The following is a 57671-nucleotide window of genomic DNA, read 5'->3' as shown; positions in this document are numbered from 1 at the left end:
ACAACCTGTCCCACGCCCTCATGCTCAAGCGCGGCCGTGCAGTCTTGCTGGAAGAGTCCCGCCAGATTGCCGAGGCCATCGCCCGCCTGGCCCATGACCATGCTGATGCTCCCATGCTCTCGCGCACGCACGGCCAAACCGCCAGCCCCACCACCGTCGGCAAGGAGATGGCCAATGTGGTCGCTCGCCTGCGGCGCCAAATCTTGCAGATAGAGAGTGTTGAGCTGCTGGGCAAAATCAACGGTGCCGTGGGTAACTACAACGCCCACCTGTCGGCCTACCCAGATATTGATTGGCAAGCTAATGCCGAAGCCTTTGTCACCAGCGTGGGGCTGACCTGGAACCCCTATACCACACAAATCGAGCCGCACGACTATATTGCCGAGCTGTTCGATGCCATTGCCCGCTTCAACACCATCTTAATCGACTTTGATCGGGACATCTGGGGCTACATCTCCCTCGGTTATTTCAAACAAAAAACCATCGCCGGTGAGGTGGGTTCCTCCACCATGCCACACAAGGTCAATCCCATTGACTTTGAAAACTCCGAGGGCAACCTGGGCATCGCCAACGCCGTGTTTACTCACCTCGCACAGAAGCTTCCGATCTCCCGCTGGCAACGTGACCTGACTGACTCCACCGTGCTGCGGAACATGGGCGTAGGCTTTGGCTACAGTCTGATCGCCTACGCCTCCACTTTGAAGGGTATCGGCAAGTTGGAAATCAACCGCGAGCGTCTGGCGCAGGATCTCGACAACGCCTGGGAGGTGTTGGCCGAACCCATTCAGACGATTATGCGCCGCTACGCTGTGGCAGAGCCCTATGAAAAACTCAAGGCGCTCACCCGCGGCCAAGCCATCACCCGTGACGTTCTGGCGGAGTTTGTCGAAACGCTCGACATTCCCGAGCACGCCAAGCAAACCATTCGTGAACTGACCCCGGGCTCCTATGTGGGCAATGCGGAGTCTCAGGCGCGGGCGATTCGCTGATATTGATGAGCGAGACGATACTAGCCCGCCTCGGCGACCTGCCTGTTGAGACATTTCTGCGCGATTACTGGCAGCGCAAGTCGGGCTTTTTCCCGGCCGCGCTGCCGGGTTTCGTCTCGCCCCTCGCACCTGAAGACCTCGCCGGGCTCGCCCTGGAAGAAGACATTGAATCGCGGCTGGTAGTGCACTCACCCAGTGCCCCCTGGCAGCTCGAACACGGCCCTTTTACCGAACAGCGGTTTTCGCGTCTGCCCGAGCGCGACTGGACGCTGCTGGTGCAGGCCGTCGATCACTGGGTACCGGAAATTCATCAGTTGCTGCAACGCTTTCGCTTTATTCCCAGCTGGCGGCTGGATGATGTAATGGCGAGCTACGCACCTGCCGGTGGCAGCGTGGGACCGCACTTTGATTATTACGACGTATTCCTTGTGCAGGGCGCGGGGTGCCGCCGCTGGCAGATTGGCCAGCACTGCGACAGTACGAGCCCCACCCTCGACGGGACAGCCCTGAAGATCCTGAGCCAGTTTGAAGAAAAGCAAAGCTACCTTGCAAAGCCTGGCGACATACTTTATATCCCGCCGGGCGTCGCCCACTGGGGTAGCGCTATGGACGACGAGTGCATCACATACTCCATCGGCTTTCGCGCGCCGAGCCACGCCGATATTCTGTCGGACCTTAGCCAGGACCTCGCCTCCAGGCTAACCAACGACCATCGCTACCGGGACACACTGCTCGACCCTTCCCTGCCGGCCGGGCAAATTCCCGACAGCACCATTGCCAATTTGAAAAACATTATTCTGCACCAGCTGGACGACGAATCCATCGGCGAGTGGTTTGGCTGCTATATGACAAGCCCCAAATACTCTGGCACGGAACAACCCAACGACACGCTCGATGCACTACAGCAGCATAGACTGCAAGAGACGAACCCCCTTATCGAGGCCAATAGGGCCTCGCGCTTTAGCTATCGCCGCGGCGCCACACGAACCCGGCTCTATGTCGACGGCCAGGGCCACGACTGCTCCGAGGCGCTAGCCATTTGCCTCTGCCAGCACAATCTATGGCCATGGCAGACGCTGCTCGATACCGCGAACGATACCGCAGACACTGAGTTACTGTACCAACTGTTGAGTGAACAGGCGCTGGTAGAGGCAGACGACTTACTGCTTGACGATCAATAGCAGGCGGACAACTCGGACGATGCGTCAGCAACCACCACCAATGCCGGATCCGTCAATGCCCAATGCCGAAGACTTTACGCTGGGTCAGTGGCTGGTCTGTCCAACCCGAAACACCCTGACAAATGCGAACACCACCCGTCAGTTACAACACACACCCATGCAGCTGCTGGTGTATCTCGCACAGCGGCCGGGACAGTCCATCAGCAAAGCCGAACTGCTCGACAAGCTCTGGGCCAACAAAGTTGTCACTGAGGAGGTTCTCACCGTCGCCATCAGCCACCTGCGCAAGGCGCTAGATGATAACGCTAGATCACCACGCTACATCAAGACTCTGCCCGGCAAAGGCTACTGCCTGATCCAGTCGCCCGCGCGCTCGGCAAAGCCCGCAAGACGCCACTGGCGAGCCGGTGCGCTCGCGGCAATGCTAATAGCCTGCCTGCTGGGCGCGGCTCTGTTACTGGCACTCAAACCAAAGCCTCCCGAGGCTATGGCGCCATCACCCGCAGCGGTGGACTACTATCGCCAGGCCCACTATTTACTGGCGAGGGGCGAGAGCTCTGACCTCGCTCGGGCGGAGGAGCGCTTTCGCCGGGCACTCGACCTCCAGCCGGAGTACGCCGAAGCACTATGGGGCCTTGCGCGCGTGCAACTAGCCCAGGCCAGACAGACACCAGATGACGAAACGCTTACCGATAGCGCCAGGGCCCTGCTGGAAAAAGCCCGGCAGTTGCGCGCCGATTTCGCGCCAGTACATCGGCAATTGGGCTGGCTGTACTTTATTGAATACTGGGAATACCAGAGCGCGCAAGCCTCTTTTGAGCACGCCATTGAGTTGAATGCAACGGATCCAGAAACCCATTTGCTCTTCTCACAATTCCAGCTGGCTATGGGTGAGTACAGCGCCAGCCTCGCCTCTGTGGAGCGCTATATTGAACTCGCTCCGCAAGGCTACTCACAGCCAGTGACTGCGTGGATTTACTATATGGCCGATCAGGCTCCCCGCGCCCTGCGTGAGCTTGAGAAAATAGCCTCCGTTAACACCACAGCGGACGCCGATTTTCACCTCTCTGCAGTAAAAGTATATGACCATCTCGGTCGCGACAAGGACGCGTTCGCGCACATCAATGCCCTGCTCGACAGCTCTGCGCTCACACACGAACATGGACAGCTGGCTCGCGCTCAGTTTGCCCTCGGCGGGCTGGACGCACTTTACCGATGGCTGCTGAACAATCAAATAGAAGCGAATGTCGGCCACTACACACCACCGCTTTCCTATGCCCGCTATGCGCTGAAAACCGGTGACTATGACACCGCCATCGCCTGGTTGGATCGTGCCCTTGTTGCCCGCCAACCCGAACTGATGTGGCTGGCGGCAGACCCTCTCTATCAACCGCTCCACGCGCACCCGAAATTTCAGGCCCTGCTTAAGTCTCTCAAGCTGAACCGTGTAACCGACTGAATCATCAAGGGTTAATAACTTTTAAGGACTATTAATCCAACGTTTCAGGACATAAACGACCTCGCAACGGAGTATTGATCGCCAATCCTTCACTTACTGCGGAGCAGTGTTATGCGACTGTCCTGTTTGATTTCTCTACTGTCCTGTCTGGTTTCTTTGCTGTTTAGTACCCCCGAGTGTCAAGCCAAAGTGCTTTGGGAAATAAGTGGTGAAGCACCGATGACAGCCTCACCACTTATCACCGACACAGGTATTTATCTGGTCAACCACCGGCAACTGATTGCGCTTTCCCATAAGGGGCAAGAGCTATGGCGTGTCAGCCTGCCTGCAACAGGCCACAGCCAGGCCGTGCGCGCTGGCGACAAACTTCTTGTCCACAGTGATGACGGCCTGAGGGCGCTAAACCTGCAAGGACAAATCCTTTGGCACCATGCCAGCGAGGATGGCCCCTATCTTGTCTGGGGCGATTCTCGGGGCTGGGGCATGGGCGACTTTCCCGACCCATGGGCGTTTTACCGCTCCGCACCGACGGTGTCCGACCAACGGGTTTTCTACTCGACACTGAACGGCACCTATGGGGTTAATCTGGAGTCGGGAATCGAGCTCTGGCGCCAGACGACGGGCGCCACTCACACCAAAGCCGCCGTCTCCGGTGAAACACTGATAGTGGGCAGCTGGGACAACACGCTCTACGGGCTGAATCAGACAACCGGAGAGATTAACTGGCGATTTACCAACCCGCCCATGCAGGGCGAATATGCCAACTGGACCGGCTGGCGGGGTTTCAACCTGGACCCTGTCGCTCGCGACAACGCTGTTTATGTGGGCGGGCGAGGCACGTACTTTTTCAAAATAAACAGCCAGACAGGCGCGCCGATCTGGAGCACAAAACACGCAAGCAGTTGGATAGGGTCGGCGGCACTGGTTGAAGGCAATCACGTCTACTATGGGCTGTCCGATGGCCTCGCCTTAATTGGCCAGGACACAGACAGCGGGAATATTGAGCGCCTGATAAAAGCTGACTATCCGATTTTTGCTCAACCGCTCAGCGATGGACAATACCTGTATTTCGCTACTCTGGCCGGCAGCGTCTTTCGCCATAGCAACGCCGATGGCAGCACCGTTAAACTCTATCAGACCGATGCCGGCCGCCGGAACCTGCACACTTACACGACGACATCGGGCAAACCACAGTATCCTGCCCTGGATACCACTGTGCCCGCTCACCAAGCGGCCACCCAACAGGTACAAACCTTGCTGCGCGAACTAGACAGTATTCTCAGCCTCGCGGCGCACGGCGGCCAACTTTATCTCGGCACGGCCAATGGCCGGCTGATTGCGCTCAAGCTGTGACAGAGACAGACAAAAACGCTAAGCTCCCGTGATACCTTTCTAACACTATCCGGGTAGCATCATGACGCGCACCAGTGACGGCCAGTTTCGCTGTTATACAAAGGATTGGAAATCGGCAAAAGCGGATCTGTGCGCTATACGTGAAACGGTCTTTATTCGCGAGCAAGGCGTCCAGGTCAGTGAGGAATGGGACGGACTAGACTCCTCGGCCAGACACTTTCTAATTGAGCCCGCCGACAAAGCAACGCCGCTGGTAGTAGGCTGCGCCCGCATCCTCGAGGAACCCTGGCAGGGCTCGATGGCTCTGCATATTGGCAGAGTGGCCGTGTTGCGGCCCTGGCGTAAACTCGGTGTGGGAACCGCACTGATGACGACGATGCTAGACTGGTGCTCGCGGAAAGAGCATGTTCACAAACTCGTTTTTTTACACGCCCAGCTGGGAGTTATTACCTTTTACGAAAAGCTGGGCTTTGCCGCCACAGGCCCTGTGTTTATGGATGCAGGCATAGAGCATCGCACCATGGTATTGCGGGAAAACGTCCAGAATTAGGATACAGAGTATGAGCCGACCTTCTGCAACCAGCGACCAACTCATTTTACTCGACTCGCCAGATGACTTTGTCACACATACGCTGTCGGTGGTGAGATCGGCCAAACGCAAGATTGCCCTGCTCAGCGATTGTCTTGACCCCTACCTCTACAACCGCGAAGAACTGACTCAGGCGCTATCGGCGTTTGCGCGTCGCTCGAAAAGCAGCGAGCTAAGGATATTGGTGCGCCACACAGACGAGCTCATCGAAAAGGGGCATTTACTCGCGCGCTTACATCAGAGGCTGTCGAGCAAGGTACAGCTGCGCAAAATCGCCGTAGAACCCAGCAATACGCACATGGCATTTCTCTGCGCCGACACCGACCACGTGGTGTATAAAAACGATGACCGGGTATATCAGGGGTTTGCCAACTATGCAGCAGCCAGCGAAGTTAGATCACTTACCGAAGAGTTTAACCGTGTCTGGGAATTTGCTCAGGAAGATCCGGGCCTGCGCACGCTCCATCTATAGGCGCGCAGCCGATAGAGCATGCCCTAAGCGCCTAGTGCACTATTGCAACCTAACGGGGTTGGGGCTGCTTCTATTTACAGCAGCGGTATTCGCTGACAGCGACGTTCTTCGAAGCCATATAATTACCCTCGAGCATCGCTCGCCGGAGGCTATTGCCAGCGTCATAAAGCCCCTGTTACCCGACTCGGCGGCGCTCAGCACGGATCACAACAGAATCATCCTACTTACCACCAAAGAGAGCTTGCAGCAGATTCAAACGCTAATTCACACTCTGGATCAGCCCGTACCATCGTTCGAGCTATGGGTTCAATACACACACCCGCCCAATACGTTCGACGGCACGATAAAGCGCTATCAGGCCGGGTCATCTGCGCCAGAGGTTTTTAAGGTTACCGCCTCCAGCGGTATGCCGGTGCGTATTGGCCAGCGCGAGCACATCACTCAATGGCAATTTGGCCCCTGGGGCAGCTTTCAACAGACCGAGCACACGAGCAGGCAACAACGGTTGGTAGCGCAAGTGGTGGGCGCCTCAGAGCAGCAAGTTGACGTGCGGCTGTTTATTGATCAGCAAGGCAGCAGTGGGGCCCATAGCCTGCAAACTCACCTCAGCATACCCCTGGATCAATGGGTGGAGCTGTCGGCAGGCAGCTCTGAGGACAGCGAGTCTCGCAAGACATATCGGTTGCCGGTTAAAAATCATTCGACCGCTGTCTACCTCAAGGTAATGCGCTTAAATCAGGACATTTCTCTCTGAGCCGATAAAAAATAGGGTTTTTCTGCAGTTTGACGCACTTTTTCCTTGCTGCGTTGATTTTTATCCTTTATATATAGGGCCATTCGCCAAGGGCCCATGGTCAAGCCATGTAACTGGACTCGTGCGGATAGGTGATAGACAAGCGGGCAAGAGCACCTGTCAATCCTCACCTTTTCAACCACCCACTTAAAGGAAAGCGATATGGCCGCCAAAAAAGCAGCAGCAAAAAAAGCACCCGCCAAAAAAGCCGCAGCCAAAACCCCCGCTGCCAAAGCAGCACCGGCTAAAAAAGTGACCGCTGTTCGTGAGCGCTACAACAAAACCCAAATTCTGAACCAGATCGCCGAGAGCACCGAGCTGAGCAAAAAGCAGGTACAAGCCGTACTGGACGAACTGACGGATGTGATCGAAGCACACATCAAAAAACGCGCCTGTGGCGAGTTCGTGTTGCCGGGCCTGATGAAAATTCAGACAGTCAAAAAGCCCGCGACCAAAGCCCGCAAAGGCATCAACCCGTTCACCGGTGAAGAGACTGTGTTCAAGGCCAAGCCTGCCAGTATCAATGTAAAAATCCGCCCACTGAAAAAACTCAAAGAAATGGCGCAGTAACACTCGCCCTGACAGAGTTTGCAAACGAAAAAGCCCCGCATCGCGGGGCTTTTTCATGCCTGGTCAGACTCAGCTGCTCGGCAAGACCAATTCGGCCTAGCAGTCAATTTTAGGCCTGGGAGCGGCTGAGGATACAAGCTCGCTGGCATCGTTCAAGGGGGTAAAGTCCTCCCCTGCCAGGGCGTTCATCAGCTTTTCGACCCGGCTTTTTAGCGGTTCTGGTTCGTAGGCACGTGCGGGCACCGCCCCCCAAATCGGCGCAGGCCAGGCCGGGTCATCCTTATAGCGCGCGATATGGTGCAAGTGCAGTTGCGGCACTACATTACCCAGAGTCGCAATGTTCATCTTGTCCGCATCAAACACACTGTCCATGACCTCGGCCAGACGGCTGGATTCGCCTATCAACTGCTGCTGGTCCTCCTCCGACAAATGATAGAGTTCATAGGTGTTCTCCCGCTCAGGCACCAAGATACACCACGGGTAATTGGCGTCCCGCGAGAGCAGCAACAGTGACAGGGGAAAGCGTCCTATCACGTAACTGTCTTCGCGCAGCCGTTGATCCAGTGAAAACATAACTGCCTCCTTTAGGCCTTGCGTGACCCCGCACGGCGACACTGGTGCGGAGTTATTGAACGATATGCCAGATCTGTACCCGGGCCCTCAAGCTGCGTAGAATAGCCAGTCCAGACTGGTATAGTCATCCTCATTCATTATAGTAACTAAGAAACAGCATATGCGCTCCAGCCGATTTTTAATAGCCACCCTGAAAGAGACCCCCGCCGATGCCGAAGTCATCAGCCATCAGTTGATGCTGCGCGCCGGTATGATCCGCAAACTGGCCTCCGGGCTCTACACCTGGCTCCCACTGGGACTAAAGGTGCTGCGCAAGGTCGAGCGCATTGTCCGCGAGGAAATGGACAAATCCGGCGCCCAAGAGGTACTGATGCCAGTGGTCCAGCCCGCCGAATTGTGGCAGGACTCCGGCCGCTGGGAGCAGTATGGCCCCGAGCTTCTGCGCATCAATGACCGGCATCAACGCGACTTCTGCCTTGGGCCGACCCACGAGGAAGTGATTACCGATCTGGTGCGCAACGAGCTCAACAGTTACAAGCAACTGCCGGCCAACTTCTATCAGATACAAACCAAATTCCGCGACGAGATTCGCCCGCGCTTCGGCGTGATGCGCTCGCGCGAGTTTGTCATGAAAGACGCCTACTCGTTTCACACTTCGCAGCAGTGCCTGCAGGAGACCTACGATGTGATGCACGGCACCTATTGCCGTATTTTTGATCGCATCGGCCTCGCTTACCGGCCAGTGCTGGCCGATACGGGCTCTATCGGCGGCGCTTTCTCTCACGAGTTCCACGTTCTGGCCGCCAGTGGTGAGGATGCCATCGCCTTTAGCGACAGCTCCGATTACGCGGCCAATATTGAAAAAGCCGAAGCTTTGCCGCCCACGGCCGCGCGCCCCGCTGCCCAGCAAGCGCTGAGCGAAGTAGCCACACCCGGCAAGCACTCAATTGCCGACGTGGCTGAGTTTCTCAAGGTGGAAGCGAGCGCGACAGTAAAAACACTGATCGTGCTCGGCGAGGCGAACGACAATGGCGCACAGCCTTTGATTGCTCTGGTGCTGCGCGGTGACCATGAGCTCAACGACATCAAGGCCGAAAAACTGGCGGGCGTGGCATCACCGCTGAGCTTCGCGCCGGAAGAGCGAATTGTCAAAGAGCTGGGCGTCGGACCCGGCTCGATCGGCCCCATTGGTTTGTCAATTCGCACTATAGCCGATCACAGCGCCCTGGCGCTGGCTGACTTTGTTTGCGGTGCCAATAAAGACGGCTACCATCTGACTGGCGCCAACTGGGAGCGCGATCAACCCCTGCCTGAAGCAGCCGACATACGCAATATCGTCGCCGGGGATCCTAGCCCCTGCGGCCAGGGCACACTTGAAATCAAGCGCGGCATAGAAGTGGGTCACATCTTCCAGCTCGGCACCAAATACTCCGAGGCGATGGGCGCCAAGGTGCTGGACGAGAACGGCAAAGAGCAAACTGTGATCATGGGTTGCTACGGTATCGGCGTCACCCGGGTCGTGGCGGCCGCCATTGAACAAAACTATGATGAGAATGGTATTGTCTGGCCCGACAGCATTGCCCCCTTCCAACTGGCGATTGTGCCCATCAATATGCACAAGTCGGAAGAGGTTGCCCAGCTGTGCGAGGAGCTCCACCAGGAGTTCTCACAGGCCGGTATTGATGTGTTGTTTATGGATGAGAAAAATGCCCGCCTCGGGGTTCTGCTGGCCAACACCGACTTGATGGGCATTCCCCATAGGATCGTTATCGGTGAGCGCGGGCTCGCCGCCGGCACGGTTGAGTACAAAGGCAGACGCGACAGTGAAAAACAGGATATTTCCGTTTCCGATATTCGCCGGTTACTGCAAGAAAAGCTTGGCCTTTGATCGGCTCTCCAGCTCGATCTTGGCGCTGGTGCTGCTGTGCAGTGCAGGCGCCGGCGCCGAGTCCGCCAATATGCTTAGCCCGCTACCGCAACCGGTGGACAGCGAGCTTCGCACCCTGCTGAAAAGCCACGTCGAGCAGGCCGACAGCTTTACCGACCGCTTCGATGCCGAAGCCTGGCTTATGCTGATGGACGGGCGGCTAAAGCGCTATATCAAAGCGCCGGATCAGCGTTTGTCATTCTTGCGCTCGGTGCACAGAGAAGCCACGGCCGCCGGCCTCAAGCCTGAGCTGGTATTGGCAGTGATTGAAGTGGAAAGCCACTTTGATCGCTTTGCCATTTCCTCTGTCGGCGCCCAAGGCGTTATGCAAGTTATGCCTTTTTGGAAAAGCGAAATCGGCCGCTCGGAGGACAACCTCACTGACATCGATACCAACTTGCGCTACGGCTGCATTATCCTCAAACACTACATCGATGTGGCCGATGGTCACCTGGCGGAGGCCCTCGCACGCTACAACGGCAGTTACGGCAGCTACCGCTATTCCGCCAAAGTCATGGAAGCCTGGGACAACTGGCGCTAATCTTCCCCACTCTGGAGCCAAATATGCGTAAATGCATTATGGTTTTACTGTTTGCCGCCAGCGCCCCCTGCTGGAGCCAAGCTCACGACAGTCAGGTCATCAGACAATTCGGTTTTAGCGATCACCAGTGGCTCGAAACGTTCAATCCTCCTTGGGAAACGAGGAGCGAAACCGTTAAAACCGTCACCACCGCTGACGCCCCGGGCGCAGATACCTCCCTGCACATCGACTACCCCGCTGGCGCCGTTGGCCCCCGTGAAGGCGGTGTGCAGTTTCCTATCGTTTTCTCCCGCCTTCAGGGCGCGGGAACACTCTACACCGGTCTGACGCTGGAGTACTGCCTGAAATTCAAAGAGGGCTTCGACTTTGTCAAAGGGGGGAAATTGCCGGGCTTGATGGGCGGCGAGGATTCCTGGAGCCGCTCGGGCGGGCAGCAGCCCGACGGCAGCAATGGCTGGACGTTGCGCTATATGTGGCGCGAGCAGGGCAAGGCCGTGATCTATGCCTACCTACCCCCCTCCCCCAACGGCCGCTATGGGAATAAGACCTGGGGGCAGGATTTGCCACTGGGCAAATCCTTTGTCCCAGGCCAATGGCATTGCCTGAAACAACGGGTGGTGGTCAACGATATCGGCCGTGAAAACGGCGAACTGCACGTCTGGTTTGATGGCGAAAAAGTGCTGACACTGTCAGACATCACCTACCGACTCGCGGACACACCCGCAGGCAAAATTGGCGGAATTCTTGTCTCCACTTTTCACGGTGGCAATACCCAAGAATGGGCCCCCGCTCACGATTCCCACCTACTGCTGAATAACTTTGCGATTTCCAGAGGTGAGACCGACTGAGGAGGTCGAGCACCCTCGTTCACTGCTGGGTAAGAGCGCCGCGCATTTCCTTTAACAATTTCTAGTGGGTCTGTCGCTGCTCGGAACTACGAGTAGCAGCGGCCGATAACGCCAAACAAATCTGCCTCTGCCCGCAAGGCGCGACAAACTGACCTCTTGCAAACACCAGGCACAAAAAAGGCCGCCCGAAGGCGGCCATGAGGGAGAAAAAGCGCAATAACCTTTACTGATTCTGGCAGTTCACCAAAGCACTGGCGGCTTTGTGTTTTTCCAGCCGGACATTGGCAAAGCTCATATCCAGTTCACCCTCTGTGTAAATCGTGAAGGGGCGAATCACCTGGGTAATAAACTCTTCCTGCGGTTGCGACAAACCAAAGTTGGCGCCCGCAGTGGGGAAGCAATTAAGGTCGATGGAGACCGTCTGCCAGCCAGTACCATCGAGGTGCTCACGCATACCCTCGGTCATCTCAATATCGGAGGCGCAGTAAGAGCCGCAGCCCAGACGCAAATACGTTGTTGCTGTAGGCGCCTTGTCCACCTTGATGTCAAAAATCAGGGCTGCCTGGTCGGCGAGGTATTCTGACCAGTCCTGACGCTCATCGACAAACAAGGCCACATGACCCGGACCCTTACCATTCCAGACCGCCTGGCGAGCGTCTTCCTGCTCGTTGCGATCCACCGCGGTCACCGTCACGGTAGAAGTAGAGACTGACTTGCTGTCCATGACCACGCGATCGTTTTCGGCGCCCACCACTTCAATCCCCCAGGGATCGATAGGTCGGCGGTTAAACAGTGTCAGTACATCGCTGGTTTCGGTTTTCTTCAAGCCTTCCTCAGAGAGGTTGTCACCCAGGGTGTCGGTATCGGCGTAGGTCAAACCAAAGCCGTAGGCAAACAGCGGATCGTAATCCTCATCACCCACATTCAGGGGCACCTGATCCGGGCGCTTGGGCCAAGAGAAGGAAAGCTGGCCACTCATGTCGTGGTTGATTTCACCGGCGTTGTTGCGGAAGATTACATCGGCGACACCGCCACCTTCGGTGCCGGGCTGCCAGATCACGACAAAGGCGTCGGAAGCGTTCAGCTCACGATTAACCCACAACGGCCGGCCGGTAATAAACAAAGATACGACCGGAATGTCCTGCTCCTGCAGGGATTTGAGCATTTCCAGGTCGCTGGTATCGCCGCGGCCGTAGGCCAGGTGCGGCACATCGCCCTGCATTTCAGCGTAGGGGTCTTCACCAAAGACCACAATGGCCACATCCGGCTTGCTGGCAAAGCTGCCGTCTTCGCTCAGCTCGGTGTTGCCACCGCCGGCTTCAACCGCTTCTTTGATGCCGTCATAAACAGACTGGGCGCCCGGGAAATCCGAGTTCTTGTTGCCAGTGCCCTGCCAGGAGATTGACCAGCCGCCGGCTTGCTTACCGATATTGTCGGCGCCATCACCGGTAACCAGTACCTTCATGTCGCGCGATAAAGGCAAGAGACCATCGGTGTTTTTCAGCATCACCAGAGACTCGCGCACGGCCTGACGGGCGATCTCTCGGTGCTCTGGCGCGCCCAGAAGCTCCGCCTTACCGGCGAGCGGACGGGACGATGGCTTGCCAGCTTCAAACAGCCCCGCACGCACTTTAACTCGCAAAATGCGGCGCACGGCATCGTCGATGCGGCTCATGGCGATCTCGCCATCTTTGACGTTTTGCACCGTATTGGCAAAGAGCTCTTTCCAGTCGGGATCCGGCGCCATAAAAATATCCAGGCCAGCGTTGACCGAGGCGGGGCAATTGGTAGCTGTGCAGCCTTTCACAAAGCTGTGGCCACTCCAGTCTCCCACGACCAGGCCATCAAAGCCCATCTGCTCTTTCAACACATCGGTCAGCAGATACTTGTGCCCGTGCATGCGAATGCCATCCCAGCGGGTAAAGGAAGCCATGACCGCCTGCACCCCCGCCTCAATAGCGGTGAAGTAGCCGGCGCCGTGAACATCGCGAAGGTGAACTTCATCACCGGTGGTGTCACCGCGGTCAATACCGTCTTTGGTACCGCCGTCACCGATAAAGTGCTTGGCGGTGGCGATAATACGGCCCTCGCCCATAAACTCGTCACTGCCGGGCTCGCCCTGCAGGCCGCGCACCATTTCCCCGGCGTAATCACCGACGATTTCCGGCCCCTCGGCCCAAGACTCGTAGGTTCTGCCCCAGCGCTCATTGCGCGCGACGGCCACGGTGGGCGAAAAGTCCCAGTCAATACCGGTCACCGAAAGCTCACGAGCCGTGGCCCAGCCAATCTGCTTGAGAAGCTCGGGGTTGTGGGTGGCGCCCAGACCAATATTGTGCGGAAACAGGGTGGCGCCAATCACGTTACCCACCCCGTGTACGGCATCGGTACCCCACATAATGGGAATGGCCGCGCGGCCACCGGAGGTATCCACAGAGGCCTCGTAATAAGCGTCGGCCAGGGCAAGCCAGTCTTCAACCTTGGCGTATTTATCAGCATTCGGGAAGGAGCCACCGCCGTTCAGGACCGAGCCTATATGGTATTTTGTGACGTCTTCAGGCGTCAGATGGCGAATTTCCGGCTGAATCATCTGGCCGACTTTTTCTTCCAGGGTCATTTTTGCCAGCAGCTGCTCTACCCGCTCCTCTACGGCGGGGTCTTTTGCCACCTCGCTCTCAATGCGCGGCCACTCGACGGCGCTGGCCTGACTCGGCTGGGGCGTGGAGGCGGCTTCGGCCTGGGAGGCGTCTTCTGCCTTTTCTGAAGACTGGCACGCGGTCAATGCCGCCAGTATCGCGCCTGTCATGGTCAGGCGCTGGAGTGACTTTATCGCCATATCGGCTCCTTATAGCTCTCGTTATTGGTACGTGGAAGGTCACGCGCACGGGCGGAGCTTACGCTCACTGATATCATCGAGGCGACCCACATCCTGAAATAGCACAAAGTGGACTCTTACAATTGATCATCGCTGCCCCAAACTGGGTTATTTTTATCCAAACAGTGTTTGGGCGTGCCGCTCTCGGCCATTGATCCGGGCAAAACACTGGGCGCAAGCGGGGCACTGCTAGCGCTGTCAATTATAGCAGCATGGTGCCCTTTCAGGGGTAAGTCGGGTAAATTCCAAGGGGTGAAGTCAAAAAAACGCCCTCCGTAGAGGGCGTTGTCAAAGTCGACACAAGCGAATCAGAAGCGGGCGCGTACCCCCATGGTGTAGCGCGGTTCGTAGTAGTTCTGGAAGGCGTACTGATCTTCAAAGCCCAGGTAGTAGTTTTCGTACTCGCCGGTAACATTGGAGCCGGAGGCGTAGAGCGTGATGGCCTCGGTAATGTCGTAACTGGCAGACACGTCTACGTAGGCAGCCGCCTCCTGATAGAGGTTTAGAGCACCCCAGGCCCCGCCACCGAGCGCCGCCAGGCGCTCACTGCGGTAGTTGTAGGCAATCCGAGCCTGGAACTTATCGCCCTGGTACCAGGTGGTCAGGTTGAACTGGTGCTCGGAGTTATCGGGGAAGAGGTTCTTCTCACCGAAGATATCGTCACCCGACCCCTCGCTGGGCGAGTAGGTGTAGTTAGTGTCGATACCGAAGTTACCGATAAAGCCATCCATAAAGTCGCCAAAAGCGATTTTCGCGGCCAGCTCTGCCCCTTCCAGAGTACCGCCCTCACCCTGCACCAACGTCGTGATCGGCACCTCGCGGCGGATGACTCCGTCTGCGTCGGGCTGCGGCATTTGCACCGTGGTGGATTCAGTGAAGCTGTCTATCTCCACCTTGAATATCGCGGCGCTCAAGACACTGGCGGCGCCCGTGTACCACTCTACCGAGAGGTCGTAGTTGGTGGAGCGCCAGGGGTCCAGCCCGGGGTTACCCGCCAGAGACCCGCCGCTGACGATAAACTGCCCCTGGGTCGGGCTGCCGGCCTCGGTGTCGATGGTGGTGTTCAGGGTCAAGCCGTCACCGTACTGATTCAGATCCAGCGGCACCATGTTCTCACCGTAGGCAAAACGCAGTACCAGCGAGTCATTGAACCAGTAGCCAAGGTTGAGCGTCGGCAGCACATCGGTATAGTCACGGCGGGTCACCAGATCACCGGTGTCCACGTTGGTATTACCGTAATCTTTCTGTGGGCCGGCGATGTTTTGCTTGACCACCAGCTCGGTTTCCACCACGCGCACACCCAAGTTACCTTGGAAGCCTCCGGCCTCGAAATTCGCCTGAGCAAAGTAAGACAGCTCGTCCATATCCACATCAAAGGTGCTACCGGGAATCACGTGCTTGCTGGTCGAGCCAAACACACGATTGTGGAAGGCCTCGGGGTCGTCGTAATCGGCCGGATCCACCGCCCACATGCCGGGAATGCCGTTCACAGGGCCAAAATCCGTTACCCAGATAGCGTTGTTGTACTCGTTAAGCCCTACGTACGGCAAAACGGTGTAACCGACAAAGCTGTCCTCAATCTCGTAGCCGTTGAGTGTGCCCGTAACCATTTCACCTTCTTGGCAGGGGCCGGCGTGCAGCTGAACATCGGTGGCCTTCCACTGAGCCTCGCAGCCATTTTCATAGAAGGGCGAGAATAAGTTATAGCGCTCGAACTCCGCCGTGCGCTGACTGGAGCGAATGCCCACGTCCACGCTGGTGATAAAGCCCTCATCGAAACGGTAGTTACCTTTCAGGCTAAAGGCTTGCAGGCTGCCCTCGGAGTTTTCATTGTTCTCCGAGGAGAAGGCACCGACGTTGTAGCTATCGAGGTTGGCCATGTAGTCGGCGATGGTGGCGCCACTGCCAAGTCCACCGGCCAGCGGCCGGTCAAAGCCACTCCAGGTGGGGTGCTCGGTGGTCGTGTCGTAGGTGATCTGCGGGTTTTCACTGTAGCCCAGCGGATTGATGGTTTTAAAGCAACCGCCCTGATCACCCAGCACCAGATCACCCGCCTCACAGTAGCTGGCCGGGAAAAAGCCCGGTGGGCGTCGATCATCCAGCGCTACATAACCTTCGGAGGTTGGATCATCGTTAATGGACCAGGTGTAAGGGTTAATGCCAGTGGTCGTGCCATTGGTCAGATCCCCCTCGTTGTAGCCGTGACGCTTCTTGCGCTCTGCCTCGCCCATTACGGCGCGGAAGCTACCGGTAAAGGCGCCGCCGTTGTCGTAATCGAGCTGCAGATTCAGGTTGTTGGATGAGGACTCAAACACATCGTTTTGGGTAAAAGACTTAAGCCTTTTCGGCGAAAGCTCTGCCGATTGCCAAGAGTAGAATTCGCCGCCGTCGATAGTGGTGCCTGTCGCTCGCTCCTGGGTGGGCACAAACCAGTTATCACCCTGCCACTTGTTGGTCGCGCTCATTCCCACTTTGCGGTTGTACTCGTCCTGATCGGTGTAAAACCAGTCGGCGGTAAAAATAAAACCCTCGCCGAGGTCAGCCTGGAAGGACGAATTAACCCCCAACCTCTCACGCTCAGTTACCTGATTCCAGGCGGAGAAACCCTGGGAGCCAACATAGCGACGCCCCAAATCCTCCTGCCCTACCGCCGTATCGGCAAAGCGACTGGTCCAACCCGCGTCGCCGGGAGACCCAGTGTTAATACCATTGTACGAGTTGGACAGATTCACATTGGCGTAGCTGGCGGCCAGCATAAAACCCACGTCTTCATTCTGCCAGTTGATCAGACCGTTGATAAAAGGGTCGGTTTTTTCGGTTTCGGTGCCATACTGCGCTTCGACGCCGCCCGCGAGGGTCAGCCCCTCATCAAAGTCAAAGGGGCGGTAGGTTTTCAGGTCAATGGTCCCGGTAATACCAGTGTTGCCCAGGCGAGCAATGGCCGATTTGTAAACATCCGCGCCCTTAAAGAGCTGTGAAGGAATGTCACCAAAGTTCGGCTGAGTGGATACTACCGAGTTGGCGCCCAGATATTGTTCGCCGTTGAGCTGGGTAATGACCTGGGGCAAGCCGCGAATGTTCACCGATGACCCTTCACCAGCGGAGCGGCGAATCTGAATACCGGGAATGCGCTGCAGGGAGTCAGAGATGGTGGCATCCGGAAGCTTACCGATATCCTCCGCCGATATCGCATCGACCACGGCATCGGCATCGCGCTTGATATTGACCGCTGTTTCCTGAGCAGCGCGAACGCCGCGAACCACCACCTCTTCCAGCATGGCCTGCTCCTGCGCCTGGGCGTAACCACCCGTCAGAGCGCAAGAAGCCACAGCCGAAGCGATGAGTTTTCTTCTAAAGCCTGTTTTGTTATTCATGGAGCTCTCCTTTTATTATGAGTTGGAATAAACCTATTCCAGTGCGCTGAACCCGTGCCACCGCCCAAGGGCATGGTCGCGACAGCCGGGCCTTCACCTGCAAAGCAAGCGAATTTATGGGCCAATACACCCTTTGATCCTCCTGCCAGAAAGTGGGGCAAATCGACCAACACAAGCATCTATAGAGGTCACATACACCCAAACTGTAATCGGATACAAATCTCTAAAGCATTATTTAAAGGCCGGAAGGATCATAAAACCTTATTTAATGGCGGCCGAGTGTAACCCATTACATTTGCACTTGTAAAAGATTAATGCGCCATTTAGTGGCACTTTTGAGACAACGCAGGTTAAAAAGGGGCGCTAACGCAGGGCGGCCACGAAGCTGTTGAGGGTCAGCCGACCGCTACGTGGGTCCGCATCGGGAAGAAAGCGCTTATCGATACAACCCGAATGAAGAGAGTTTCCGCGGTAAATCAATATCCGGTTGTACAGGCCCTCGCGCCGTTCGATTTGCTCAAACTGCGGCGAATCGCCATTGATATAGCTGGGCGGGGGGGCGGCAGAGCCTCGACTCTCAGCCTCCAGGGCCTGAAAGTACGTCGCCTTGCGCGATTCATCCAAGGTTTCAAAACCCGTCGCCTTGTGACGGTAGAAAGCCGTGCCGCCATAGGGCTGCTGAAACAAATAGTGGACCGTGGCAAAGCCATCGGGGCCCAGGGTATCGACATGAGGAATACGCTGCGCCAGCACCAGCTGCTCTGGCGGTGTGGTTACCAGCGAGTAGTGGCACATCATCAGCCGAAAAGAGCGAACACAGGCATCAAAGTGCTCGCGCAGCAGCCCAGCCAACTGACTCATGATAAAGTCCTGATAGGCGCGCGGAGCCACCGCGCGCAGGCCCGGATAAGCCATACCTGCAGGCGCATAGTGAGCACCGGCGGCCTGCTCTACCAGAGAGTCGGGCTTATCAATAAACTGATCAATCACCAGCAGCTTGGCCCCCTCGCGCCCAAGCGTGACCACCTGAAGTTGGCAATGATCGTGTTTTTCGAAAGTCATAACACCGTCCGTGTTCTGCACCTATCAGCGCCGCGCGATAGACCTATTGATCAGCGATTCAGGCGGTTGATCAGCCAGGCTCTCAGTTGCCTGGCCCTCGCATCGTCCAGAGGCGCCAACTCACCGCGGGCGTGCTCCGGAATATGCTCACGTGAAGCTTCCACATCGCCGAACACATAGTAATCAAAGACGCTGCGCCAGGCGCGGCGCTCGTGTTCCGGTCTGTCGCGCAGACTGAGCAAAGCGTGCTTGAGCACATTCATGGGGGTTCCCATAAACGCCGGTGAGGTGTTCCACCAGTAGTTGATCATCACGTTAAAGCGATCCAGCCCCTCGACCTGATGCCACCACATACTGGGATAAAAAAGCGCATCGCCGGCCTCCATATCCGCCACCTGCCCCACTTCAATCGCCTGACGGAACTTGGGAAAGCGCTCAAAATCCGGATTGGAGAAATCCACCAGGCTGATCGCCTGACCACCAGGTGTGGGCTCCAGTGGCCCTGGGTAGAGGTTGTCAATTTGTTCGGGAGGAAACAGGGTAAAACGTCGCTTGCCCACCACGCAGCAGGCCATGTTATTGGGCGCATCATAATGCGCTGAAATCAACGAGGGATTGCCGAGCCAGATGCTCGCCAGCGGCGTATTCTCGGCAAACATCGGATGGGTAAACGGTAAGTCGTTCTCGGCGCGAAACCCCGGCAGGCAAGCGTCTATAGTCGTCGAGCCCACGTACCGCGACGGCGGACGCTCATCATCCATGTGCTCGCCGATACTGTCGAGCATTTCGGTCAAAGGCACACGCCGGGACTCAAAATTAAACCCGGTAAAGGCCTCGTTGTATCCATAGCGACCTTGAACTTGCGGCCCGGCCCAGTAGGAGCCCACCGTTCGGCCGTTATAAAAAGACTTGAGATAGGCCATAGCCTCGCGGTGTGACTTTCGAGCCGCGTTGACCAGCCCCCAGTCTTGCACCAGCCCTTTTAAAACGACCGGCTCTTGGGCGCGCATAAGATCCTCGTAGGGCACGGTCTGCGGCGTCACACCCTCAAGCACACGGGTCTTTTTTTGTATTAACGTCATGATGACTAGACTCTTAATATCGGAAGATCAAGCCCGCTGCGCCAGCCTTTTACGTCTGAGCTCAATCAGCGTTTTAATGTTTGTCAGTGAGGCCTTGATCAGGTAAGCCCCTTCCAGAAAGCCGGCGCGATTCAATTTCACCAAAGTGTCGCCGTCGAGTGCAGCAAGCCTCTCATCGCTGACTGTGTAGAAGTTGCTCAGACTGTACTGCTCGTCTTGACTGACCTGAATATTCAGATTGACCGGCTCAATCAACTCAAACTCCGCCAGCGCCTGGTACATAGCCGCTGCGTAGCTCATGCCACTGTGAATGCCATTGAGCACTGTGACTATGCGCTCGAGATAAGGCGAGTTGCCCCCGTGCTCCAGAAAGACGGCTTCGCCCTCGGTGTCATTGACCCGGGGATCGTCCATATCCACATGAATGACCGCTTCGCGGCGGACCTCACCCTCGACTTCTTGCTCCTGAAAGCCAATTAAAAAAGGGCCGCGCGCCATAATCGCTGGTACGTAGCTGGCCTGCCAGCCCCCGTCTTCCAGAAAAAGATTATCGTTCTTCGCGAGCCCCAGCAGCGCGACGGCCTGAAAATCCCCGGTGGTATCATCCTTTCTTAGCAAGATGGGATATTCGCGCTGCACGTCTGCAAACTCAGTCGGGAAGGTCAATACGGCGCTGATATTATCCCCGTAATCGGGGCTGTGGCGGGTAATGACTTTCAGGTCTTTGTGGGCAATATTATTGAGCAATACATGCTTAGTCATACTTGATTTCCGTCAACTGTCTCTCGGCTTGTCGATATTATTGAATTGTGGTGCCATTTAACCACACCCCCCCACTCAAAAAAAGCAACGGCAGACACCGCTCAAACGGATAAATCGGACAATTAAAATAGCGTCAGCCAGATGGCTAAGTGCCGGAAAACTCAATAAAGGTAGTGACGGTCAGGCGGCCAGTGGCAGGGTCAGGATCGAAGCTGTAGTCTTGGGGCAAGACACCCGAGTGAAGGCTGGAACCGCGGTAGAGCACTAGGCGATTAAAACGCGCTGCAAACGCGTGGATCTGAGTAAAAGCATCTGTGTCGCCGTGAATATAGCCGGGTGGATAACCCTGCGGGTCGGCAAACTGTTGGTGTATCGCCGCCATGTAGGGCTGGTAGCGCTCGGCATCCACATATTCAAACCCCGTGTTGCGATGCCGGTAAAGAGCTGTGCCGCCGCCCTCGTCTGCACCCAGATAGTGAATGGCGGCCAAGCTGAGCCTGGAGGGGGCATCAAAGTGCGGCAGACGCTGATACAGGCTGAGCGACTCCGGCGCCTGAGTGACAATAGAAAAAGTCGACACCGCCTTTTTTACGTGCCTCGGGTGAAAGCCGAAATAACGCGAGATATAACCGCTGAGATTTTTCGCCAGCGCCACGGTGTAAATAAGAGGTACCGCCGCGCGAATGCCTGGGTAATAACTATCGGCCGGTGCGAATGCGCCATGCTCTACTGCATAGGCTTTTAGCCGCTCTGCCCCCTCGATGAAATTATCCACCTGGATATAGGGCTCGCCCTCAAGGCCGGCTTGCCCACACTGAATGCTCACATTGGGGGCAATCGACAAAATGCTTTCATCAAGATTCATCACTCACGCCGCAAACCAGTCTTGCAAATGTTACGAATAAGGTCGCGATTTTTCGGCAAATGCTGCGCGTAGCGCTCTGCCAACTGCTGTACCTCGGTCCTGATTTGCGCAAATGCCTGATCGCTGCTTGAGCGGCGACTGGTTGCACGCGCCTGGGTAACAAAGCGCATACCGTAGAGAATGTACTGCCAACTTGCCGCTGGCAGCATTTCCTCTGCCAGCGGAAAATCATGCTGATTGGGTACCTGCCTGCTCCAAAGTTGCAAGTACTCTTTAAGAGTATCCGGCACACTCGCCTCGTCGGCGCAGTCGCGCCAATAAGCAGTGTCGGTTCTCTGGGTCAATACATACTGCAGTTTGAGAAAGTCGATGGTAGTGCGCCAATAATAAGCAAAGCGCTCGTTGAACCGCTTTTCCACAATACCCATTACCTCGCGGCTTGCCGGCAACTCTGCGCTGATCATCCGCGCAGAGGCCTCAATCATCACTAGAGCAGTCGCCTCTAGGGGCTCGACAAAACCGGCCGACATGCCGACGGCCACACAGTTTTTATGCCAGAACTTTTCTCTAAAGCCCGGCTCGTAGCGCAGCTCACGAAACTCGACTTGCTCTGCCCGCTCTCGCCCCAACGACAGGGCGATATAGTCTTTCAATTCAACAGAAACCTTATCCGAACCAATATAATCGCTGGCGAAGACATAACCCACGCCACGGCGAGAAGGCAAACCAATGTCCCATATCCAACCATTGCTTCGGGCAGTGGCGACCGTATGGGAGGCTATTGGACTGTCTTCCGATGCGTAGGGGATCTGGGCGGCCAAGGCCCGATCATTAAAAATCACATGCTTTTGCGAACAGTAGCCAACGCCAAAGTGCTGACCAATCAGCTTGGCCGATGCACCCGAACAATCCACAAACAAGTCAGCTTCAATACGCTGACCACCGGAAGTGATCAGCGCCTGAATATCACCGTTCTCGGCAGACTCCACCTGGGTGACTTCATCGACCACATGGGTCACTCCTAGCTTTTGCGTGCAGTGTCGTGTTAGAAACTGGCTCAGCTTTGCGGCGCTGAAATGATAGGCGTAGTTGGCAACTGAAGCATATTCAGGTGTTTCCAATTGCTTGGGGGCAAGACCGCGTTCGCACAAATGCCCTTGTACGCAGGTCGCGCCGACAAAAGACACCTGATCTTTGATTTTTAGCCAGGGAGACACTAAATCCAGCTGATTAAAACCGCGCGGCAGCTCAAGCGGATGGTAGTAATAATCGTCTTCAGTGTTGTCCACCCAGCCGACAAATTTGATGCCCTGCTTGAAAGAGGCATCGCATTCGCGGAAAAAGTCCGTTTCAGATACGCCCATGCGCTTGAGCGTCAGGCGCATACTGGGCCAGGTCCCCTCTCCTACACCCAAAGGCGCAACATTAGGTGACTCAATCACCGTCACTTTTAACCCATCGGCTTGATGGGAGTTGTGGTCCGAAGCGAGCACCCCCGCCGTGATCCAGCCCGCAGAACCACCTCCTAAAATCACCAGATGCTTAACTGCCGCTGCAGATGCCTGAGTTGTCATATCATCTCCGCTTTGCAGTAGTGATCGATGAACTCCTGATGCGAGGGCATCCTCGACACTTTCTGGGACACTTCGTTTTCCATTGCCTGCAAAAAAGCCTTGAGCTCTTCATCAGGCATTTGATCGACAATGGGATGGTAAGTCTGCGGAACGATGCGCTGACCGATCAACACCTGCGTCCAGGAATCCACCTGAAACAGTTCTTTTTCCTGCAAGGGCATAGCGCCGGTTTCCCGGAACAGTCGAATACGATGTGCCAATGACTCGGGAATCTCCATATCCCGACAATAGCGCCAGAAAGCGGAGTCGTCCCGCTCAGTCGCATGATAATGTAAAACAATAAAGTTCCTGACACGGTCCATTTCTTCACAGTACTGGCGGTTATACTCCTCCACGGCGGCACCGTCGAATGTGCCATTGGGCACCAGCTTCATCAAACGCAAAATAGCGGACATGGCTAGATGAATCGAGGTCGACTCCACAGGCTCCAGAAAACCCGCCGCCAAGCCTACGGCAATACAATTTTTACTCCAGGCCTTTGTGCGCCGGCCCGTTTTGTAACAAAACGCCCGCGGTTCGGTAATGGCCTTGCTTTCTAGATTTGCCATTAGCGTTTCTAATGCCTGCTCGTGGGACACATAGCGACTGCAGTACACAAGACCATTCCCCACCCGGTGTTGCAAGGGTATGCGCCACTGCCAACCAAAATCGTGGGCAATCGCCTGGGTGTATGGTCGGGGCGGACCAGCCTTTTCCGTTTGCACCGCAACCGCCGAGTCGCACGGAAGATAATGGCCGTAAGGAAGGTAGGAGGTATTGAGTGCACCCTCAATCAGGCGAGCCGAGAATCCGGTGCAATCGAGAAATAAATCCCCCTCAACCTCTTCCCCCGAGCGCATGGTCACGGAACGAATGTTACCCGAGGCAGGATCAATATTGACGTTGTCAAAAATACCCTCTACTCGCTTCACGCCGTGTTTCAGGGCATGCTGTTTTAGATAGTTGGCGTAAAGGCCCGCATCCAAATGATAGGCGAAGTTTAGACCGTGCTCTTTATAAGCCCACATTTTTCCGGCCCTAGCCGCCATTAATTCCGGCGAGTAAACCCCGAATTGATCGGCCAAGCCCTTTTGCTTTGCCGCCACCCAAAAATGCTGAAAATCGCAAGCCCAGCAGTCTTTACCCGTGACTCCAAAGGAGTGAAAGTAGTTGTCGCCTTTACGGGCCCAGTTAATAAACTCAATGCCCAACTTGTAGGTGCCCTGAATCGACGTAATCAGATCCAGCTCATCGATACCCAGCAGTCGATGAAATGTTCGCAGCGGCGGTATCGTTGCCTCGCCAACCCCAATACGACCAATTTCCTCGGACTCGATCAGAGTAACCTCAAAAACGCGGTCAAAGAGTTTACCGAGAGCTGCCGCCGCCAACCAACCCGACGTTCCGCCACCGGCAATTACCAGCTTTTTCTTAGCTATCAAAACCTAAAACCTCGTGAAGCGCCAGCCATTGACAACGCCGTTCGTCAGGCGTCGTTTTTATATTTTAATGACACAATAGCGTAAATAAGCAGATAAAAAATGCCGCCCCGAGGGGCGGCATTCATAATACTACACTCTTTCTAAACGGTGTGCTTAGAAGGTGTAGCGAGCCGAGAGTGCATAACGAGCCCCGAGAATATCCATACGCAACACTTGCTGTTCAGTACGAGCATAGTTACGTGAATCTTCTTCCGTCAAGTTAAGACCTTCAAACGATACCGTAAAGTTATCGTTGATGGCGTAACTGACGTTCAGGTCGATTTGCGAGTAGTCTTCGGTATGACCGGGTTCGTTGGCAGCGTCTGTCGTGCTATAGAGGAAGTTATCACGCCAGTTGTAAGCCAGACGTCCAGACCAGTCATTTTTCTCGTAAATCAACACCAGGTTGGCGGAGTCACTCAAACCGGTCAAAGCAAACTGACTGGCCGTCGGGCTGCCGGTGATGTCATAGGAGATGTCACCATCAACAATGGTGTAGTTGGCTTGAACACCGAAGCCGCTTTCGCCAAAGAAGTGCTGAACCGCAAGCTCCCAACCATCCAGAGTGGCAGACTTGCTACCGACCGGGAAGTTCACGTTTGCCGTGTAGGTCGGATCCATGTACTCACCTTCGGAGACAGCCACCAAGTCGATGTTGTCTTCCCAACCGGCAGTGCCTTCATATTCCCAGGCGTCATAGGGGTCGCCACAAGAAGCCGAGTTGGCCGCTGTTTCGCCCTCTTGGTTGTAGGCCTCGATACAGGCACCTGGCACCAGGTTCATGGACGCAATCATGCGGAACAAGCTTTGTTGGTTCACTGGAATTCCGCGGCTGTTCAACTCGTCAATCGCAGCCTGTGCACGCGGCCCGTTGGTGGGGTCGAGTACCGGGTTGAGCGTATTTTCTGAGTTAAGCGGCGTTGGAGTAACCGAGGTACCCACAAAGTTCGGTACATCTTTATAGAAGTAACCGATAGACGCGTAACTTGAATCGCCGTAGTACCACTCCACAGACAGGTCGTAGTTGTTGGACTCCAGTGGATCCAGAGCCGGGTTACCGTTTTGCGCAGTACCTGCCATGGCACCGAGAATGGTCGGACCGCCGTTAGGCGCCTGAACACCGTTGATACCCGCCTGCAGGTTGTTGTAAGACGGGCGCGAAATGGTTTCAGAGTAAGCCGCACGGACAATTACGTCTTCGGTCACGCCCAACGACAAGGCAATGCTCGGCAGAACATTGTCGTAAGAACCAGTACCGATTTCAATCGGCGCTGAGGCTACGCTACCGGCTTGGGTGGTCAAGTCGTTGTCGCCCTGCCACAAAATGGTAGACCCTGCCACCTGACCAATCGAAGTGACATCAGTTTCTTCATAACGGATACCAGCCAAGATATCCAAGGGCATATCGCCGATATCGAACTGGTAAGAAGCCTGGATGTAGGCAGCATTGATTTCTTCTTCAATGGTGCGGTTTTCGTTATTGTCCGGGTTGGGTTCCCACTCAAGGCCAACATTAGAAGAGAGGTAGCGACCCAGCTCAGACGTGTCGTGAGCAATCCAGCCAGTGGTAAAGACTTGTGCCATGGCACCGGTATTGTTGCCGTCAACACCCGCCTGATCGAAGAACGCCTGTGCGTCAGAGTCCAGAGTAGTGCTGTAACCGTCGAACAGATCGGCGTAATCCAGTCTGTCCATCATTTCGGGCGGAACATCACCGGGCGTACCCACACCCCAGTTACCTTCAAGCACCTGCTGGTTGAAAGAGTTCAGCTGGCTAGACTCCATTTTGCGGCTTTCGATACCAAAGTTGATAGAGCCCCGATCGCTGAATTCCCACTCACCGTCCAGACGGATCTGATCCATTTCACTGGTAGTGCGCGGGTTCCAGATCTGGCGAACGGTAGAACCCAAATCGCCCACATCCAGCTCATTTTCAACCAAACCGAAGTCGCCGGAACCGTCGCGGTGATCGTCTTCAAACACGCCAACCAGCAAAGGCAGGTCGCCAGACATATCGTAACCTTGGCCGTATACACCCTGTGCACCAAGACCAATATTGAAGTAACCACCGACCATGCCGTCAGCCGGGAGACTTTCAGACTCTGAGTGGTGAGCATCCAAAGTGAAGGTCAGTGTGTCGGTGGCGTTGAACTCGATGTTAATACCGGTCGACTCGAGTGTGTTGTTGAAGCCGCCACCATTTTGGGTAATACCCAGGTCGCGTACCACACCCGTCGGGTTTTCGGCCCAAAGGTAAACCGGTGCAGCGGCTTCTGGGTGACCATCAAACTCAACATCTGTGGTCGGGAAGGTACCGCCGCCAAACCAGAACGACAACTCGGAGCCGTTGATTTTGACTTCCTGCTCAGCACGGGTGTAATCCAAAGTACCCGTCAGGTTTTCCATAGGACGGAACTGCAGAGTCACCTGAGCGTTGTCACGGGTACGCTCGCGATCTTCGTGGTAGTAGCGAACACCCTGAGTGATGTTGGTTTGTTGACCAACGGTGGGCGGGTTAAACACATCCACATCACCAGCGCCAATTGATGGCTCGGAACCACCGGAAACGTAAGGCACGCTCTCAATGAAAGAGGCATCGGTCCAGGCGCCAGAGTAGGCAGAGTAAGAGTTGGTGAACACACCGGTCTGGGCGCTGTCACGCTCTTGATGCGTAAAGGCAACCGAGGCACCGAACATGTCGTTAGACCAGCTCAGGAAGGTAGAGAATTCCGGGGTGATGTCATCGCCTACACGAACAGTGGTGTCGTGCAGAGCCTTGGCACCGACAGTGGCGGTGAAGCCTTCGGTATCAAAAGGACGACGGGTCTCCAGGTTGACCGTAGCACCGATACCACCGGTAGGGATGGAGGCCTGTGCCGTCTTATACACCTGAACACCAGAGACACCCTCGGCCGCAATATTACTCATATCAAAGCCACGGTCGGCGGCTGCGCCACCACCACCACTTTTCGAGATATTGATACGGCTGGTGGGCAGTGCGCGACCATTAACAGTAACCAGGTTAAATTGCGGGCCAAAGCCGCGAACCGTTACCTGATAACCTTCACCGTTACGACGGTCGATCGACACACCGGTAATACGCTGAAGCGATTCGGCCAGGTTGGAATCGGGGAACTTACCGATATCCTCTGCCGAGATCGCATCTACCACGCCGGCAGAGTCGCGCTTGATGTCCATCGCGCGATCCAGAGAGGCCCGGATACCGGTAACCACCACCTCTTCCAGCATAGAGGCGTCTTCCTGTGCGACCGCCACGGTACCTAGCCCGGACATCGCACAGGAAGCCACCGCCGATGCGATCAGCTTGCGTTTAAAGTTACTTTTCTTATACATGAGGCTCTCCTTTATTATCATTGGGAATATGGTTTCGCCACCCATTTAGCGGATACGCGCCAGCGACCCAACCGGCTCTTAACCGATTCGGCAAACCTTGCTGGATTCTTAAACTACCTGAGGCATTGAGCATTACCTTCAGCGCTGTGGTCCGATGGCCACACATTTATCTTTTAGTCCATTTGACTTTATCTGGAACAATGTACGTCATTGCGCAAACGGATTCAACAATTTTTTTACAATGATTTACACGCCGCCAACGAAACTCTAAATGCATTCACCAACCGCCCTTGATATCGGGGCCTGGGAATAAAGGCTTGTCGGGCACCGGGAGTTTAAAGTAGTGATGCATCCTGTCCTCACGCCTTGGGGAAATACACATTCCTTATCATTATTATTGATCCAGCTTTACATTCTTGCGCCACTGCAAGCCAACATTCATGCGCCACTGTCAAAGGTAAACCAAACGAGCCAATGAGCGGATAAAGCTTATAAATAAGAGTAGACAAGAAAAAAGGAAATACAAAAAAATAATCCGCAAAGAAGGCGTTTGTTGAACAGATAACGATAACAGAAGGAAGAGCCGGCACCGGGCAGGCTAAAAACCGACCAACCACTACCCTGTGAGCTCGGCGCTTGCCTACGTGTAAGAAAAGGGAACGAAAGGACTTTTAACGGGCTAGACCAAATCTGACTTGCAATAGCTGTCGATAAACGCCTGGTGGCTGGGCATTTTTTCGACAAACTGCTTCACCGTCTGGTGGTAGCCTTGCATCACTCGCTCAAAGTCCGCCGCCGGAATATTGTCTGTCGCCGGGTGATAGTGTAGCGGGGTCAAACCCTGACCAAGCATCACCTGGTTCCAGGAATTCACGGTGAACAACTCATCGGCAGACCAGAAAATCCGTCCGGAATCGCGGTAGATATCCATGCGGGTTTGCAACGTTTGAGGGACGGTCATTGAGCGGCAGTAGCGCCAAAACTCACTGTCATTACGATCCGTTTGCTTGTAATGCAAAATGATGAAATCCCGAAGATTATCAAGTTCAGCCGATGACTGGCGGTTAAACTCATCAATATCCACCTGATGAAAACCAGTGAAAGGAATCATACGCATCAATCGCACCAAGGCCGACGAAACGAGATGAATACTGGTGGACTCCAGTGGCTCAATAAAGCCACTGGACAGCCCCAGGGCGACGCAGTTTTTATTCCAGCTCTTTCTTCGCCGCCCCGGCTTGAAACCGATTACTCTCGGCTCGTTTAAAGTGCTGCCGGACACATTACGCAGGAGCAGGTCCTGGGCCTGATCGTCGCTCATGTACTTGCTGGCAAACACCAAGCCGTTACCCACACGATGTTGCAGGGGGATACGCCACTGCCAGCCTGCCTCATGCGCAATAGACCGGGTATAGGGCAAAGGCTCGCCGGTGCTTCGCGTTTGCACCGCCACTGCGCGATCACAGAGAAAGTAATGGGACCAGTCTTCGTAACCGGTGTGCAGCGCTTGCTCAATCAAGAGCCCACGAAAACCACTGCAATCGATAAACAAATCCCCTTCTACCTCTGCCCCATCGGCCAGCCGCAACGCCTTGATAAAGCCGTTGTCGTGCAAAACGACCTGTTGAATGGTACCGGCAATACGCGTGACGCCGCGGCTCTCGCTCACCTGACGCAAGTATTTTGCATAGAGCCCCGCATCCAGATGGTAGGCAAAACCCAGACGCGGGTTTTTGGTGATGGCAAATTTCCCTGCCTTCGCAGCCTGCGCTTCGGCCGAATAATCGGCATACTGATACTCACTGCCCTCTTTGCGCGAGCGCAGCCAAAAATGCTGGAACTGCCCCGCCCAAAACTCGCGACCGGTTTCGCCAAAAGAGTGAAAATATTTGTCGCCCAGAGCGCCCCAGTTTTCAAACTCAATCCCGAGTTTAAAGGTGGCATGCGTCGCCCGCATAAACTCCTGTTCGGACAACTGCAACAACAAATGAAAGGTTTGCATGGTCGGTATCGTGGCCTCACCCACACCGACGGTGGGAATCTCTTCCGATTCAACCAGCGTGATGTCAAGACAATGCCCCAACTGCGAGACCAGTGCACAGGCGGCCATCCAGCCCGCTGTGCCACCTCCGGCGATCACCACCTTTTTAACCGCTTGTTCCATTCTCCGTTACACCTAAATGTCTGCGCTTATCGCCAAGTAAGCTTGATATAAAGTCGCAATAAGTTAAATTTTCTTCATGCCATAGCGCGCCACCGCATTCAGTAGTTCACGATTAGTCGGTATGGCTTTTTCGTATTTTTGTCGCTTGCGCTCGTCTTCTTCGAACAGTTGCTGGGCCTTACTTAAATCAACAGACGCCTTTACCGGTGCGCAGGCTTCTCCGGTAAAACCCATACCGTAGAGCACATATAAATAGCTGGCCGCAGGGAAAAGTTCTTCGGTATGCAAAAAATCCCGCGTGTAGGGTGCACGATAACGCCACAATTCCAGGTACTCCAAAAGCCCCGGAGGCACAGTGTCGCGCGCGGTCATATCGCGCCAGTAAGCCGTGTCACGCCGCTCAGACAGCACATAGTGCAGCTTGAGAAATTCCAGGATTCGCTGCCAACGATAGCGGAAGATGTCGTTAAAACGCCGGGCGGTAATCGCCATGGCCGCCTGGCTCTGCGGCAGCTCATCGCGGATCATGGCAACCGAAAGCTCAACAAGCGCCAGAGCCGAGGCTTCAAGCGGCTCGATAAAGCCCGCCGACATGCCCACCGCGACGCAGTTATTCACCCAAAAACGATCACGGTGGCCTGCCTCGATGGTGAGGCTGCGAAAGCTCAGGTCTTTGATCACAGACGCATCCACTGAGCGGCTCAGGTGCGCCACTAGCTCGGCGTGGGCGCTGTCGTCATCGATATGCGCACTGGAATAGACATAGCCCACCCCGCGTCGGGATGACAGGCCGATATCCCAACTCCAACCCGACGAGTGCGCCGTGCCTACGGTGGCGCTGGCAATCGGTGCGTCCTCTTGCTCGTAGGGCACTTGCACAGCCAAGGCCCGGTCATTGGCCGAGTAACGGCTGCAGTCGATAAAGGGCACCTGATAGTGCCCACCCAATAAAAGGCTGTGAGTGCCGGTGCAATCAATAAATAAATCGCCAACCAGATCGCCATGCTCGCGCGTTTTTACCCTGGCGATATCGCCATTGTCCGCACTGATGATCTGCTCCACATGATCGCGAATGTGGCTAACCCCGAGGCGCTCAGTGCAATGCTCGCGCAAGAGCTCACTGAACTTGCCGGCATCCAGGTGATAACCGTAATTCAGGGCGCCGGCGTACTCCGGCATGGTGATTTGCTTGGGAGCCAGCTGACGCTCGCACACCGCCGCCTGTATGCCGGCAATCCGGTCATAGGCTTTATCGGGGTAGCACTGGCGCCACAGCTCGTGCATATCCGTCTCACCAAAGCCCGTGGGCAGGCTAAACGGGTGGTAGTAAGCGTCCGCGGCCTCGCCGGTGCGCCAACCTACAAATTTGGAGCCCTGCTTGAACGACGCGCTACAGCGGGTAAGAAAGGCAGTTTCAGAAATGCCGATACGCTTTAACGTCGAACGCATGGTCGGCCAGGTGCCCTCACCCACACCGATGGTTCGTACATCGGGCGACTCAATCAAAGTCACCTTAATCGGACTCTCTCCCGCACTGTACTCAGCGGCCAACAGGCCCGCACTCAACCAGCCGGCGGTGCCACCGCCGACAACTACAATATTTTTTATCATCATCAGACTGCCGAATTACTCTATCTGATGGATTCTCCATGAAAAAAGCCGCTGTTTCCAGCGGCTTTTCAACTCATAGCCAGACAAAACCCACCTGTCCGGCCCTAGCCTGCCAACACGAGGTTAGAAGGTGTAACGAGCACCCAGTGAGTAGCGGGCACCCAGGTCTTCCAGGCTGAACATCTGGCGCTCAGAGCGACCGTACAGACGCGAGTCCTCACCGGTGACATTCAGACCTTCAGCGGAGAGAGTAACATTGTCGGTTACATCGTAGCTGATGGAGAAGTCGATTTGTGAGTACTCTGCTACATAGCCAGGTGCGTTATTACCACCTTGCGCCAAGCTAGTCAGGTAAGAATCACGCCAGTTGTAGGTCACACGAGCCTGCAAGCGGTCCTGATCGTAGATCAACGCCAAGTTAGCCGTGTCACTCACACCCAGCATGGCAAACTGCTCTTCCTGACTGGTGTTGTCTACGTTCAGGTCAGACTCCACAAATGTGTAGTTAGCCTGAACGCCGAAACCAGACTCGCCAAAGAAGTGCTGCAGCGACAGCTCCGCACCGGTAATGGTGTCATCGCGGAAGTTGCTCGGGTTGGTAGTAGCCCACAACTGAATCGGGTCAGAGCTATCCGGGCGAACAGCGGTTGACTCGTTATTGGGGTCCAAGCCTTCATTGATCAACATCATGTCGTGCTGGTGAGCCAGGTTGTTTGGATCCCACAGGGTTCCATCACGGTTTGTCTCGTCGTTGGCACGAGCGGCGTTGATGTCTGCAATGGCCTGATCAAAACGTGGCCCTTCGCGAATATCACGCAGGTTATACGCTGGCAGATCATCTACAGTGGTACCAATGAAGTCAGACACTTCTTTTTGGAATATCGCAGCAGACACATAGCTCGCATCGCCGTAGTACCATTCAACCGACAAGTCCAGATTCTCAGACTCCAGAGGAGTCAGCATTGGGTTACCCGCACTGGCCTGCTTGTTTAGTTGACTGTCAAGGCTAATGTTGGAACGAAGATTGTTGTACGACGGACGAGCAATAGTGATGCTGTAAGACGCGCGCAGCTTGATGTCTTCGGTCAACGCGATGTCAAAATCAACGTTTGGCAAGAAATTGTCGTATTCATTTGTAGCAACGGCAACACCCTCACCACCGCCGGTGTAAACCAATGACCAGTCATCATCGCCATCCCAGCTTTGGTTGGTCGGAAGCAGCGTAACAGCTTCTGAGGTTAACTCAGTCTCTTCCTGACGCAAGCCAACTACGATGTTCGAGGCCATACCCGCAATATCGAAACCACCGGCAAACTGAACGTAGTACGCTTGAACCTCTTCGGTAATGGTGCGGTCAGTATTAATGACACCATTAGGCATAATGCGACCGTTCGGGAAGTTGTTGAAGTTTGCCGCAATATCTGGATCGCTCAGGCCTTGAGCGTAAACCCACTCAATATTTTGTACCACAGTATCGAAGTCACGAACTTCTAAACCATAATCCAAGAATTGAGAATCACCGGTAGATTCGCTGAAGCTCGGGAAACCTTCACCAAAATCACGAGGAACGAAATAGCTCGACCAATCTGGGCCAAAGGTATCCGGATCAACCCCCCCCCAGTTGCCCATGGTAATGCGAGGAGACTCACCGTTGTTCATCAAAGTATGGTTGCGATCTTTGCGATCTTCAACACCGAAGGTGATATCAACTTGTTCGAAGAACGCGAAACCACCCAGATCCAAAGCACCATCCAAACGCAGCTGCTCAATATTAGCATCTGTGCTGTCCCAACGAGCAGACCCCATAGCAGAGCTCATGTCGCCGCCATCGAGAATACCGTTGTTGTTACCCTTATCTTCACGAGAGTCATCAAACGTGATGCCCATAACAGGCAAATCGTTGCGCCAATCTGCGTACTCAGAAGTCACAACGTTCGCGTTCAAGCCCAGCTCAGTCTGAGTGGTGTAGTTCTTAGATGACGAATCGTGATAATCCACCGCCAAGCTAAAGTTATCGGTAACGTTCCATTCAAGGTTTACACCGACAGATTCAGAGGTAGTGGTACCGTTATAGTCCTGTGCAGCAAAAGACACGTCCTTACCGGCACCGACAGAGTATGCGTTTGAGTAGATAACAGGCGTGTGAACTTCTTGGTTGCTGTCGAAAGTCAAGGCGTCAATGGCGCTTTCGTTGTACCAGGTTGACTGCTGTGAACGTCTTTGATCCAGCTCGTATTCGGCATAGGTGTAGTCAACGGTAGCAGTCAGAGAATCAACCGGGCGGAACTGCATGGTTAACTGACCGTTGGTACGTTCACGGTGATTGTCTTCCAAAGCGAAACGTAAGTCGGTAGGTGTTGCGTAATAGTCACCTGCAGACAGCGGGTTGGTAATCACGGCGCTGTCTGCAATACCCGGCAGGCTGCCATCGGCGTTTACCTGGCGCATTTGCCAGTTGTTTACAAACGCGTTAGAGCGAACATTGTCGCGCTCCTGATAGGAGGCACTCAGTGCAACACCGAAGGTTTCTTCGTCATTTGCCCAGCTAAAAACGCCAGAAACCTCTGGGGTAACTTCGCGACCATCGCCGTCACGGCCAATAGTAGTATCGTGAACCGCTTTAGCACCAACGGTAGCCTTGATATCTCCCACATCCAAAGGGCGCAATGTCTTCAGGTTGATAGTAGCACCCAAACCACCGCCTGAGAGGTCGGCACGGCCAGTTTTATAGATTTCTGCCCCGCTTACACTTTCAGCCGCCAAAGCCGCGAAATCAAAGGCACGGCTAGCGCGGTCACCAACACCGGCATCGTTGGTCACAGAAGGCATATTACGGCCATTTAGGGTGACCATATTCATAGATGGGTCAATACCGCGGACAGTTACGCGGGCACCTTCACCGTTGGTACGGGTAATGGACACACCGGCGATACGCTGTAGCGATTCTGCCAAGTTGGCATCGGGCATTTTACCGATGTCTTCGGCCGAAATAGCATCGACAACACCGGTTGAGTCACGCTTGATATCCATGGCGCGATCGAGAGACGCGCGGATACCCGTGACGACCACCTCTTCCAACGCCGCATCGTCCTGAGCCAGAGAAGTCTGACTCAGACCAGCGAGCGCGGTCGAGGCAATAGCCGACACGATCAGCTTTTTCTTAAACGTGGATTTACTATACATGGAGCTCTCCTTTTATTATCGTCAGGAAGAATAATCCGTCACACCCTTTCAGAATTTTTTACCTTCTAGCGGCAATAAAATCTCTGAAAGTTATTCGCTTTCAACAAGCAAACGAATTTCTTTTTATTCACATTGCTGTGTGAATTTTTCTAATTTTTAACCCTGATTTACCGCAACGTTTTTTGGGCAATGGTTACTGACCTGCGGCGAATTAGCACAGGAATGTACGGCAAGCCAAAATGCGATTCAATAGTCAAATCCAGGGCCGTCAAAAAGTAAACGGTTACACTGGGAATGTTAACCATAACGCTAAGCTCCTGCCATCTGTGGATAACCTGCTCATTGAGCATAGCCCTTACTTATAAGCCCATCAGCAGCGGATTTAACAGCGAATCAGGCCCCACCCTCCCAGCCGCCAAAAAATTCATAATTGACTGATTTAAAAGGACTTTAAACCAATCCTGACGGGCGCTAAAAATTTTTCAGGTGTTAAATCATCAACCAATGATAGCGCTACCAAGCAACAAATAAAAGTAAAGTACGGTTAAAAGAGGCGCATATAACTTTTTTCCAATTTTTTTTCTGTTATCGCTAACAAGAAATCGAATATTCAGCCGCTCACCCTTGCTTTGAGGTCAAACAGCCCCACAGACCGCATGGTCTCTGGAGTTTATCTGCAACATGGTCAAAAAACGGTGAGAAAGCAAATGTATGTAACCGGTTACCTATGTGACAGCGGTGTCAAAAACGGCGCTTTTTTACCCGTTTTTAGGGTGATTTTTGAATCAAAATAAGGAAATTATAATGGTCAAAATGACCATTAAGCGAAGCATCAACCACCCCAAAAACTTTTGGTCTTTTTGACTATTTAATAATGCAAAGCCCAAAAGGTTTTTTGATTTTTTAATCACATGAAAAGTGAATTGATTAAACGCACTTGACCAAGTTTACCCCGACAAACCTTCAAACATTAATGAGCGGTGGACACCCAAACCTGCGGTAGCACCATCGGCCATCGCAAAGGTGACATTGCCTGCCGGCCTCGCCATATCACCACAGGCGAAAACGTTGGTGACGCTGGTCTGCTTCATCTCATCGGTCGCTACAGCGGGGGCGATGGGGCCTTCAATAATCTCGCAGCCCAACTGCCGGGCAATATCACCGCTCTGAACGATCACCGGCGCAACAAACAATCCCGCCAGAGTTTCTTCGCGACCATCCGCCAGCGTCAATACCGCCTCACGTTGACCGGCCAGGCGGACAACCGCCTGGCGCTCAAGCGCAACGCCACGCGTGTTTAATTGCATTAACTGCTGCTCATCCGGCTCGAAAGCGCCATTGAGGAACAAGCTGGTAGGCCCCCAGTCGGGCAGCATCAGCGCCTGATGCAGAGACATCTCGCTACTGGCCAGCACACCGACCCTGCCGCCACCAAGTTCGTAGCCATGGCAATACGGACAATGAAAGACCAGGCTCCCCCAGCGCTCGGCAAGCCCCGGCACCGGCGGCAGCTGATCACGTACGCCTGTGGCGAGCACCAGCCGTCGTGCTTCTAAATGATCACCCGCCTGTGTGCTGACAACAAAGTGCTCCCCCTGCTTTGCCGCAATCTGCACCCGACCCTCAATCCAACTCAGCGTCGGGTAGGCCAGCAACTGGGCCTTTGCCTGTCCGGCGATCTCCCCCGGTGGTTTGCCGTCGAGCGCCAGTACGCCGTGGGCGTGGCTGGCAAAGCGATTGCGGCGCTCTCCCGCATCGATAATGGCCACCTTGCGCCGGGCGCGCACCAGAGGCATGGCTGCGGCCATGCCCGCGTAACTACCACCTACGATTATCGCGTCGTACATAAACGTTCTCCCGCTATTGATGAGATTGACCCGCCTTTGTACAGTCGGGCTTTTCCGCCCAATGCTCGTGCACGTGGGCGCTCATATCCGCCAGGCTCACTTCTTTAAAACGCTGCAGCAGCAAGGCTTCTGCGGCTTCAAAGCTCTCGCCCATAACGTGGTTCACCGCCCGCTCCACCAGGCAGCCGGAGGTTTCATTACGGTTGCCGATGGCAAAAATCTTTGGGTGCTCAAGAGCCCGGTAGACGTCGTAGAGGCTGACCTTCCGCAAATCCTTTGCTAGCCGCCAACCGCCGCCGTGGCCTTTCTCAGAACTCACCAGCCCCTCTTTGCGCAGCGCCCCCAAAAGGCGCCGCACCACCACGGGGTTGGTGCACATCATCTGAGCCAACGCCTCGGAGGTCAGCGGCTCATCGAACTCGGCCATATGCAGCAAAATATGCAAGACGCCGGACAATCGGGAGTCGGTTTTCATAGTTTCCTGCCTTCTATAAACGTTCAAACACCAAAAAATACTGACGCGGCAAAAAGTCAAAACGCTGTAAAAGTCCAAAACCCGCCTGTGCCAGCTCCACGATCACCACCGCCTCGACCACTCGCGGTCTTCCGGCAGCAATATCGTCTTCGCTCTGGCGTCGGTCAATCACGGCCAGTCGCGTACCAGAAGCCAGGCGTCTGGCAACGCGCCCAAAATACTCGACCCGGTTCGGTATATGGTGGTAAGCATCCACCAATAGCAGTAAATTCACCGCCCCTATGTCTTCCTCGAAACCTTTATGGGCAATGACCAGAGCCTCTAGATTCGACACCCCCTGCACACGGGCGCGCTCAGCTAGGTAGCGCACCATGGCCGGCTGGGAGTCCAGTGCCAGCACCCTCCCTTCGGGTAAAGCTTGTGCGAGGTGCAGGGCAAAATACCCGGTTCCGGCGCCCAACTCTGCTACTACCGCGTCGGCTGGCAAACCTAAAGCCCGGATCACTGCATCGGGCTTTTGCCAGGCATCGCGATCCGGCGGCTCAAGACGATCAATAAGTACTTCGGGCTGCGCGAAATGGTGATGAGACATCCAGTACCCTCGGGTCTTACCATTACGTAACTTTCATAATTACATAATCTATAATATTATGTAACCTTAAAAAGTACAATAAAAATTCTCTTAGTCTGAGCCCAAGGCCGCGCACCAAATGTGTGCTACATTCGTTCGATCACCTCGCCACACTCAATAACAGGAAACGGAGAAAACGATGAAGCTGGAATCCCTGGCACTGCACTGCGGCTATGAGTCAGAACCCACTACCAAGGCAGCCACCACGCCTATTTACCAAACGACCTCCTACACTTTTGACGACACCCAGCACGGGGCGGATCTGTTTGACCTGAAGGTTGCGGGCAACATCTACACCCGCATCATGAACCCGACCAATGCGGTTCTCGAAGAGCGCATCGCCGCGATGGAAGGCGGTATCGGCGCCCTCGCGTTGGCCTCTGGTATGGCAGCGATTACCTACGCCATTCAGTGCATTGCCGAGGCGGGTGACAACATCGTCAGCACCAGCCAGCTCTACGGCGGCACCTACAACCTGTTTGCCCACAGCTTTCCGCGCCAGGGCATTGAGGTGCGTATGGCGTCTTTTGACGATTACGACAAGCTGGAAAGCCTGATTGACGACAACACCAAGGCCGTGTTTTGCGAGTCTATTGGCAACCCGGCGGGCAATATTGTCGACCTGCAAAAACTCGCAGACATTGCTCACAAGCACGGCGTCGTGCTGATTGTGGACAACACCGTGGCGACGCCCTTTTTGTGTAAGCCCTTTGAGTACGGCGCCGATATTGTTGTGCACTCACTCACCAAATACATCGGCGGCCACGGCACCACGGTGGGTGGCATTATTGTCGACTCAGGCAGCTTTGACTGGGTTGCCAATAAAGCCCGCTATCCCATGCTCAACGAACCCGATCCCTCCTACCACAACGTGGTCTATACCGAGGCGCTCGGCGAGGCCGCCTACATCGGCCGCTGCCGCGTCGTGCCGCTGCGCAACACAGGCTCGGCGCTGGCGCCGCACAGTGCGTTTTTAATCATGCAGGGGCTGGAAACTCTGGGGCTGCGCATGGAGCGCCACTGCGACAACGCCCTGGCCGTCGCCAAACACCTTAAAGCTCACCCCAAGGTCACCTGGGTCAATTACGCGGGCCTGGAAGACAGCCCTTACCGCGAGCTGAGCCAGAAGATTACGCAAGGGAAAGCCTCGGGGATTCTCAGTTTTGGTATTGAAGGCGGAAAAGCCGCAGGGGCCCAGTTTATCGACGCGCTGCAGATGATTTTGCGGCTGGTGAACATCGGCGACGCCAAATCCCTGGCCTGTCATCCTGCCACCACCACTCACCGCCAACTGAACGAGCAAGAGCTGAAATCGGCGGGGGTATCGGAAGATTTGGTGCGCTTGTCTGTCGGTATTGAGCATATCGACGATATCCTCGCAGACATTGATCAGGCACTGGAGAAAGTGGGCTAAGGGCCATCACTCGGGCGGGGCTACCCCGCCCGGTAAGTCATCATGGCTCGTCCGGCTCGAACCGCTCCACATTCACCACCTGGGTGTGGAGAGAAGCCAGCGGGCCAAATTGGTTGTAAACCGCCACATCCGTGGCGTCGCGCCCGTAGCCGATCGCCACATAGCCACCTTTGGCGCTGCGCTGTGTCGCATCAAAGGTGTACCAGCGCCCGCCTACATAGGCTTCAAACCAGGCGTGCAAGTCCATAGGCTCAAGGCCGTGCAGATAACCCACCACCAATCTCGCGGGAATACACAGGGCGCGGCACAGAGCGATCCCCAAGTGAGACAAATCCCGGCACACACCAACCTGCCTGGCGTTAACCCCCACGGCCGATACCGGCAAATCGCCACTGCCCGGCTCGTAGCGAATCGTTTCTCGCAGCCAGGTCTCAATGGCCGCGACTTGGTCATAGCCGAGAAGCATTCCGGCGGTGATTTCCAAGGCCATCTGGCTAAACTGCTCCGACTCACAGTAGCGGCTCGGCAGCAAGTAGCCCAGCACCGAGTCTGGAAGGTTTTGAATCTCAATAAACGGCGCACCCGGTGCCTCATCAACCAAGTCGGCAGTCATCACCTCAACCACCGTGCGCACCGAAAACGGCCCCGGCGGCGCCACCAGTCGCTGACACAAGTTGCCGTACAAATCGGTAAATTCATGCACGTGAATGCTCGGAGCAAGCTTGTATTCCTCCCGGGCAATCCACTGCTGGGCACCGCTGCGCGGACGCAGCATCAAAATAAACGGCGTTGGCACACTGATATCAAATTTGAGTGCACAGCTAGCGCGTAACCACATGGAGCAAGACCTCGGATACCGTTTAACCAGGAATGGTCCGTACCAGCATACAGGGGAAAGACTATGGATGTTAGACGTTGGCGAATAACGTCTAGTCTTAGCCCCCGAACCCATTAACGCCCGAGCGCTTTTATGTACAGCTCAACCTCAAAAGACTGATCACCCTAAGCATACGCTCTAGGGAAAAAGACTCACCAAGTAAGCCAAAGCCGCTACTTCGCCCTGCTCTTTGTAGACCTCGATATAGCCCTGCCAGTCTTGCGAGTTGAGCACCACACCTGAGCGGCTCATTTTCTCCTCGAGTTGCTGCCCCAAGTTGAGCAATGTGCTCTGTGCTTGCTGACTGTACTGCGTCCACGGCGCCACTTGACTCTCCGAGCCCTGCTCCCCGGAGCCCCATCCCTCGGCGTAAGTTGCCGCCAGTTCCGCACCCACTGCGGTATCGAGCAGGGTCTCGCCGTGCGAAACCAACGCCTTTCCCCGCGCGGCGCAGGTTTGTCTCCAATCACGGGCACCGGAGTTGTCGCGACACAACTGGGAAATCTCGTGTAAATGCGATATTGGGTAAGCACTGGCATACCCCATGATTTCGGCGAAATCCCCTGCCGTGAGATAGCCGTTGCGGCGCAGCAAAGCACTGCCCAGCATCTCCAAAGTCTCCACAAGATAAGAGCGGTTCGCGGGGGCATCCGCAGCGTTTTGCAGATGGTGCAGCGCCTGTTCGGCGTTTCCTTTGCGATAGGCCCGCTCGGCCAGTAGATCATCGACCAAAGCGTTATTGGGATCGGCGACCTTTAACGCTGCAAGCTCTTGCTCGGTCGCCAGAGGCTGACCGTCCTGCTCGGCTTGGGCGATCAGATAGAGCACCATAGCCCGCCGCGAAGTGTAAGCCAAAAGCTCACGCAATTGTCTTACGGATGCGCCACTCGGCCCCCGTATGGCCAGGAGCAGCAACTGATCTTCCGGATCTGCCGAGGGTTCAAGATAGGCAATCAACGGCTCTTTTGCGTTAGCTGGCGCCTCCGGCGTTGTATCGCCCGCCCTGGGGACAGGCTTCAGTGTACGTTTTACAGGCGCAGAGGTGGTCTCAGCCGGCGCCTCCGGCAGGCTCGCAGTGTCGTCAGCCTGCCGGAGCGACACAACCAAAAAAGACGCCGCCAGCAGCAATACACAGGCTGCGAATAAAAACCGGACTCTAGCGCGCATGGATTCGTTTGCGTGGGTATTAAGGTTTGGCTTAGCGCGCCATACTACCGAAGGCCACAGCGTCTCTCAACGTGGCTTGTATTGCGCGCGCAACTATGGGCGGGCGGGTTCTTTGAGTGGTGACTCTTGTGTGAAGCTAAAGGCGTCCCATTGTATCTATTTTTCGGGTGGCAAGCCCGCTTGCAGCCCGTGCTTGAGGTAGGTTTTTATCTCTTCGGCCACTTCGGGAGTAAGCTCGCCTAATATGCCCCTGTGCTCGGGCGCAAGATGCTCGGCCGGCGCCGCTTCACCAAACACATAGTGATCGAAAAACGCTCTCCAGGCCTGACGCTGTTTCAACGGCAAATGACTGACGGCGAGAATGCTGTGTATCAAGCTATCAAAGGGCGAGCCTGTGGTCGCGGTGAGCGGCTCCCACCAGTAGTTCACCAGCACGTTGAGTGGCGCAAATGAGTCGACGTTGTGCCACCACAAGGGCGGAATATACAAAGCATCGCCGGGCGCCAACTCGGCCACCTGGGCCTGCTCCAGCGCCTGCGCAAAGCGCGGGTAACGGCTTAAATCCGGGTTGCTAACCGATACCATACTCACTGGCTGACCGGCTGGTGTATGATCTAGCGGACCGATATAGAGATTGCTAATCTGCTCCGGCGGAAAGAGCGTAAAGCGCCTTTTGCCCGCCAAAGCGCAGGCGATATTATCAGAGGTATCAAAGTGCGTGGTGATGGTCGCCGCGCCGCCAATCCAGATATTGGGCAGCACCTCATCACCGATAACCTCCAGGTGATTGTCCTTTTCAAAGCCGGGTAACACCGAGGGAATTGAGGTGGCCCCCATATAAATGGATGGCGCATCGGGCGCACCAATCAGACCTTGAAACTGGCCGAGTGCCGCGGCAAAAGGACCTTCAAGCTCTTCAAAATTGAAGCCGCGCATGTCCTCCGTGTAAAAATACCGGCCGTGAATTTCCGGCGCTCCCAAAAACAACCTAACCGGTTGCTGAGTCGCATAGCCCTTTAGGTAATTGAAGAGTGCGTCGTTCGAGCGCAGCCCCTCGCGAACCGCCGGCCAGTGCTCGACGAAACCGCGCAGCACCGCTGGCTGAAACAGCGGGGCAATGTCGGACTCGAAACACTCGCGCCCGACATTGTGCCACTCGCGAACAGGTGTGGGAGAAGGCAGCATAGAGACAACGACATCCTGAAAACTGAGGCCGAAGTGTATGCCCTGAGCCGCAGGGCTCCAAGTCTATACCTAGGTGAGAGTGTAAGTTTTTGTTTAACCCTCTGGCAACGAAGGCTAAAGGCTAACCCCGAGGGGGCGGGCGACGCACTACTGCGCCAGCACCTCTACCATATGATGGTAAGACTGAGGATCAATACGCACCTGGCTCGGACGGCCTGGCAATATGCCGTACATGCCCGAACAGGCGAGCTCGTCCATCAAATGCAGGGTCGCGTGCTCATCATTCTCCAGCATGACCACTTTACATATGCTGTCGACACGCACGGCCGATGCCACCGGGTCGCCGCCATTTTCAGAGACTATACTGATATCGATAAACTCATCGCCGAAACTCGAGCGAAATTCTGACCAGCTGCCCTCAAAGACCGCGTGGCCGTTGATGCCGTCAAAAGAGCAGACCCGGAACTCAGACCCACCGTTTACCAGCAGCGCAATATCAGCCCTTGGGCACATAGCATAGCGGGTGCCCACTTCTGCCTCGCCATCCACCAAAGGGCGGTGGATCGTGGAGACAGTGTGAATAAAACGCGGCTGCATGGGTAAACCTCCATTTATCGACAAACTTTCAAATGTTACAAAATTTGCATCGCTAAAAACAACAACCCCACCGCGCAATCCAGTCTGCGGCTGTAAACTTTAGTCTGAGAAGTCAAACGCATCACGTGGTAAAGTGGATCAAGTCAACCCTGAAACTGAGCGACTGAACCATGACGCAGAAGATTCAAATCGACCTTGTTTCCGACATCGCCTGCCCTTGGTGCGCCATTGGCTACGCCCGGCTGGAACAGGCCATGAAGGCGCTGACGCCCGATTACCAGTTTACCCTGCAGTGGCACGCCTTTGAACTAAACCCGGATCACACCGGTGAAGGCGAGCCGATTCTGCCGGCCTTAGCCCGCAAGTACGGCCGCACCGAAGAGGAAATGCGCGCTACTCAAGAGCAGATGATACACACCGCCAGAGAGCTCGGCGTCAACTTTGAAAAGATGCAGGAGCGCACTACCTGCAACACCTTCGATGCCCACCGGCTGGTCAAATGGTCCGAGGAACAAGGCCAGGCAACGGCCATGAAGCAAGCCCTGTTTGACGCCTATTTCGGCAAGGCGCTGGACGTGTCCGATCACGGCGTTCTCTTGAACTGCGTCCGGCAAGTCGGGCTGGATCAGGTCGAGGCGCAAAAGGTGCTGGAATCCGACCGCTATGTCCAATCCGTGCGGGACGACGAAACCACCTATCAACAGGCAGGCGTCAGCGCTGTGCCGGCGTTTATTGTCAACCGCAAATACCTGATCTCCGGCGCCCAGGAGGCCGATACGCTGGTGCAGGCATTTCGGGATATCAGCGCCGAAACGGAATAACGCCGAGCGAAAAGCGCAGATGCCGACACCCTCCAGAGCCGAACAGCAAGCCAGGTTAGCGCGGCTTGATAAATTCAGCCGCTTCACCGACAGCAGCCTGTCCGTGCCGTTTACCAATTTTAGAATCGGTACAGAGGCCGTGCTCGGCCTGCTGCCTGTCGTCGGTGACTTGGCGGGCCTGCTGCTATCGGGCTACGTGCTACTTGAAGCCCACCGCGCCGGCGCCAGCCGCCGCGTAAAAGTTCGCATTATGATCAATATGGCCATCGACTTTCTCGGCGGCCTCATCCCGATAGCGGGCGATGTATTCGACGCGTTTTTCAAAGCGAATACGCGCAATACAAAATTGCTGAGGGAGTATTTGCAGCAGCAAATGTAAAAGGCATGCCTGTTTTTCCACTATTTCGCGCAGATAACAGCAGCACCTCGCTAGCCAACCCGATTCATCCCTAAAAACCTCATAGATCGTGACATTTGGCACTGTCGCTCGCGGCAACAGCCTAGAAAAATACACCGCCCAAGGACAATCACCCGGACGCCTAAGAGGCTGTAACGTTTTTTAACGATTAGCCGCTAACGCCACGTTTACACTACCGAAGTTGTCCGCTGCTCTATTTATAGGCTTTATCTGCTTGTTTTTTCTGCAAGGAACCCCTCTTGAACGCGATTCAGTTTATACCCGCTCTATTGTCTGCCATTTTTTTATTTTCAGTGCTGCTTGCCGGCTGTGGCTCTGGCAGTGACACCACCGACACTCACACCCCGCCGGCCACAGACAACCCCGTCGATCCACCGCCAGAGTTATCGGGGGATACGCCCCTGGCACCGCACAACGATGATCTCACCAATATCGCCACTGCGCCGCCGGCGGCGGACGAGCGCGTCAACATTGAGCTTACCGACGCCTACCAATCTCAAGTGACTGACCTGGAGCTAACCGAGGCCGGATTTTGGTGTCACGTTCAACGCCAAGTAGACGAGCATACCGTCAGGCTTTACACCACACTGGACTGGCAGCCGGGCTGGAATCAGCGCCTGCAATGCCACATTGATGCACAACTGGCTTTCCAATACCAACCCGCCGAGGGCACGGTGATTGTCGACACCGCCATGCTCGACAGCAGCCACGTGATAATGCTTGAGGCCGTCTTGCGCGAATCCACCCAACCCAATGCCATTGGCAGCTGGTTTGAGCTGCGCCTGAGCACGCTGAACACAACGGGCCAGCCCGTCCATCAACGCTGGCTGGAAGACATTCCCAGGCCCGAAGAGCTTTTCTTTTACACCCACATCGCAGGTGATGAGGCTCCCACACGCCGCACTGAGGAGAGCCTGAGTCATAACGGCAAGCCGCAACTGACCGCCAATTCCCTCGCCCGCCTGCGGGTGCATCAAGGCACCCCTTATTTGTTAATCCACAGCTACGGCGTTAAGGTCTACCGGCTCTATCAGGACCTCACCGTCGCCTGGAGCCGACAAGTCATGCCGGCCTACACCTGGCTTTGGGCAGAAAGCCTGGCCAACGAAAGCGACATGGCCATTCGTGAAGACGGCACAGTCGCGGTCGGCTTTGAGTTGCACGATCAGGATGTGGCCATTTACAACAGCCACTTTGACGAGAAACTGCAAGACAACAACCAGGGTTATGATGTCGGCATCGCCATACTGAGTCCCACTGGAGCGCTCGAAAACACCTTTATCGCCGGCTTGCAGGGTCACCGCGAAAATCTCGGCAAGCTCTTCTGGCGCGCCGATGAGCTGCTGCTGACCGGTTCCACTCGCTACACAAAAGAAGGTGCCGCCGGAGGCACCACCGAATGGGATGGCTATATCGCCCGCATCGATCCCACTACCGGCACCACCCTCCACTCGCAATTGCTTCATGTCCACGACGAAGACGCCATGCGCGACGCCCTGCTCACCGACACCGGTCGCCTGCTGATCGCCGGAGAATCCGGCTACCGACAGGCAGACACCAACAGCCAAACCAGCTACGGTTACGGTGTGATCTATGAAGTCACCGATAAGGGCGAAGTGCAACCGATCATCAAGCTCGACACCGCGAGAAACTCGGCCATTACTGGGCTGCGCGTCGCAGGCGACACGCTTTACTACCGCTACGACTTTGACGGTTTTATCACCCACACCTGCGATCACGACACAACCCAGTGCTGGCTGAAATCAGGCATCAGTAATTTAGCCCTTGACTAGCCTCGCAAACGGGTTTGCCGAAAGAATAATTTTGGCAAACCCTGCTTTTTGCTATCAATGCCTTGGCATCTGCCCCGATAAAACCAAACAGCGGCTCTACGCGTATAAAGCGGAAACTCATCCAAAAGGCTCGACCATGCTGTCTCTCTTTCGCAAAGATCCAACAAAAAAGCTGCAAAAAACCTATGAAGCCAAGCTGGAAAAGGCCATGCTCGCCCAGCGCGGCGGCGACATTAAAACTTACTCCTTACTGACCGAAGAGGCGGAAAAGATTCGGGCGGAGATTGAAGCCTTGCAGGCGGAGCAAAAATCCTAAAAGCTATTTATAGCGGAAACACCACCGGTTTATCGCCTGCCTGCCAGGGCGAATACTTGACCATGGCTTGCACAAACAGCGGATGCTCCAGCCACGCCTTGAGCCACCGCTGCAAGCGTGGGTAGGGCAGCTGATAAAACACATCGCGATCCACATGGGCAAACTGGCGCACAAACGGCATGACACCGATGTCGGCGACACTGGTCGACTCACCCAGCAAATACCGGTTCTTGCACAGCAAGCGCTCCAGCACCTGCAAGAACACCTCGCCACGCTCGCGGTACTCGGCCTGATCCATTTCCGGGTGGCGATCACTATACTTGTAGCGATCCAGCCAGTGCTTAAACTCGGTGTCATTCTGGTCGAACAAGGCATTCGCCTGATCCAAAACCTCCCCCGCCAATAACCCCTGGGGGTCACTGCGCTTTAACGCCCAGACCAGAATATCCCGGCTCTCGTCAATCACCGCCCCATCGGCCAGCTGCAACACTGGCACTGTACCTTTGGGGCTGATCGCCAGCATGTCGCGCGGCTTATGCTTTAAAACCACCTCTCGCAGCTCTACCGAAAGGCCTGCGAATAGCAAGCCCAAACGAGCGCGCATCGCGTAGGGACAGCGGCGGAAAGAATAGAGCACGGGCACTGGATTGTTCATAAGAGCAGGCTGTTGCGAAATCGGGCGCTAAGGGGCTGCCAGAGTCAGCGATGACATAGGGTGTGTCAAGGGCCCCAGACACACCAACCAGGTAGCGCCGACCCACCAGTCATAAGCGAGCATCGCTATTTAACGCTCAAGGATTCGCGGGATTTTTACTCCAGCCGATAAAAATCAAAGTCCGCGCGGCCGCCCGGTGTCTGGGTGGCGTAGTTAAACAGCGCAAATCGGTAGCCCATAAAATGGGGCAGCGTGTATTTCATTTGCAGCTCGGTGCCAATGCTCTGCCAATGCGAGCCATCCAGGCTGTACCAGAATGTGGCGGTATCGCGCTGGTCTTTAAAGTCGGCCCGAATTTGCAAATAGACCCTTGATTGGGGCAAAGCAACTCGCGCCGCCACCGTTTCGTTCACCTCGGCGTCTTCCGCTTGGCCCGCTACCATGATCAGCGAGGCACCGGTTTCACTTTTTTCTACGCCGACAAAACCGTAGTGCGCCTGCAGGGCCGCAAGCCCGGCGACATCACCCGCAAGCAAGTGCGAGGTATCCAGCGCCACCGTGGCCCGAGCCTCGGGGCCAAACATACGCTGCGTCAGGGTATTGCGGGTATCCAATAAACCCTTATCGAGGCGTTGATTCGTGAGGCTCAGGTAGCCTGGCCGGTCGGTTACTGACCAGCCACTGGCATCGGGGTTGTGATTCCATTGCCAGGCGAGTTTAATTGCCGTGGGCATAGAGCCCGCCTCGGGGTAGTCAAACTCGTCTGGCGCCACAAGATTCCCCAACCCCGGCTGGCTCGAGGCAATGCCCAGCACCTCCGGCACTTGGCCGTCGACGCCGTAGATGGGCCAGTCGTCTTCCCAGTGAACCGGCACCAGATAGGGAGTGCGCCCCACGGCCCCGAAATCCCGAAACAAAAAGGCATACCAGTCGCCCTCGGGCGTATCGATCAAGCCGCCCTGAGCAATGCCACGGTCCTGCAGCACAACTCTACCCTCGTAGGGCCCGGTCAGTTGTTTCGCACGATAAACCAGCTGGGTGCGCATGCCATTGGCCGGCCAGCTGATTAAGTTGATGTAGTAGTAGCCGTTGCGCTTGATCACCTGCGCGCCCTCGGCCGGCACCCAGAAGTCCTCGCCGGCAATGGAAGAGGCTTTTTCAATCACCGTCGTGCGCAGGCCGCCCGGCTTGAGCGCAGTGGCATCCGCCGTCAGCTCAACCAGGTGAATATCGTCGTTGCCGTAGAGGAGAAAAGCCCGCCCCTGATCAAACACCAGCGAGGCGTCGTGAAACAGCTCGTCAATTTCCGCACGCTGCCACTCGCCACTGCCGATATCTTCGCTGGAAAAGATATAGGTCTTACCCGTGTGGTTGGCAAAGGTACTCACGTAAAAGCGGCCCCGGTGATAGCGCAGGCTGCTGGCCCAGGACCCGCGACCGTAGGCCTGCTCGCCACCGGTCAAGGTGGAGGCATTGCCGTCGGCCAGGGTGTCATAGGCATAACCGATAAGCGTCCAATCCACCAGGTTGGGCGAAGCCATCAGCGGCAGACCCGGATTCATATGCATGGTGGTACTGCTCATGTAGAAAGTGTCATCCACCCGAATCACCGCCGGGTCAGGCACATCCGCCCAGATCAGCGGGTTGCGAGCCAGTGTTGAGGGTCCGGTTTGCGCTGGCCCCTCGACTGTGCTGCTACATGCCGCCAGCGCCCACAACACCGCGGCTAAACCCATACGTTGAATCATTGCTAACCTTCACTTGACGGTTTTTATCGGAAAAGGCCGCCTACTCCCAAACGCCCAGCCACCACATCGGCGTCGATTTGAGTGAAGCGCCCAAACTAGTTATAGTTAAAAGTACAATATCTAATTATCATAATATATTCCAAATACCTCTGAGAACAACTACCTCTGAGAAGAACGCTAATCAGAACACTGAGGATCAATAACATGAGAAAGATGACCGCACTCACCGCCGTGGCGCTGGTTGCCACCCTCGCCGGCTGCGACCAACCCGGTGATCAACCGCAAACCACTGCGGCTCCGACCGAAAAGGCGGCCGAAAGCGCCGCCCAGACGTCCTCCACCACCGAAAAAACCGCCGCCTTTACCCAGTTTACCTATGAGGGGCAGTCGCAGGAGACGGTGACCGTCGGCGAGGGCGAGTTCCGCAACCCGATTATCTCCGGCTACGCCCCGGACCCGACCGTCGCCCGCGTGGGGGACGACTACTACGTGGTGACCTCGTCGTTCACCCACTTTCCCGGCCTGCCCATTTACCACTCCAAAGACTTGGTCAACTGGACGCAAATCGCCAATGCCATTGATCGCCCCGACCAGTTCGACTTCTCCGGCCTGAATGTCTCGCGCGGCATCTTTGCGCCGGATCTCTCCTACCACGAGGGCACCTACTACATGGTGTCTACCTGCGTGGACTGTAAGGGCAACTTCGTGATGACCGCCGACAAACCCACCGGCCCCTGGTCCTCCCCCCACTGGCTCGGCTTTGAGGGCATTGACCCGTCCATTCATTGGGACGACAGCGGCAAGGCCTATATTCTCAACAACGGCGCCCCCAACGAAGAGCCCCGCTACGACGGCCACCGTGCCATCTGGATTCAGGAGTTCGACTGGAAAAACCTGAAAATGGTGGGTGAGCGCAAACAACTGATCAACGGCGGTGTGGATATCACCACAGAACCTGTGTGGATCGAGGGGCCACACATCATCCAGCGCAACGGCTACTACTACATCACCGCGGCCGAAGGCGGCACCAGCATCCAGCACTCGCAGACCATCTTCCGCGCCGACGACGTCTGGGGACCTTACACACCGGCGGATCACAACCCGATACTGACCCAGCGCGACCTGGACTTTGAGCGCGACAACCCGATCATCGCCGCCGGTCACGCCAAGTTTGTGCAGATCCCCAACGGCGACTGGTGGGCCACCTTCCTCGCCATCCGCCCCTACGACAACGACATGTTCAACATCGGTCGCGAGACCTTCCTCATACCGGTCACCTGGGAAAACGATTGGCCCTACATCTTGCCCCAGGGCGAGCGCATCCCCTTTGCCATGGAAAAACCGGCCCTACCCGAACAGCCCGCACCAGCGCTGCCCACGGCCGGCGACTTTGGCTACACCGACAGCTTTGACGGCGACGCCCTGTCCGTCAGCTGGATGGGCATTCGCGACCCCGAGGACCGCTTCTACCAGGTGGTCGACGGCGCACTCAGCCTCGCCTGCCGCGGCGGCATCGGTGACCTCAATGCCGTGCCCTCCTTTGTCGGGCGGCGCCAACAGCACCACATCGCCACCGCCTCCACCACCGTGTCATTCAACCCCACCACCGAGGGCGAAATGGCCGGCATCGCCGCGGTGCAGAACGATCAGTACATGACCTTTCTCGGCCTCACCCAACGCGATGGCGAGCCGCAAGTGGCCCTCTACCGCCGGGCCGGCTCCGAGCAGGACGAAGTCATCAAGGCCCAACCACTGCCGAACGCCGAAGAAGTTACCTTGACACTCGCGTTCAACGCCGGGCAAATGCGCGCACACTACACCGTCAACGGTGAGCAACACACCCTCGCCGAAGGCGTGGATGCCACCAATCTCAGCACTAACATAGCGGGTGGTTTTGTGGGGACTTTGATTGGGCCTTATTGTACGGATTGATTGGCTTTGGCCTTGCCTTTGCCGCCTCTGGGGCGGCAAAGGGCTTTCTACCTGCGGGCTGTAGGTATTGGTTAGCTGGTCCACCTTTTATAAGAAGAGCTGGGGGCAGTTACTTTTCGCTTTGCGGGATCTGTTGGTGTAGGCATCATGCGCCCAAGTCAATGAGAAAAGGCCGGCATTTAATGACATACCAAGCACGACCCACTTCTGCAGGAGGTTGACGTGTCTGCGAAAAACCAGCTGAAGCTACTAATAAAAGATCATATACAACCGAGCCTAAAAAAATCTGACTTTCGAAAAAAAGGCATGGTTTTCTGGCGGCAAGATGGAAACTGCATTTCGGCCCTTGAGATTGTGGTGGGCGACAATAACGGCGTCGATAAAGTGGATTTCACTATCGAGGCAGGAACCTACTTTCCGAGTGTTATAAACGCTATTACAAAAATCCCAAGGTTTGCCTTTATCGGGCCGCCAAAAATTCCTCCTAACGACAGCACTTTTATGGTATCCGCCAGAATCGGAGAGCTAGCCGACAACGGGGATCAATGGTGGAGAATTGGCCAGCATTCCGATATCCGGAGTGTCGGAGAGACGCTGGAAGATGCCATCACCAAAACGCTTCTTCCCTGGCTTGATCGGAACTGCGACATTGCCGAATCTATAAAAACATTAAAACAAAAGGTCATACAACAGGATTTTATGTCTGCCGTTTATATGCTGGGTCTAGCAAAGGAAGCGGGGCAACCAGAAGACTGTGAGTTTGCTGTGCAAGTCATCCTCGACAACCCCCTAATTAAAGGTAAAGACCGGAATGACATAAAAGACTGGGCTAAATCTACCCTCTGAGTGGTATGAATCTGTCACCTTTTTTATATGAAGACACCGAAAGCAACTAAAGCCAAAATCAGTAGACCTTGAATCGTTGCGCATCGGTAGCAGAAATTTTTGTCTTTTAGATCAAACAACTCAAAGCGGAAAAACCAGAATGGATTTTTATAGACGATCGTCGCATCCTTATAATTTTTGAGCTTCCCCAAAGCGGAAGCGTAGCACCCAATATTGAGGATGATCAGCACTAAAAAAACGCAAATAAATAGAACTAGAAGCATTTCCTATCACCTTATCTTCCGCGAAAGTTTTATTCATTCTTCGAGAAAATCAGCGCTCAATTGACGCCTCAAGAACTGACCCAAGCCCCCTATAAACACCCATAACTCACGACTTCTAAAGCACCCTACTTCGCCACACGTAAAACCGCCCTGAGGTGTTTATGCTTATCAAACAAAAGGTACAAAACAACGAGAAACAATAAGCTTAGCGGTATCCAGGGCCAATCAGCTTGAAGTCCTTGTAGCGTGTACTGATACTCGGGGCCGTAGTAAGCGATGTAGCCCCACTCCAGAAACCAACACGCCAAGTTATTCAGGGCATGGCAGACAATTGGCACCCACAGGCTGCCCGAATAAACATACAGGCAACACATAACCACCCCAAAAGCCGTCGCTCCAATGGGGTCCGTATGCATGAGCCCAAACAGTATGGATGACCACCAAATCGCCTTCTTGCGGCTGTACTTCTCGCTCCAGCGCCTGAGCAACACCCCCCGAAAAACCCATTCCTCAACCAACGGCGGTAAAATCGCCAGGCAGATCAAACCCAATATATTCGCAACAACCGGGTAATAACCGAGCTCGGAATAGTAAACCAGCGGCGGGGCACTCAACACCCAGTAGTCAACCAGGCTAGGCGCCCAGTACGACAACGGAATAAACACTCCAAAATAGGCAATGGTTGAGAACAGGAAACTGAGAAGCGTTAGCTGCAAACCAACAGCCCAGCTACCCGCTCGGGGCCTGGCAGCAAACTCCCTACCGCCACAGCCCGTCAACAAAAACCCGATAACGCCCAACACTGCAAATAAAGCGTAAACGTAGAGATAAAAGGCTATATCGTACCAGTACCACTCCAGCGGATACTGATCCATCCACCCATACAGAATGTTAAGACCGGGCAAAAAGAAGATGGGTAACAGCCAGATCAGTACGAAATACCTGGCTTTCAGGGGATAAAGCGGTGGTAGTGTCGCTTCCGTGGACATGACTGGGTTCCTGTGGGGACTCTAGTTGAGGAGCGTCTTCTTCGACAGTTTCACATACTGGCGGGTAAAAATAAATCTGCCTCACTTCTCCAATTCACGATTCAAGACCTGACACCCAAACTCTGATGCTTATCGCCTTTGAGTTGATATACCTGTCAACTGAAGATACAGCCATGGAAGATGCAGTGACAGTAGAAGGTGAAACGCCGGTCAGGTAATATTGTGACCGTTTTTTCAATCTATAAACAGCGCCATTTGATCCGCGAAATCACACTTATGCCTTATGCAACCATTAAAACCCAAAGGCAGCTCGCGGCTCTGCGCCGCCTGGCCCTGTCCTCTCAGGGCCTTTTGCAATCCACGCCCTTTGGCAAAGGCGTTCAGGGAACCCGCCAAGCGATCAGCCATATCGGTTATGTGCAGGTAGACACCATCTCGGTAGTGGAGCGGGCCCATCATCATGTGCTGCATTCACGGGTACCCGGCTTTAAGCCGGATATGACCCATCAGTTGTTGGTGCAAGGTGATGTTTTTGAATACTGGGCGCATGCGGCGGCGTTTCTGCCGATAGAGAACTATCGGTTTTCCCTGCCTTACAAGCAGGCCATCAAAGGCGGCCAGACCCACTGGTATAAAAACCCCGATAAAAAACTAATGCGCAGGTTACTGGAGCGCGTGCGCTCTGATGGGCCTTTGCGTGCGCGTGACCTGGAATCCTCCGGCAAGACAGCCAAGGGCTGGTGGGACTGGAAGCCCGCCAAGAAAGCGCTGGAGCAGCTGTATATGCAGGGCGACCTGATGGTCTGTGACCGGCAGAACTTCCAGAAGACATACGACCTGACCGAGCGGGTGCTGCCCATCGGAATCAATACCACGGCCCCCACCGTAGAGGAATTCGCAGAACACCTGCTCGATCTGAACCTCTGCAGTCACGGCCTGGTATCGCTGCGAAGTGTCACTTACCTTAGGCGCAACCCACCGCTGCGCAATGCCGTAAAAGCACTGGTGAAGCAACGTCTGGCTGCGGGTGAGCTGGAACAGGTTTTTCTGCCCAATGGCGAGCAATATGTTTTTAAAACAGGTGCACTGGACGCTCGCCTGCCGCGCGTCAACAACCGCATGCGTATCCTGTCGCCGTTTGACAATAGCGTTATCCAACGCGAACGCCTGCGGGCGCTATTTGATTTTGATTACCAGATTGAATGTTACGTACCCGAACCCAAACGCAAATACGGCTACTTCTGCCTACCACTACTGTACCGGGATCAATTCGTCGGCCGCATGGACTGCAAAGCACACCGCAAAACCGGTGAACTCGAAATCAAGTCACTATATTTGGAACCCTATGACTTTGATGATGAAGCCGTGATCAGCGCTTTAGCCAAAGCCGTGAGCGAGTTCAGCGTGTTTCAGCAGTGTCATACCGTGACGGTGAAAAATGTCTATCCAAAGCGCCTGACAGCGCCAGTGCGGTTGGCTTTATACGCTGGTTGAGGGGTTGTTTGCCCATTTTTTAGGCGAGGACCGGTAGTTAGGTGAACTCACCCCGGAATTCACAATTCAAGACCTGATACCGGCCATTCTGCTTACCCCATATGAGGTGTGAATTGTAAGGCCTGACACTTGGCTCTACGAACGCTCTGATAGTGGAAGCCGCCGACGCGGCCAGCGCGCCTGCTGCCGCCCCTAGGCTGCCGAAATGCGGAGAAACTTCTATCGACCTCGGAAACTTCGCTGCGGCGGAAGGAGCCGCCGGAGTACAGCTCGCCTGCCAGGGTGACGATGTAGCAGCCCAGCCGGGGAACGCTGCTGACTTGCGACTATTGACCGGGGCGGGACTGCCCCACTAAAAAACCCGTAGGCCATCCCATAAACACCTGGTTTACGGACTGGGCGTTACCATTTCGAAACACCTCCCCCTTTTTAACTTCAGCACTCCCTCTCAAATAATAATTACGTAATTGTTTCCTTAAATGTTTTCCATTATGTCGATAATTGTTTATATATCATATGGTTGCACATTTTAAACAAACACATAAAGCTATATATATTTCTGTGCTTATTTAGCATAAGAGGCTTGTAAAGTTAGATAATTGTGGTACTATCCCCCAAACTACCAATACCACTCCCCGCGGGAGGGACTATGCAAACCGAGAAAACAGACAAAAAGTCGCCCCCACCTTACGTTACCTATAGAAGTTTCTTTAATTTTATCAATGGGTTGCGTGAAAATGGGATGCCCACCCACATCACAAGGAGCACACTGCCCGGCTCCAATTCAGGGAAAGCCACGATGGCTGCTTCGCTCCGGGCGATGGGGCTTGTGGTGAGCGATGACCTTCCTACCGAGCTGATGAAGCAGCTGACTGACCCTAACACCAACTACAGCGAAGTGTTGAATGAGGTGCTGATAGGCACGTACGACTTTCTCTCGGACCCCGACTTCGATATAAAAAACACGACCACGGACAAGGTGGTAGAGAAAATCAAACTCGCTGGAGCAAGCGGCAGCACGGTCACCAAGTGCATGGCCTTCTTCCTATCGGCATGCTCAGACGCAAACATTGAGGTTTCGCAGTACGTCAAAGCGCCCACGCCAACCCGCAACAGCAACGGCAGAAGGAAGGCCGCCAACAAGCCCAAGCAAGCGGCAGAGAATGCGACCAAGCCGCAGCCCACGGCAGGACACCAAGAAGACATCCCTGAGGGCATGGAGCGAATTACGGTTCCTTTGCGAGGCATGGAAGACGGCATCATATTCTTTCCGGCAGAACTCGAAGAAAACGAAGCGCGAAAAGCCGTGAAAGCAGCCGTATTTATTTTGAACAGTTACTACGAACTGGAAGACGAGGAGTGATCTACGTGAGAAGAGACTAAGGCTAGCGTAGTAGCCAAAAGCAGTTTCGAAGGGCTCCTGGCAGAGCCCCCGAACTGGCCTGCGACGCAGACAACTTGTCAAGGTTACCGAGGCTTAACCCTTGGCACCGTGAACACAGCAACCTGAGTATACTTCAGGAATACACGGACCGCAAATTCGGCCTCTCCTCACCAAAGAGGGGTATGGGCTATGCACCATACAAATCGTCGAAAGACTGTAAAGGTTCGCACCTACACTCGCCGCCGCCTGGGCGGCAAAGAGACTGTAAGGAAGCACCTACGCAGCCTGCCACGACGTTAAAGGCAGTACCGGGGAGCGGCAGTTAGTCGCTCCCCTTTTTTAGATTGCCCTCTGTAGTGGTCTAATAAAACCGGACACCCATGTAGGTGGTAAAATACCACCCTAAGCGAGGTGTTCAATGAAAAAACAACGTCGATCCTTTTCGGCAGAATTTAAGCGTGACGCAGCAGCTTTGGTGCTGGATCAAGATTATTCGATAACAGAGACTTGCCGATCGGTGGCTTGAATTCTGGGGACAGTTTACTCAATTATGAGCAGCTTACACCATCCAGCCAATAGCAACTTTCTAACTATCATACTTCAAGCCGCTCTCGAACCAGCACTGCAAATGATCTGCGACAACTCCGCTGAGGAAACCCCTAAAGCCAATAGCGACTTAGTCAATGCATCAATCGATACGCTCGGATCACCCGACTCTATATTAGCAACACGGGACTGACTGGACTTTACTCGCTTTGAAAACGCCACCTGGCTTATTCGCTGACTCTTTCGACGCTCCCTTAAGGCATTACCAAGTCCTATTTTCATTTCAGTATAAGCAGACTCCTCGGGTGTTAACCCGAGAAAATCACTTGCATCATCAACTACCCAGCCAGCGGCCTCTAATTTTTTGCGTTTATCGGCACGCATAATCGTGCCTTCGTGCTTAGACATAGGTAGCCGTATGCCATATCTGACATACACCTAAACTAGCGAGTCATCCTGCGACAAGTTCTTGAGCTGAGCCTGGTACTGGATATGAATCTGGCACCCGATTTCCCCTGCAGCCAGCCGAGCGTAGACCTATTTTAGGGGTAAGCACGCAAGGATGCGTGCGCAAGTGTCGCCGCGCCAGGGAAGGCGCGTCGATACGGCCCGCTAAAATCGGTTGGAGAGAGGGAACCCGCAGGGCTAGGATGCCGGGGCGCGCTTCTTGATGACTTCTTGTCGCGCCACAAGAAGTCATTCGCCATCGCCCGGCGATAGAGGGCGGGAATTACGATAGAAAGCTGGCTTAGAAAGCTATTTTGGGGCTGGACCTTAACCTAAACAGAAAAGAATAATCGGACTTCGATAGGCGATGGGCACTCTGGCGACGCCCACCGAGCCTAGCGGGATGCATGGCGCACCTCCCTGTGCGCCACCCTCCGGGCGACTTCGTCGTGCTAATTTGCTCCCGGCAAATTAGTGAACCGGAGCTAAACCTCGCTCCCGCTGAGCTATCAGCGGAACATACAAAAAAGCCCCCTGCTCGTATGAGCAGGGGGCTTTTTTGTATGTTTGGTGGAGCCTAGCGGGATCGAACCGCTGACCTCAACACTGCCAGTGTTGCGCTCTCCCAGCTGAGCTAAGGCCCCAAAAGAGGTGCGCATGATAGGCTCGGGACCGAGGACTGTCAAGACCTTTACTTAAGAAATTTCAGCCAGTTAGCCACCCTGAGCAGGGTTTGGGCGTTCTGACGAAAATTCCAGCATTTAGTACTCTCTACTCTTGTTCGTGAGGAATATGCTGAACGCTGGCACCAAAACTTCGCCCTTGAGTGCGAGCTGAGCGGAAACCAATTTTAGGGGGTAAGCAAACAGGACGTTTGCGCAAGTATCGTCAGGCCAGGGACGGCCTGTCGATACGGCCCGCTAAAATTGGTTGGAGCGAAGGAACCCGAAGGGCCGCGCTCCGGGGCTGTACGTACCCATTCATAGGTTACACCTTTGTCTACATACATAGGTAACAGTTTTTAAACTGATAGGCACTGCCATGTGGAGGTGCCTATGCCTTGGAAAGAGACAACGCCTATGAACCAGAAACTTACATTTATTGCCGA

At 55.0% G+C, this 57671-nt stretch carries 44 protein-coding genes, 1 tRNA gene and 1 pseudogene (1 of these 46 running past the window's edge); 21 read left to right on the top strand and 25 right to left on the bottom strand.

Translation table 11 applies throughout. The features are described 5' to 3' along the window. The 8 genes from purB to QWI16_RS07650 form a co-directional block, all read left to right on the top strand. Nucleotides 1–989 carry the 3' portion of an adenylosuccinate lyase gene (purB, locus tag QWI16_RS07685; protein ID WP_302712213.1) on the top strand. Its footprint begins 379 nt before the window's first position, so 989 of the gene's 1368 nt are visible here — the last part of the coding sequence; the start codon falls outside the window, past its left edge; its stop codon occupies nucleotides 987–989. A gap of 5 nt (nucleotides 990–994) precedes the next feature. Then, nucleotides 995–2170: a JmjC domain-containing protein gene (locus QWI16_RS07680; protein ID WP_302712212.1), complete on the top strand. Its 1176-nt coding sequence runs from the start codon at nucleotides 995–997 to the stop codon at nucleotides 2168–2170. A gap of 55 nt (nucleotides 2171–2225) precedes the next feature. Further along, complete coding sequence (locus QWI16_RS07675) at nucleotides 2226–3629, top strand: winged helix-turn-helix domain-containing protein (RefSeq protein ID WP_302712211.1); 1404 nt, start codon at nucleotides 2226–2228, stop codon at nucleotides 3627–3629. 111 nt (nucleotides 3630–3740) lie between these two features. Next, nucleotides 3741–4982: an outer membrane protein assembly factor BamB family protein gene (locus QWI16_RS07670; protein ID WP_302712209.1), complete on the top strand. Its 1242-nt coding sequence runs from the start codon at nucleotides 3741–3743 to the stop codon at nucleotides 4980–4982. Between the two features lie 61 nt (nucleotides 4983–5043). Beyond that, nucleotides 5044–5532 (top strand): GNAT family N-acetyltransferase, encoded by a 489-nt coding sequence (locus QWI16_RS07665; RefSeq protein WP_302712208.1) that lies wholly within the window; start codon nucleotides 5044–5046, stop codon nucleotides 5530–5532. Nucleotides 5533–5542: 10 nt separating this feature from the next. Next, on the top strand, nucleotides 5543–6043 hold the full coding sequence (locus QWI16_RS07660) for a DUF7931 domain-containing protein (protein WP_302712207.1): 501 nt from the start codon (nucleotides 5543–5545) through the stop codon (nucleotides 6041–6043). A gap of 58 nt (nucleotides 6044–6101) precedes the next feature. Then, a complete protein-coding gene (locus tag QWI16_RS07655) occupies nucleotides 6102–6797 on the top strand; it encodes a hypothetical protein (protein ID WP_302712206.1) in 696 nt (231 codons plus the stop codon). Between the two features lie 201 nt (nucleotides 6798–6998). Next, nucleotides 6999–7406: an HU family DNA-binding protein gene (locus QWI16_RS07650; protein ID WP_302712205.1), complete on the top strand. Its 408-nt coding sequence runs from the start codon at nucleotides 6999–7001 to the stop codon at nucleotides 7404–7406. 96 nt (nucleotides 7407–7502) lie between these two features. Here the strand turns inward: QWI16_RS07650 and QWI16_RS07645 are convergent, their stop codons facing one another. Beyond that, nucleotides 7503–7979, bottom strand: coding sequence for an HIT domain-containing protein (locus QWI16_RS07645; protein WP_302712204.1), 477 nt, complete (start codon nucleotides 7977–7979; stop codon nucleotides 7503–7505). A gap of 160 nt (nucleotides 7980–8139) precedes the next feature. Here QWI16_RS07645 and QWI16_RS07640 point away from each other — a divergent pair, with 160 nt between their 5' ends. The 3 genes from QWI16_RS07640 (at nucleotide 8140) to QWI16_RS07630 (ending at nucleotide 11295) form a co-directional block, all read left to right on the top strand. After that, on the top strand, nucleotides 8140–9867 hold the full coding sequence (locus QWI16_RS07640) for a proline--tRNA ligase (protein WP_302712203.1): 1728 nt from the start codon (nucleotides 8140–8142) through the stop codon (nucleotides 9865–9867). Between the two features lie 70 nt (nucleotides 9868–9937). After that, nucleotides 9938–10447: a lytic transglycosylase domain-containing protein gene (locus QWI16_RS07635; protein WP_302713153.1), complete on the top strand. Its 510-nt coding sequence runs from the start codon at nucleotides 9938–9940 to the stop codon at nucleotides 10445–10447. 23 nt (nucleotides 10448–10470) lie between these two features. Further along, nucleotides 10471–11295 carry a polysaccharide lyase gene (locus QWI16_RS07630; protein ID WP_302712202.1) on the top strand — a complete coding sequence of 275 codons (825 nt, stop codon included), beginning with the start codon at nucleotides 10471–10473 and terminating at the stop codon, nucleotides 11293–11295. Nucleotides 11296–11518: 223 nt separating this feature from the next. Here the strand turns inward: QWI16_RS07630 and QWI16_RS07625 are convergent, their stop codons facing one another. The 15 genes from QWI16_RS07625 to QWI16_RS07555 form a co-directional block, all read right to left on the bottom strand. Beyond that, complete coding sequence (locus QWI16_RS07625) at nucleotides 11519–14128, bottom strand: glycoside hydrolase family 3 protein (RefSeq protein ID WP_302712201.1); 2610 nt, start codon at nucleotides 14126–14128, stop codon at nucleotides 11519–11521. Between the two features lie 347 nt (nucleotides 14129–14475). Beyond that, the gene (locus QWI16_RS07620) at nucleotides 14476–17541 is read right to left on the bottom strand and encodes a TonB-dependent receptor (RefSeq protein WP_302712200.1); all 3066 of its coding nucleotides are present in this window, start codon (nucleotides 17539–17541) and stop codon (nucleotides 14476–14478) included. A 363-nt stretch (nucleotides 17542–17904) separates the two neighbouring features. Next, nucleotides 17905–18603 carry a DUF6445 family protein gene (locus QWI16_RS07615; protein WP_302712199.1) on the bottom strand — a complete coding sequence of 233 codons (699 nt, stop codon included), beginning with the start codon at nucleotides 18601–18603 and terminating at the stop codon, nucleotides 17905–17907. Nucleotides 18604–18653: 50 nt separating this feature from the next. Beyond that, entirely contained in the window at nucleotides 18654–19685 is a 1032-nt protein-coding gene (locus QWI16_RS07610) for a cupin-like domain-containing protein (protein ID WP_302712198.1), read from the bottom strand. 27 nt (nucleotides 19686–19712) lie between these two features. Then, nucleotides 19713–20447: a SapC family protein gene (locus tag QWI16_RS07605; protein WP_302712197.1), complete on the bottom strand. Its 735-nt coding sequence runs from the start codon at nucleotides 20445–20447 to the stop codon at nucleotides 19713–19715. Nucleotides 20448–20592: 145 nt separating this feature from the next. Continuing rightward, nucleotides 20593–21312 carry a DUF6445 family protein gene (locus tag QWI16_RS07600; RefSeq protein WP_302712196.1) on the bottom strand — a complete coding sequence of 240 codons (720 nt, stop codon included), beginning with the start codon at nucleotides 21310–21312 and terminating at the stop codon, nucleotides 20593–20595. Further along, nucleotides 21312–22886, bottom strand: a complete 1575-nt coding sequence (locus QWI16_RS07595; RefSeq protein ID WP_302712195.1) for a tryptophan halogenase family protein — start codon at nucleotides 22884–22886, stop codon at nucleotides 21312–21314. Before QWI16_RS07595 ends, QWI16_RS07600 begins: the two co-directional genes overlap by 1 nt. Next, nucleotides 22883–24367: a tryptophan halogenase family protein gene (locus QWI16_RS07590; RefSeq protein ID WP_370659923.1), complete on the bottom strand. Its 1485-nt coding sequence runs from the start codon at nucleotides 24365–24367 to the stop codon at nucleotides 22883–22885. The genes QWI16_RS07595 and QWI16_RS07590 overlap by 4 nt, the downstream gene beginning before the upstream one ends. A 153-nt stretch (nucleotides 24368–24520) precedes the next feature. Further along, nucleotides 24521–27760, bottom strand: a complete 3240-nt coding sequence (locus QWI16_RS07585) for a TonB-dependent receptor (protein ID WP_302712194.1) — start codon at nucleotides 27758–27760, stop codon at nucleotides 24521–24523. Between the two features lie 679 nt (nucleotides 27761–28439). Beyond that, on the bottom strand, nucleotides 28440–29924 hold the full coding sequence (locus QWI16_RS07580) for a tryptophan halogenase family protein (protein WP_302712193.1): 1485 nt from the start codon (nucleotides 29922–29924) through the stop codon (nucleotides 28440–28442). 63 nt (nucleotides 29925–29987) lie between these two features. After that, a complete protein-coding gene (locus QWI16_RS07575) occupies nucleotides 29988–31538 on the bottom strand; it encodes a tryptophan halogenase family protein (protein ID WP_368045286.1) in 1551 nt (516 codons plus the stop codon). Nucleotides 31539–31658: 120 nt separating this feature from the next. After that, a complete protein-coding gene (locus QWI16_RS07570) occupies nucleotides 31659–34718 on the bottom strand; it encodes a TonB-dependent receptor (protein WP_302712192.1) in 3060 nt (1019 codons plus the stop codon). Between the two features lie 947 nt (nucleotides 34719–35665). Then, nucleotides 35666–36565 (bottom strand): NAD(P)/FAD-dependent oxidoreductase, encoded by a 900-nt coding sequence (locus QWI16_RS07565; RefSeq protein WP_302712191.1) that lies wholly within the window; start codon nucleotides 36563–36565, stop codon nucleotides 35666–35668. A 13-nt stretch (nucleotides 36566–36578) separates the two neighbouring features. Beyond that, nucleotides 36579–37040 (bottom strand): Rrf2 family transcriptional regulator, encoded by a 462-nt coding sequence (locus tag QWI16_RS07560; RefSeq protein WP_302712190.1) that lies wholly within the window; start codon nucleotides 37038–37040, stop codon nucleotides 36579–36581. 13 nt (nucleotides 37041–37053) lie between these two features. Then, nucleotides 37054–37632: a class I SAM-dependent methyltransferase gene (locus QWI16_RS07555; protein ID WP_302712189.1), complete on the bottom strand. Its 579-nt coding sequence runs from the start codon at nucleotides 37630–37632 to the stop codon at nucleotides 37054–37056. A gap of 178 nt (nucleotides 37633–37810) precedes the next feature. On the opposite strand from QWI16_RS07555, the gene QWI16_RS07550 reads away from it, so the two are divergent. Further along, nucleotides 37811–39085 (top strand): O-acetylhomoserine aminocarboxypropyltransferase/cysteine synthase family protein, encoded by a 1275-nt coding sequence (locus QWI16_RS07550; RefSeq protein WP_302712188.1) that lies wholly within the window; start codon nucleotides 37811–37813, stop codon nucleotides 39083–39085. A gap of 40 nt (nucleotides 39086–39125) precedes the next feature. On the opposite strand, the gene QWI16_RS07545 is transcribed toward QWI16_RS07550, so the two are convergent. From QWI16_RS07545 to QWI16_RS07530, 4 genes are all read right to left on the bottom strand, one after another. Continuing rightward, complete coding sequence (locus QWI16_RS07545) at nucleotides 39126–39923, bottom strand: transglutaminase-like domain-containing protein (protein WP_302712187.1); 798 nt, start codon at nucleotides 39921–39923, stop codon at nucleotides 39126–39128. 177 nt (nucleotides 39924–40100) lie between these two features. Then, a complete protein-coding gene (locus QWI16_RS07540; RefSeq protein WP_302712186.1) occupies nucleotides 40101–41129 on the bottom strand; it encodes a hypothetical protein in 1029 nt (342 codons plus the stop codon). Between the two features lie 156 nt (nucleotides 41130–41285). Then, nucleotides 41286–42314, bottom strand: a complete 1029-nt coding sequence (locus tag QWI16_RS07535; protein ID WP_302712185.1) for a cupin-like domain-containing protein — start codon at nucleotides 42312–42314, stop codon at nucleotides 41286–41288. Nucleotides 42315–42461: 147 nt separating this feature from the next. Then, the gene (locus tag QWI16_RS07530) at nucleotides 42462–42911 is read right to left on the bottom strand and encodes a hypothetical protein (RefSeq protein ID WP_302712184.1); all 450 of its coding nucleotides are present in this window, start codon (nucleotides 42909–42911) and stop codon (nucleotides 42462–42464) included. Between the two features lie 170 nt (nucleotides 42912–43081). Between QWI16_RS07530 and QWI16_RS07525 the strand changes: the two genes are divergently transcribed. The 4 genes from QWI16_RS07525 to QWI16_RS07510 all read left to right on the top strand — a co-directional run bounded on the left by QWI16_RS07525 (nucleotide 43082) and on the right by QWI16_RS07510 (nucleotide 46259). Continuing rightward, complete coding sequence (locus QWI16_RS07525) at nucleotides 43082–43732, top strand: DsbA family oxidoreductase (RefSeq protein ID WP_302712183.1); 651 nt, start codon at nucleotides 43082–43084, stop codon at nucleotides 43730–43732. A 19-nt stretch (nucleotides 43733–43751) separates the two neighbouring features. Further along, the gene (locus QWI16_RS07520) at nucleotides 43752–44111 is read left to right on the top strand and encodes a DUF4112 domain-containing protein (protein ID WP_302712182.1); all 360 of its coding nucleotides are present in this window, start codon (nucleotides 43752–43754) and stop codon (nucleotides 44109–44111) included. 278 nt (nucleotides 44112–44389) lie between these two features. Continuing rightward, nucleotides 44390–45943 carry a hypothetical protein gene (locus QWI16_RS07515; protein WP_302712181.1) on the top strand — a complete coding sequence of 518 codons (1554 nt, stop codon included), beginning with the start codon at nucleotides 44390–44392 and terminating at the stop codon, nucleotides 45941–45943. A gap of 136 nt (nucleotides 45944–46079) precedes the next feature. After that, nucleotides 46080–46259 carry a DUF6435 family protein gene (locus QWI16_RS07510; RefSeq protein WP_302712180.1) on the top strand — a complete coding sequence of 60 codons (180 nt, stop codon included), beginning with the start codon at nucleotides 46080–46082 and terminating at the stop codon, nucleotides 46257–46259. A gap of 7 nt (nucleotides 46260–46266) precedes the next feature. Here QWI16_RS07510 and QWI16_RS07505 read toward each other — a convergent pair whose 3' ends face one another. Both QWI16_RS07505 and QWI16_RS07500 read right to left on the bottom strand, forming a co-directional pair. Next, on the bottom strand, nucleotides 46267–46914 hold the full coding sequence (locus QWI16_RS07505; RefSeq protein ID WP_302712179.1) for a glutathione S-transferase: 648 nt from the start codon (nucleotides 46912–46914) through the stop codon (nucleotides 46267–46269). Between the two features lie 155 nt (nucleotides 46915–47069). Next, nucleotides 47070–48662, bottom strand: a complete 1593-nt coding sequence (locus tag QWI16_RS07500) for a glycoside hydrolase family 43 protein (RefSeq protein WP_302712178.1) — start codon at nucleotides 48660–48662, stop codon at nucleotides 47070–47072. A gap of 204 nt (nucleotides 48663–48866) precedes the next feature. Between QWI16_RS07500 and QWI16_RS07495 the strand changes: the two genes are divergently transcribed. Both QWI16_RS07495 and QWI16_RS07490 read left to right on the top strand, forming a co-directional pair. Next, complete coding sequence (locus tag QWI16_RS07495; protein ID WP_302712177.1) at nucleotides 48867–50594, top strand: glycoside hydrolase family 43 protein; 1728 nt, start codon at nucleotides 48867–48869, stop codon at nucleotides 50592–50594. 222 nt (nucleotides 50595–50816) lie between these two features. Continuing rightward, nucleotides 50817–51440 carry a DUF4304 domain-containing protein gene (locus QWI16_RS07490; protein WP_302712176.1) on the top strand — a complete coding sequence of 208 codons (624 nt, stop codon included), beginning with the start codon at nucleotides 50817–50819 and terminating at the stop codon, nucleotides 51438–51440. Between the two features lie 388 nt (nucleotides 51441–51828). Here QWI16_RS07490 and QWI16_RS07485 read toward each other — a convergent pair whose 3' ends face one another. Next, nucleotides 51829–52692, bottom strand: a complete 864-nt coding sequence (locus QWI16_RS07485) for a type II CAAX endopeptidase family protein (protein WP_302712175.1) — start codon at nucleotides 52690–52692, stop codon at nucleotides 51829–51831. 222 nt (nucleotides 52693–52914) lie between these two features. Between QWI16_RS07485 and QWI16_RS07480 the strand changes: the two genes are divergently transcribed. From QWI16_RS07480 to QWI16_RS07470, 3 genes and pseudogenes are all read left to right on the top strand, one after another. Next, nucleotides 52915–54186: a winged helix-turn-helix domain-containing protein gene (locus tag QWI16_RS07480; protein ID WP_302712174.1), complete on the top strand. Its 1272-nt coding sequence runs from the start codon at nucleotides 52915–52917 to the stop codon at nucleotides 54184–54186. 649 nt (nucleotides 54187–54835) lie between these two features. Next, complete coding sequence (locus QWI16_RS07475) at nucleotides 54836–55549, top strand: DUF5343 domain-containing protein (RefSeq protein WP_302712173.1); 714 nt, start codon at nucleotides 54836–54838, stop codon at nucleotides 55547–55549. A 439-nt stretch (nucleotides 55550–55988) separates the two neighbouring features. Continuing rightward, nucleotides 55989–56090 (top strand): annotated as a pseudogene (locus tag QWI16_RS07470) (transposase); the annotation flags it as partial. Nucleotides 56091–56170: 80 nt separating this feature from the next. Here QWI16_RS07470 and QWI16_RS07465 read toward each other — a convergent pair. Both QWI16_RS07465 and QWI16_RS07460 read right to left on the bottom strand, forming a co-directional pair. Beyond that, nucleotides 56171–56524 (bottom strand): helix-turn-helix domain-containing protein, encoded by a 354-nt coding sequence (locus tag QWI16_RS07465; protein ID WP_302712172.1) that lies wholly within the window; start codon nucleotides 56522–56524, stop codon nucleotides 56171–56173. A 607-nt stretch (nucleotides 56525–57131) separates the two neighbouring features. Beyond that, a tRNA-Ala gene (locus QWI16_RS07460) sits at nucleotides 57132–57207 on the bottom strand. Nucleotides 57208–57671: the final 464 nt, after the last annotated feature.

It is taken from the genome of Gilvimarinus algae (assembly GCF_030518215.1).
Lineage (GTDB): Bacteria > Pseudomonadota > Gammaproteobacteria > Pseudomonadales > Cellvibrionaceae > Gilvimarinus > Gilvimarinus algae.
The sequence above is the reverse complement of the archived record's forward strand: the minus strand, read 5'-3'. Positions and strand labels throughout refer to the sequence as shown.

Coding starts and splice junctions, on each gene's coding strand:
- QWI16_RS07680 (WP_302712212.1), top strand. CDS start 995: ATGAGCGAGACGATACTAGCCCGCCTCGGCGACCTGCCTGTTGAGACA.
- QWI16_RS07675 (WP_302712211.1), top strand. CDS start 2,226: ATGCCCAATGCCGAAGACTTTACGCTGGGTCAGTGGCTGGTCTGTCCA.
- QWI16_RS07670 (WP_302712209.1), top strand. CDS start 3,741: ATGCGACTGTCCTGTTTGATTTCTCTACTGTCCTGTCTGGTTTCTTTG.
- QWI16_RS07665 (WP_302712208.1), top strand. CDS start 5,044: ATGACGCGCACCAGTGACGGCCAGTTTCGCTGTTATACAAAGGATTGG.
- QWI16_RS07660 (WP_302712207.1), top strand. CDS start 5,543: ATGAGCCGACCTTCTGCAACCAGCGACCAACTCATTTTACTCGACTCG.
- QWI16_RS07650 (WP_302712205.1), top strand. CDS start 6,999: ATGGCCGCCAAAAAAGCAGCAGCAAAAAAAGCACCCGCCAAAAAAGCC.
- QWI16_RS07645 (WP_302712204.1), bottom strand. CDS start 7,979: ATGTTTTCACTGGATCAACGGCTGCGCGAAGACAGTTACGTGATAGGA.
- QWI16_RS07640 (WP_302712203.1), top strand. CDS start 8,140: ATGCGCTCCAGCCGATTTTTAATAGCCACCCTGAAAGAGACCCCCGCC.
- QWI16_RS07635 (WP_302713153.1), top strand. CDS start 9,938: ATGCTTAGCCCGCTACCGCAACCGGTGGACAGCGAGCTTCGCACCCTG.
- QWI16_RS07630 (WP_302712202.1), top strand. CDS start 10,471: ATGCGTAAATGCATTATGGTTTTACTGTTTGCCGCCAGCGCCCCCTGC.
- QWI16_RS07625 (WP_302712201.1), bottom strand. CDS start 14,128: ATGGCGATAAAGTCACTCCAGCGCCTGACCATGACAGGCGCGATACTG.
- QWI16_RS07620 (WP_302712200.1), bottom strand. CDS start 17,541: ATGAATAACAAAACAGGCTTTAGAAGAAAACTCATCGCTTCGGCTGTG.
- QWI16_RS07615 (WP_302712199.1), bottom strand. CDS start 18,603: ATGACTTTCGAAAAACACGATCATTGCCAACTTCAGGTGGTCACGCTT.
- QWI16_RS07610 (WP_302712198.1), bottom strand. CDS start 19,685: ATGACGTTAATACAAAAAAAGACCCGTGTGCTTGAGGGTGTGACGCCG.
- QWI16_RS07605 (WP_302712197.1), bottom strand. CDS start 20,447: ATGACTAAGCATGTATTGCTCAATAATATTGCCCACAAAGACCTGAAA.
- QWI16_RS07600 (WP_302712196.1), bottom strand. CDS start 21,312: ATGAATCTTGATGAAAGCATTTTGTCGATTGCCCCCAATGTGAGCATT.
- QWI16_RS07595 (WP_302712195.1), bottom strand. CDS start 22,886: ATGACAACTCAGGCATCTGCAGCGGCAGTTAAGCATCTGGTGATTTTA.
- QWI16_RS07585 (WP_302712194.1), bottom strand. CDS start 27,760: ATGTATAAGAAAAGTAACTTTAAACGCAAGCTGATCGCATCGGCGGTG.
- QWI16_RS07580 (WP_302712193.1), bottom strand. CDS start 29,924: ATGGAACAAGCGGTTAAAAAGGTGGTGATCGCCGGAGGTGGCACAGCG.
- QWI16_RS07575 (WP_368045286.1), bottom strand. CDS start 31,538: ATGATGATAAAAAATATTGTAGTTGTCGGCGGTGGCACCGCCGGCTGG.
- QWI16_RS07570 (WP_302712192.1), bottom strand. CDS start 34,718: ATGTATAGTAAATCCACGTTTAAGAAAAAGCTGATCGTGTCGGCTATT.
- QWI16_RS07565 (WP_302712191.1), bottom strand. CDS start 36,565: ATGTACGACGCGATAATCGTAGGTGGTAGTTACGCGGGCATGGCCGCA.
- QWI16_RS07560 (WP_302712190.1), bottom strand. CDS start 37,040: ATGAAAACCGACTCCCGATTGTCCGGCGTCTTGCATATTTTGCTGCAT.
- QWI16_RS07555 (WP_302712189.1), bottom strand. CDS start 37,632: ATGTCTCATCACCATTTCGCGCAGCCCGAAGTACTTATTGATCGTCTT.
- QWI16_RS07550 (WP_302712188.1), top strand. CDS start 37,811: ATGAAGCTGGAATCCCTGGCACTGCACTGCGGCTATGAGTCAGAACCC.
- QWI16_RS07545 (WP_302712187.1), bottom strand. CDS start 39,923: ATGTGGTTACGCGCTAGCTGTGCACTCAAATTTGATATCAGTGTGCCA.
- QWI16_RS07540 (WP_302712186.1), bottom strand. CDS start 41,129: ATGCGCGCTAGAGTCCGGTTTTTATTCGCAGCCTGTGTATTGCTGCTG.
- QWI16_RS07535 (WP_302712185.1), bottom strand. CDS start 42,314: ATGCTGCCTTCTCCCACACCTGTTCGCGAGTGGCACAATGTCGGGCGC.
- QWI16_RS07530 (WP_302712184.1), bottom strand. CDS start 42,911: ATGCAGCCGCGTTTTATTCACACTGTCTCCACGATCCACCGCCCTTTG.
- QWI16_RS07525 (WP_302712183.1), top strand. CDS start 43,082: ATGACGCAGAAGATTCAAATCGACCTTGTTTCCGACATCGCCTGCCCT.
- QWI16_RS07520 (WP_302712182.1), top strand. CDS start 43,752: ATGCCGACACCCTCCAGAGCCGAACAGCAAGCCAGGTTAGCGCGGCTT.
- QWI16_RS07510 (WP_302712180.1), top strand. CDS start 46,080: ATGCTGTCTCTCTTTCGCAAAGATCCAACAAAAAAGCTGCAAAAAACC.
- QWI16_RS07505 (WP_302712179.1), bottom strand. CDS start 46,914: ATGAACAATCCAGTGCCCGTGCTCTATTCTTTCCGCCGCTGTCCCTAC.
- QWI16_RS07500 (WP_302712178.1), bottom strand. CDS start 48,662: ATGATTCAACGTATGGGTTTAGCCGCGGTGTTGTGGGCGCTGGCGGCA.
- QWI16_RS07495 (WP_302712177.1), top strand. CDS start 48,867: ATGAGAAAGATGACCGCACTCACCGCCGTGGCGCTGGTTGCCACCCTC.
- QWI16_RS07485 (WP_302712175.1), bottom strand. CDS start 52,692: ATGTCCACGGAAGCGACACTACCACCGCTTTATCCCCTGAAAGCCAGG.
- QWI16_RS07475 (WP_302712173.1), top strand. CDS start 54,836: ATGCAAACCGAGAAAACAGACAAAAAGTCGCCCCCACCTTACGTTACC.
- QWI16_RS07465 (WP_302712172.1), bottom strand. CDS start 56,524: ATGTCTAAGCACGAAGGCACGATTATGCGTGCCGATAAACGCAAAAAA.